Below are 57,671 nucleotides of genomic sequence, written 5' to 3' on the forward strand. Positions count from 1 at the left end.
TCCGAATCCTCGACACAGTAATATTGAAACCCTTTGATGAGTTCTTCTGGAATTTTCAGTGTTTTAGTATAGTATTTATCATTAAACATATATTCCAGCTTTTTTAAAAGCAGTTCTTTCTTTTCAATTTCAACATTCATTTTAAGGGTCTCTCTTTCGCCTGAAAGAAAACTGTATAGCCCTTGTATTCCTCCTGAATTGGAATACAGTCTTCTTTCCTGTGGTGTGAATTTAATCTGTCCGCGGGGTATTATTCCTAAATTTTCTGCAGTTATATTGGCATTTTTATTAACAATTACTTCATCCAGTTCAATACTGTTGAAAGTCATATATACTTCCATAATGCCTGAATTGAATTCATGTTTGTACACATATTTTTGCAAATATTTATAATCAATTCCCGAAAAATTCAGAATATCTCCCTGTTTGGCCTGAATAGAAAAACAGCCTTCTTTGTCGGTTACGGCCATCATTTTATTAGTGCAGTTAATCACGCTGATGCCTTCCAGCTTTACAGTATTGGAAAAAACCGTTCCCAATATGATTTTCTCGCCGTTTGTCTGCGCTGTCAGCAGCTGACATTGGCCTAAGAAAACAAATAATACAATTAAATTATTTTTCATATATAAAAAGTATGTTATCCTTTAATGTAAAGAATTTTGCTTATTTATTTTTTATCGATGTTTTGGTATTTCTTAAATTCTGATGCTAATCCAGTAATTAAAAACATGCTCATTGTTTTGTTCTTTTCATTTAGTGATTTTACAAAACCTAAATCTTCAATACAGTAATATTGGAATCCTTTAATGAATTCTTCGGGAATTTTTAAGGTTTCTATGTAGTATTTATCATCGAACAAGTTCTCCATCTTTACCATCAGAAATTCTTTTTTTTCAACTGAAAGTTCTTTTTTCAGCATTTTGGTCCTTCCGCTGATAGCATTCAAAATTGGGTCGACCGCAAGCGAACCGCCTAATAGACCTAATAAATGTATTGGCTTGAAATCGCCGGCTGTCTGCAGTCTTCTTTCTGCCGTGGTTAATTTTACTTGATCTTTTGGGATTATTCCTAAATTTTCGGCACTTATATTAGGGTGTTTGTTGATAACTACTTCGTCGAGTTCAATACTTTTTGGAGTTAAATCGGCTGTTATGCTTCCAATAGTAAATTCTTTTTTATTTATAATTTTTCTTAAAGGCTCGTAATTAACTGCCGTGAAACTCAAGATATCACCTTCTTTTGCCAGTATTGAATAGTGGCCGTATCCATCTGAAACCACCGTAATTCTAGTTGAAGAGTTTGTAATGTTCACGCCCTCCAACGGCAGAGCAGTATTAGTGGTAACCTGCCCGCTTATCCATTTGTCTGTACCTGTTTGGGCAATACCAGACTGTATGATAAAAAAAGAAATAAATAAAAGAGTAAAATTATTCTTCACGGGCAATCTGTTAGCTGATGTATTTAAAAAAAAACTTAATCCCAACTTCATCTGTAAAATGTAAAATTATCCCAAACCTGTCCAAATTAATTACTAATGCATTTGTAAAACTTTGTTAATTAAAATACTGTGCCAGTTTTTTGAAAAGTTTTCATTTTATACCTTTACGAAGAATATTTATACATGAAAAAAATGAAAAATTGCATTATTGCCAGTACTTCAACATTATATGATGGTGAATACTTAGATTATTTATTGCCCGAACTGCAATTGCATTTTAAAGATTGTAAAACGGTACTTTTTATACCATTTGCAAGGCCTGGAGGTATCACGCATGAGGAATACACCTCAAAGGCTTCTGCTGCTTTTGCTAAAATAAATATTGAATTAAAAGGTGTTCATACATTTGAAAACCAAAAGGAAGCTGTTCAAAATGCTGAGGGTTTTTTTACGGGTGGAGGGAATACTTTTCTGCTGGTTACCCAATTGTACAAAAATAATCTCATGGATGTGCTTGCAGAAACTGTTAAAAAAGGAGTGCCTTATTTGGGAACAAGTGCAGGAAGTAATATCTGCGGGTTAACGATGCAGACAACTAACGATATGCCAATTATTTACCCTCCTAGTTTTCAAACCTTAGGGTTGATTCCTTTTAATCTGAATCCTCATTATTTAGATCCGGATACTCAGTCAAAACACATGGGTGAAACAAGGGAAACGAGAATAAAAGAATTTCATGCCTTTAATTCATTGCCTGTATTGGGTCTCCGTGAAGGAAGCTGGCTAGACGTAAAAGGAGAAAAAATCACTTTGAAAGGGGATTTGCAAGCAAGACTTTTTAGACAAAATCAATTGCCTGAAGAAATAGAAAGCGGTAGTGATTTGAGTTTTTTAAATTAAAACCCAGTTCAAAAATAAACCATTAAGAAATTTAATAGCATTAAGAAAGTTTTAAAACTTACATTATTCTTAATTTCTTAATGGTTTGAAAAAAATTAGCAAAAAAAAACCTCAAATAAAATTTGAGGTTTTGGAGCGAAAGACGAGGCTCGAACTCGCGACAACCAGCTTGGAAGGCTGGAGCTCTACCAACTGAGCTACTTTCGCATTAATCATTAAATTTACCTTATAAATCAAGAAATTGATTCTAGAGCGAAAGACGAGGCTCGAACTCGCGACAACCAGCTTGGAAGGCTGGAGCTCTACCAACTGAGCTACTTTCGCAGTATTGCGGTGCAAAGATAAACAATAAAAACAGTTATTTGCAAGTTTTTTTCAAAAAATAAATCGTTATTTTTTAATATTGCATATAACCATTTTAGAACTAAAATGTTACATTTTTATTTTGTTTAATATTCATATAAAAGTTAAATCAATAGCAGCTTCATACAGCTGCTCTTTACAATAAGTTGTTTTCAAAAAAATTAAATCCGATCAAAAGCCGTAAATTTGTAAATGGATAATCTATCTGAAACAAATCAATTTGGGCAGCTTTCTAAAATTAATTTAACAGGAATTATGTGGGTATTTTTAAATAATAATAAGCATCTTTGCATCTGGGAATTATTTCCAACTGCATGAAACGGCAAGCATTATTTGTGTTAAAATATAAAAAATACAGGGAAATGAATAGATACTGCTTATTTGTTGTCTTACTAGCGCTTCTAAGCTGTAAAAAAGAATCTATACTTGATTTGGATACTTTTAAAATATCCAATTCTAATGATAAAGAAGGTGAAGTCATTGAAATTGACACGACATTAATCAGTGTATTTAGAAATAAATCTATTTCTGATTTTTATAGTTCGAGAGATAATCAGACGGTATGGCAGTCTGAAAAAAACAGAAAAATAATCATCGAAAGGATTAAAAACTGTGAATCTGAAGGATTGAACCCGTCAGATTATTCTATTTCCAAACTTTTGGAACTGGAGAAAAAATTCACAGAATTTGAGGAATCAGAACAAGTAAATTATGATTTACTGCTCACTTATAATTTTCAAAAATACCTTAATCATCTGCACAGCGGAAAACTTGATCCAAAAAAACTGTATACAAACTGGGATTTAAGTATTGAAAAATTAGATATCAAAACGGTTTTAAATGACGCTTTAGAAAAAGATTCTTTAGCGGGCGAAATTCAAAAATGCCAGCCAAAAGCATTGACTTACGGAAAACTAATAAAAGCATTATCTCTGATAAATGAATTTCCTGAAGACAAGACCGAGCCTGTTGTTACTTCCGATGAAAAAATAGAACCGAAAACGACCAATCCTGCTATTGTTGCTGTCAAGAAAAAACTTTTGTATTGGAAAGACTTAGAAAGTAATGACAGCATCACATCTTATTATGATTCTGAAACCGTTGAAGCGCTTAAAAAATTCCAAACCCGTCACGGTTTAATTTCTGATGGGGTTATCGGTAAAAGCACTGTAACTGCATTAAACTTTACCAAAGAAGATCGAAAACATCAGATTATAGCCAATCTGGAACGCTGGAGATGGTACAGTAAGCCATTTGCTCCAAATTATGTCCTGATTAATATACCAAACTACAGTTTGACGGTTGTCGAAAACCAGAATACGACGATGAGCAAACGTATTGTAGTGGGGAAAAGCAAGAGAAAGACGCCTGTATTAACTTCTGTATTGCAAACAGTTGTTTTTAATCCTACGTGGACTGTACCGCCAACGATCTTAAAAGAGGACTTGATTCCGGAACTGATTCAAAACAGAAATGCTTTAAAAAACAAAGGAATTGGGATTTATGATTCAAAAAATAATGAAATTGATCCTGTAAAATGGGATTCCAGCAGACCAAGAGGATATCGTTATGTGCAAAAACCGGGTTATTATAATGCGCTGGGTGTTGTCAAAATTAATTTTCCAAATAGATACAGTGTTTATCTTCACGACACAAACCACCGCAATTTGTTTGACCGCAATGACCGCTCTTTAAGCTCAGGATGTGTCCGTATTGAAAAACCTTTAGAATTTGCCCAGCTTTTACTGGATAATCCAAAAAAATATTCTGCAGAAAAAATAGATTCTATCGTTGCCACAAAAGAAACGCTTTTTCTGGGTATAAAAAAACGTTATGCAATATACCAATGGTACTGGACAGCGTGGTGTGAAGACGGCAAATTGATTTTTAGAAATGATATTTATAATTTAGATGCCGGCCTATATGCTCAATTACGAAATTAAATTGTTTTCTTTTGATTTAATATTTGAAGGATGATAAATATACAGGCAGGACTGACCTTTAATCATCGTAATAATTTCTGAAACATATTCTACCGGAACGGCAGGACATCCTTGGCTTCTGCCTAATCGTTTGTGGTTTTTTATAAAAGATTCCGAAACATAATCAGCGCCATGAAGAACAACAGCTCTGTTGCGGGCGTTATCGTTTAATCCTTTATCCAGTCCGTCTAATTTTAGAGAAATACCGTGTTTTCCTTTGTATACTTCTCCTGTTACATAAAAACCTAAACTGCTCTTGAAAGATTCGGGAGTGTTTGAAAAAGTATTTGCAAATTCTTCTCCAGTATTTCTTCCGTGTGCTACCAATGTTTGAAGCAGAATCAGATTGCTTGATAAATCAATAACCCAAAGGCGTTTTAAATTGGATGATAAACTAAAATCAACAAGGGTTAATATGTTGCTTTTTACAATTCCTTTTTCCTGCAAAGTATAAAAACCCTTTAGGGCTTCACAAAAACATGTTTGGTTTGGTAATTCAAATTGATTTGACTGTAAAGCATTGTAAACGTCTTCAACTTTGGCGTCGATATTAGATTTCAAAACTGAAACTATTTTCTTTTTAGGAGTGCTTTTAGCTGTATTTGTTAAGCTGCCTGTGAATGCAAATAAAGCAAAAACAATAGCCAAAGCAAGAATTGACTTATAAACTGCTGTGTATCTATTCATTACAAAAATTTAGGGGTTCCAAAAGTACAAATAATAATTAGTTATCAAAATATAAAACGTATTTTGTCGATAAATTTTAACATTTCAACGATTTTTAAAATAAAAAGTTTTTAATTAAAATGAATTTTTATAACAAAAATCACTACTTTTGATATAAACCGCTGTTTTTTATGACTATACCTCGTAATTTTTTTGTGTTTTTAATAATTCTATGCAGTAGCAGTTTCTATTGTCAAAAGAAAATTATTCACACGAATTCTATTACATCGAGGATTTCAATTGATGGAAAACTAAATGAAGAGGCTTGGGAATCAGCTGATGCTGCATCTAATTTTGTTATGTATCAGCCTGATAACGGCAAGGCTATAAGTGAAAATAAGAAAACCGAGGTAAAAGTCATATATGATAACGATGCCATTTATATATCGGCAGTCATGAACGATCCCCAGCCAGACAAAATAAAAAAAGAAATTACTAATAGAGACAGTTTTGGGGTTAGTGATTATTTTTCGGTCTTCATCAATGGATTTAATGACGGGCAGCAGGATTTTAGATTTTATGTTACGGCTGCAGGAGTCCAATTAGACTGTATTGCAACAGAAGATTATAAAGATTTTTCATGGGATGCAATTTGGGACAGTAAAGCAGTAATCACTGATACGGGCTGGATTGTAGAAATGAAAATTCCGTATGCCGCAATCCGATTTACTAATTCAGCAAAACAGATTTGGGGCATCAACTTTCTTAGAAACATAGAACGAGATGTTCAGGTTTATTCATGGAATCTGATTGATGCCAAGATAGGAGCCGAACTCACACAAAATGGATTGCTGGAAGGTATCGAAAATGTTAAAACACCTGCCAGGTTATTCTTTATTCCGTATGCTTCTTTTTATAATCAAAAAGATGATAACCAGTCAGATAATACATTTAAAGGCGGGCTGGATATTAAATATGGAATCAATGATGCTTTTACGCTTGATGCTATTTTGGTTCCGGATTTTGGTCAGACCAAATTTGATAATGCAATTTTAAACCTAGAGCCATTTGAACAGAAACTGGATGAAAACAGGCCTTTTTTTACTGAAGGGACTGAATTGTTTTCTAAAGGGAATCTGTTTTATTCCAGAAGAATAGGAGGTTTTCCAAGTGCTGAACCTATTTTGAAAAAAAATGAAGAAATTACAGATTATCCAAGTACTGTAGATTTACTCAACGCTGTTAAAATATCCGGCCGTACCAAAAAAGGATTAGGAATTGGTTTTTTGAATGCTATTACAGAAAAGACATACGCCACAATAAGAGATACTATAACTTCAATTACAAGGAAAGAAACTATTGAGCCGCTTGCAAATTATAATATAATAGTACTGGATCAGCGCTTTAATCAAAATTCATCAGTGACCTTTATCAATACAAATACAATCCGTAACGGCGGTTTTAGAGATGCAAATGTTTTTGGACTTTTATTTGACCTGAACACAAAAAAAAACAGTTACAGTTTAAATGGTGATTTTAAATACAGCAGTATAAACGCATACGAAGATTATAATGGCTATAAAACAGCATTGAATTTTGAAAAAACAAGCGGGAAAATTCGTTATGGAATTTCAGGAAAATATATTTCCGAAAATTATGACATCAACGACCTAGGGTTGATTTATTATACTAATTATCAAGCAGCTTATGCTAATATAAGTTATCGGATTCTAAATCCGACTACCGTTTTTAATACATTTAAAATAACTCAAGAAGCTAATTTAGAGATTCAGAACACGACAGGAAAAATTCAGGATGATTATCTGAAAAACACTATCGGGGCTTCTTCCTTAAAAAATACTTATTATGAGTTTTCTATGCAGTATACACCACAGGAAACTTATGATTTTTATGAACCCCGCGTTTATGGGCGTTATGTGCGTGTTCCTAAAAGACTGTCGTCATATTTTGGTTTTGAATGGAATAAAAACCATGCATTTACAATTGATGCAACTGTTCCGTTTGTAAAATATGACGAAGAAAACAGGCAGACATATGGTGTTTATATCAATCCAAAATATCGGTTTAGTAATCAGTTTTCATTAGAATATGCTTTAGAATACACTAACAAAAAAAATGACAGAGGAAGGGTAGGATATGATAATAACGGTATCGTATTTGCAGAACGAAACAGAGAGATTCTTTCAAACATACTCACTGGCAAATTTGCTATGACTAACAGAATGGCATTAAATCTCGATGTCCGGTATTATTGGTCTTATGCCGATAATCATGAATTCTTTACTTTGCAGGATGACGGAAGCCTAACTCCAAATTCTAGCTACAATTTAAATAAAAACAGAAACTTCAATTCCTGGAATTTAGATCTTTCTTACTCTTGGTGGTTTGCGCCAGGCAGTCAGATGATTATACTTTACCGCAATTACGCTTTAGAAGAAACCGATCAGGTTGAAAAAAGCATCTCGAACAACTTTTCAAGTGTTTTTAATAGTAATGTGACGAATATCATCTCCATCAGTATGCGTTATTACATTGACTACAATGTTATAAAAAATAAATTTTAATCATTTTTTACCCAAAACTGCAGCATTGATTTAGTAAGCGTGAAATATTTCATCGATTATAACGAGGTCAAAAGTATATTGTAGAAACATAGCCAGCCTCGTCTTTTATAAGATAAAATTATCCTTAAAAATGCAGTTCAAACGCTTGCTTTTTTGAAGATTTTTTTTGCAGTTTTTTTAGAAAAAACAGCTTTTTGCAACACAATTTTAAGTATTTGTTGCACTTCACTTTTTTATGTATAATAGTGGTTTTGACTAACTTCTATTTTTTGCGAAAGGCTTATCTTTGCAAAAAATTTCATACCATGAACAAGAAAGTAATTTTAATGATTTTAGACGGTTGGGGAAAGTCTCCTGACCCGAAAGTTTCTGCAATTGATAATGCAAATGTTCCGTTTATAAATAGTCTTTATACAAAATATCCAAGTGCACAGCTTCGAACTGACGGATTGAATGTTGGTTTACCTGAAGGGCAGATGGGAAACAGTGAAGTAGGGCATATGAACCTTGGAGCTGGAAGAATTGTGTATCAGGATTTAGCCAAAATTAATCTGGCAGTTGCCAATAAAACTCTAGCTAAGGAACAAGTGTTAATTGATGCATTCACTTATGCAAAAGAAAACAATAAAAAAGTACACTTTTTAGGATTAGTTTCAGATGGAGGTGTTCACTCACATACTTCACACTTACGCGGATTAATTGACGCTTCTCAAGAATACGGATTGGACAATGTTTTCATTCATGCATTTACTGACGGACGTGATGTTGATCCAAAATCTGGAAAAGACTACATTCAGGATTTACAAAATTATATCAAAAATACTCCTGTAAAAATAGCTTCTGTTATTGGCCGTTATTATGCAATGGACCGTGATAAACGCTGGGAGCGTGTGAAACTTGCTTACGATTTAGTTGTAAACGGAACAGGAGCCAAAGCTTTAGATCCAGTTGCAGCTATTAACGCAAGTTACCAAGCAGATGTAACTGATGAATTTATTGCGCCTGTGGCAATTGTAGATAATAATAACAGTCCGATTGCAGCTATTGAAAAAGATGATGTTGTTATTTTCTTCAACTTCAGAACTGATAGAGGACGTGAATTGACTGAAGCGCTTTCGCAAAAAGATTTTCATGAGCAAAACATGCACAAACTGCAGCTGTACTATGTAACGCTTACTAATTATGATGAAACTTATGAAAATGTAAAAGTGGTTTATAATAAAGATAATATCACTGAAACATTGGGTGAAGTTTTGGAAAAAGCCAACAAAAAACAAATCCGTATTGCCGAAACAGAAAAATATCCTCACGTGACATTCTTTTTTTCCGGAGGTAGAGAAGTTCCGTTTGAAGGCGAAAGCAGAATTTTGAGAAACTCTCCAAAAGTTGCTACTTATGATTTACAGCCGGAAATGAGCGCTTATGAATTAAAAGATGCTTTGGTTCCTGAATTGAACAAAGGAGAGGTTGATTTTGTATGTTTAAACTTTGCCAATGGCGACATGGTAGGACATACAGGGATTATGAGTGCCGCTATCCAAGCTTGTGAAGCTGTTGATGCCTGTGTGAAAGAAGTTGTCGAAGCGGCTCTTGCCAATGATTATACAACGATCATAATTGCAGACCATGGAAACTGCGAAACGATGATTAATCCTGACGGTTCTCCAAATACGGCTCACACTACAAATCCAGTGCCGATTATTTTAGTAGATAAAGACATTAAAACTATCAATGATGGAGTTTTGGGTGATATTGCCCCAACTGTATTGGCTTTGATGGGTGTTGAACAGCCAGCAGCAATGACTCGTCATTCGTTACTTTAATCTATATTCGATTGTTATTTTTTGAAGCAGAAAAGAAGATTGATGTTTTCAGATGATATTCAAGTTAAAAGCTTTGTCTGAAGCTTTTGATAATACAAAAAAGGGTTCGGAATTTATTTTTCGCACCCTTTTTTAAATTAAATATTCAGTTATTAAAGCACCCTGCTTACTGTCAGTCCATCACGGATGGGCAATAAGACAGTTTCTACTCTTGGGTCGTTTTTAAGTAATTGATTGTATTCAGTTAGTATTTTGGTACTGATGTCATTTGGATGTATTGGTTCCAAAACTTTACCGCTCCATAAAACATTGTCCGATAAAATAACACCTCCTTTGTTCATTTTTGGCAAAATCATTTCAAAATAATTGAGGTAATTTTCTTTGTCGGCATCGATAAATACCAGATCAAATTTTATTTCCAGTGTAGGTATAATATTAATGGCTTCGCCAAGATGCTGTGTAATTTGTTTTCCCCAAGGTGATTTGTCAAAATGCTTTCGCTGAAAATCGACTAATTCTTCCTTGATATCAATTGTATGTAATTGACCGTTTTGCTGCATGCCTTCGCACAGACATAATGCGGAATACCCTGTGTAAGTTCCAATTTCAAGAATATTCACAGGCCGGATTAATTTTGCCAGCATACTCAAAACCCTGCCTTGAAAATGACCGCTAAGCATTCGTGGCAATAATATTTTTTGATAAGTTTCTTTGTTTAAAGCAGCTAATAAAGCAGGCTCTTTTTCTGAATGCTGTTCAATGTAATCTTCTAAATCTTGGGAAATGAAATGCATTTTACACGTTATTAAAATTCGCTGCAAAGGTATTCATTTAAGATTTATAAAAGAGGAGGAGCATTTGATTTTGATGAAGAATTGGAATTAGAAACTTAAATGCAATATCTGAGAAAATTTATATAGATGCTATAAATAAAAAAAACAATTGGACTGATGCCTTTAGGATTCTTAGCTGTTTAATCAAAAGAATTTATAATTTATATAAAACAAAATGAATTACAAATTCATTTTTTACTTTTATAATACCGCCCATTTTTGTCGGCGGTTCTAGCTGTAAATCTGTGAATTTTACAGCTACTGTTCCCTCAAGAGATTCTTTAGTATTTGTTAAGCTGAGGTTTTGATACGAAAGTGTTTTATCCGTAATGCGAAAATTCATGCTGCATTTATAATTGCCTCCGGATGGTTTTATATTACTAATGGTAACAGTGCTTTTTGGAAATTTAGTTACTTTGATTGTGGTCTTAAGATCTTTATTCATGATTCTGTTACCGCAGTCAAAATTATCCGTGGAGATTTCAGACCTCAAACTGTTTTTTGTAGCTGAATTTAAAAAAATAGTATCTCTGAAAGGATGCGGACAGCTGCATTGGTATTTACCTACCGTTGAGTTTCCTAGAATTTCTATTTTTATCTGGTCAATTATTATGACATTTGGGTCTGCATTAAATAAAGAAATAGGCTTAGCACCCCCTAATAAAAGGAAGATTGCTAAACCCATAATTGTTATTATTGTTTTTTTTATCATATTAAAAAGTGATAGCCGCTTCGAACATAACTCCGTTGAAATTACCGCCGTATAAGTCATTTATACTGCCGCCGCTGTATTGGGAGAAGTCAGAATAGTTTTGATTTGTGTAGGCTAATTTAGCAATAATATCTTTAGTCATAAACGATCCTAAACTGGGTTCGAATGGCTCTTCGCCTAAATTAATAGAATTCAAAAAGAGAGATCTATTAATCAATTCGTAGATTTCGTAATTATAACAAAAAAATCCCAATAAAAACCATTGTTTTTAGGGATTTGAAAAGGGGTAAATGAAAGGGTGAATTATATTATGATTTGTAAAGACTGAAGTGAATTACAAAATCATCTTTTACTTTTATGATACCGCCCATTTTTGTTGGCGGTTCCAGAGCAATGTCTGAAAATTTTACTGCTATATTTCCTTCAAGAGATTCTTTGTTGTTTTTTAGAATCATGTTTTGATAAGAAAGAGTTTTGTCTGTTATGCGAAAATTCAAGCTGCATTTATAATTGGTGCCAAATGTTTTTATGTTGGTAATGGTAACAGTGCTTTTGGGATATTTGACTGCTTTTACTGTGGTCTTTACGTCTTTGTTCATAATTCTGTTACCGCATTCAAAGTCATTCATTGAAATTTCGGATTTCAGACTGTTTTTTGTGTTTGAGTTCAAATAAATGGTATCTCTGTACGAAAGCGAATTGGAGCAGTTGTATTGGCCAATTGTTGAATTTCCTGATATTTCTATTTCTAATCTGTCAATGATAATAATATTGGAATCAATTATTGAAGAAATGGGTTTAGCACTTCCTAATGAAATAAGAAGAACTAAACCCATAGCTATAATTGATATTCTGTTCATGTTTTAGAAAGAAATTGCTGCTTCAAATACCAGACCGCTGAATTTACCTCCATAAAAATTATTAACATTTCCAGTAGGTACATTTCCAATAAATTGTGTGTAATCTCTATAGTTTTGATTAACATAATCTAATTTTGCTACAATGTTTTTTGTCATGAACCAGCCAATGCTTGATTCAATTTTGTCTACAGTAACTTTTTTTGCATCAGCATTAGACAATTTTCCAGACACAGTATTGTATTTTCCAGCGATATAGAATTGTTCTGTTTTCCCAAATCTGTAGATAAGCTCTCCAGCATATTGGTTAGCAGTACGTTTTGTATCATCACCTGCTTTATCACCTCCTGAAGCTAATTCTATAGTTCCAAAGAATTCAAGACCCTGATATTTTACAAATGGGTTAATCATGTATGAAGTAGCCCAGTTTTTGAAGTTAGGGTTGAAAGTTGCCTCTGGTGTAGAAGTTGAATTATAACTAGTAGGAACAGCAATTGGATTAGCAACAGTATTAGGATTATTAGAATTGGTATAGGCATTATTGTTTAATACTCCCCAAAAACCAAATCCAGATCTAGAAGATGAGTATAAATTTGAGTTACCCAAGTTTGAATTATGGTATAAAGAACCTGTAAGTCTCACTCTCAAATCTTTGTTTAATTTTTTGTCATAACCAAATTTTGCCAAGATTGTTGGGCTTACTGCTGTATTTGCATCTGGAGTTGCTGGAGAAAGAGCAGGATACATTACTTCTTGCGTACCTTGATTTAAATTTCCATTTGTAGCACCCAGCATGCTTACGAATCCGTTTCGGTTGTAATATACTTCAATACCCATCTCTGTAGTAAAAGGATTCATAATGTTATTTCCAACAAATGCATTTCTGAGTGTACTACCGTTGTCAGAACTTCTAAAGTGTGCATCACCAAAGTTATTCTCCATTTGTCCGATTTTAATTGTTGCATATTGCATTACATCAGCCAAGAAGTCTTTTTTGATGAAGTCCAGCTTGTCAATTTGTAAATAACCGCCTCTTGCATAAGTATCATTGTGGTGTCTTGAAGCTAAATAAATATCTAGATTTACTCTTACACCATCATATAATTGAGCGGCAATTGTCATATCAGCAGCGGGAAGAACAAAGTTGTTTTCAGTATTCATTAATCGGTAACCAATAATTTTTGCAGGGGCAGCAAAGGTTTCAGGCTGGTCATTGAAGGAATTTATTGCTTGGAAATCCATATTGAATGCACCTCCTAAATCGACACTTAGCCCTTTGAATTCTGCATCATTTTTTTGTACATCAAAAACGTTGATTCCATCTTTGCTTCTTGAAATTTGGTTTTGCATGTTTCCAAATGAAACTTGAGCGTTTGCAGCAGCCATAGTTAGTAGACCTGCTGCTAAGAGATAAATTTTTCTCATGATTATGGTATTTAATTAAAATTTAAGTTGAATTTTATTGTTAAGTCTTCTCCTGTTTTTATTGCTCCAAACATGGCAGTTGGAGATTTCATGCCAAATTCGGTAAATGTTATTTTGTTAGATCCCTGGATGCTTACAACACCATTTGTAACTGTTGTTTTTACTTGTGTTTTTAGTACTTTGCTTACTCCGGCAATAGTGTAGGTTCCAGTAAGGTTCCAAGTGGTTTCATTTATTTTTTCAGCAGACTTTAAAACATATTTGATGTTTTTGAATTTGTCTGTTTTTAAAGTTTCGTAAGCTACTTTGTCCATACTTTTTTTCTCGCTTTTTACAGTTTCAGCAGGAAGTGTTATATCGATGCTGTTAATGTCTGTTAATTTAGAATCGGTTACCGTAAGATTCGCTGTTCCTGTTCTTGAAGCTGATTTCATTTCCCAATCATGAAGTGTTGATGTTCCAAGTACTGAAAAGTTTGTTTTTACGTCCAAAGTGTAGCTTTTTTGAGCATTTGCTGATAAGACTATTGCAAAAAATGCTGTTGTTGCAATAATCGTTTTAAGTGTTAATTTCATGGTCTTCTTTTTAAAATAATTGTAATAAAATTTCTGCTAATAAAAGAGATTCGTATTATAATCTCTTTTTGTCCTTTGTTGGTACAAATGTATAATGGAAACGAAAGTAGTAATATGACAAAAATCATGTTAATCAAACTATAAAAATTGTATTTTTCTTAACGAAAAGGGCGAAGGATTAATTATATCGTTTTCTTTAGTTTTTTTGTTTTTTTAATTTTATACTTTAATTGTCTAATGTGTTGTATATGTGGGAGTTTAAGGTATTTAAGTATTTTTAAAATAAAAGACAACTTTCTCTTTTATATGGTTTTATGTTTTTTTAAAAATATTAAAAAAATTTTTGTTTTTATTTAAAAATGTATTTCATTTCTGTCAAATATTTCTAAGTCAAAAAGCAATTGTGTTTTTTTAACATTTTTAATGAATAGAGTTGTTTTTTTGAGGAATTCATGAAAAAGATTAATCTGCTTGTACATACGGAAGAAATGTTTCAAATGAGCAGTATTTAAAATTTTGTTATCAAAACTGCAGTTCCACAAATTGTCATTAAATTTGCACCATGCAAATTGAGAAAAAAGACATACGGGCACTATCCAAAGATCAGCTGAGAGATTTTTTTACATCCAATGGAGACAAAGCATTCCGAGGCAATCAGGTATATGAATGGCTGTGGAGCAAAGGCGCGCATAGTTTTGAGGACATGAGCAATGTCTCCAAGCAGACACGTTCTATGCTGGAGAATAACTTTGTAATTAATCATATCAAAGTTGATACAATGCAGCGCAGCGAAGATGGTACTGTTAAAAATGCTGTTCGCCTCCATGATGGATTGGTTGTGGAAAGTGTATTGATTCCCACCCAAACCAGAACAACGGCTTGTGTTTCGAGTCAGGTGGGATGCAGTCTGGACTGTAATTTTTGTGCTACTGCAAGATTAAAACGCATGCGTAATTTAGAACCGGCTGAAATTTATGACCAGATTATTGCGATAGATAAAGAAAGCAGACTGTATTATAATCATCCGTTGTCCAATATTGTTTTTATGGGTATGGGCGAACCGCTTATGAACTATAATAATGTTTTGAAGGCGATTGAAATGATTACTTCGCCAGAAGGATTAGGAATGTCGCCAAAGAGGATTATGGTATCCACATCTGGTATTCCTAAAATGATAAAAAAAATGGCAGATGATGAAGTGAAATTCAAACTGGCCGTTTCTCTTCATTCAGCCATTGATAGTATCCGATCCAGAATAATGCCTTTCAGCCAAAATTTTCCTTTAGCAGATCTGCGTGAAGCATTAGAATATTGGTACCGAAAAACAAAAAGCAAAATATCATATGAATATGTTGTCTGGAAGGGAATCAATGATGATAAAGCTTCAATTGATGCCTTGGTAAAGTTCTGCAAATATGTTCCCTGCAAAGTAAATCTGATTGAATACAATCCAATTGATGATGGGGAATTTCAGCAGGCTTCCGAAGAAACGATAAATGCTTATATAAAAGCGCTGGAATTTATTGGGGTAGTTGTAAAAGTAAGAAGGAGCAGAGGTAAAGATATTGATGCGGCCTGCGGACAATTAGCTAATAAAGAAGCTTAGAAAATACAATAAGGAAACATTAAAAAAAGGATTGAAAAGAATATAAGACTCTTTTTGGTCCTTTTTGGTTTTAATTTTTTTTAATGTTTTTATTTTAAAATAGTATATTTGGAATCTAAATGAATATTACCACACAAATAAAACAGCCTATAGTTAACGAAATGGAACTTTTTGAGAAAAAGTTCTACGAATCGATGACCTCCAAAGTGGCACTTTTAAATCGTATTACTTATTATATTGTCAATAGAAAAGGAAAACAAATGAGACCTATGTTTGTTTTCTTGATGGCAAAAATGGTTTCAAAAGGAACTGTAAACGAGAGAACTTACAGAGGAGCCTGTGTGATAGAGCTGATTCATACCGCAACATTAGTTCATGATGATGTGGTCGATGACAGTAACCGCCGCAGAGGTTTTTTCTCCATTAATGCACTTTGGAAAAATAAAATTGCTGTATTGGTTGGTGATTATCTGCTGTCCAAAGGGTTGTTGCTTTCGATAGATTATGGCGATTTCGATTTGTTGAAAATTATTTCGGTAGCTGTTCGGGAAATGAGTGAAGGCGAGCTGCTTCAGATTGAAAAAGCCCGAAGACTTGATATTACCGAAGATGTTTATTACGAAATAATCCGAAAAAAGACAGCAACTCTTATTGCTGCCTGCTGTGCTCTTGGCGCCCGTTCTGTTGTAGAAGATGAAGTTCAGGTGGAGAATATGAGGAAATTTGGCGAGCTTATTGGAATGGCATTTCAGATAAAAGACGACTTATTCGATTATTCAGAAGAAGCTATTGGGAAACCAACAGGGATAGATATCAAAGAACAGAAAATGACTTTACCTCTTATTCATGTTCTTAATAACTGTACTCCAAAAGAAAAGAGCTGGCTCATCAACTCTATAAAAAACCATAATAAGAATAAAAAAAGAGTCAAGGAAGTGATTGCTTTTGTAAAAGACAATCATGGTTTGGCTTATGCCGAAAACAAAATGGTTCAATTTCAGCAGGAAGCACTACAACTGCTGAACGATTACCCCGAATCCGACTATAAAGCGGCGCTTATTCTAATGGTTAACTACGTTATCGAAAGAAAGAAATAGTTTTCAATATCAATCTCAGTTTCAAAAATCAATGGCAATTTCAAAAGTGATTGCTGTTGAGTTTTGATATTGATATTGCCATTGATTTTTAAAATTACATTTTTTTTTTAAAACCCATGCAACCATTTTTTGCAGATTCTCGTCTATACTTATAGAAACACTTTTTTAAACGATTTTGAAAGTAATTAATTTACATCAGGAAGAAAACAAAGCAATTGCATTGGCTGTCAAAAATGACCGGCAGGCACAGCAATGGATCTATTCTAAGTATTCGCCAAAGATGTTAAGTGTCTGCCGGCAGTATATAAAAGACCTGCACTCAGCCGAAGATGTAATGATTACCGCTTTCATGAAAGTATTTGTCAGCTTAGAAAAATTTGAACATAAAGGAAGTTTCGAAGGCTGGATTAGAAGGACAATGATTAATGAGTGTATTTCATTTATTAGGGTTCAAAAAAAAGTAAGTTTTGTTGAAGATGAAATTTTTTCTGAAGAAAGTTTTAATAATATAGAAAGTTATTTTTCTATAGAAGATATTCAGAGTTTAATAGACAGTTTGCCCGATGGTTATAAAATGGTTTTCAATTTATATGTTATTGAGGGGTATAAGCATCAGGAAATTGCAGCTTTGTTAGGGATAAATGAAGGGACGTCAAAGTCACAGTTATCACATGCGAGAAAGGTGCTGCAGGAACAGATTAATAAGTTAAAAAATTATTGTTATGGAACCGAATAAAATTGAAAAGCAATTCAAGGAGCAATTAAATTCTCGGGAAATAAAACCTTCAGAAATGGCTTGGGACAAATTAGAAGCAATGCTTGATGCTGCAGATGAGAAACCAAAACGCAATTTTAGATGGCTTTATGCAGCTGCAGGCATTTTAGGGTTTTTATTGGTTAGTACAATTTATTTTAATCGTTTTGAAAGTATAAAAACAAATAAGGATTTGCCAATTGTCCTTGAACAAAAAACAGATGTAAATCATTTAGAGGGACAGAAAATAATCAGCAAAAGCGTTTTGCATGAGCAAATTCAAAAAAGAACACCAAAGAGACAAACAGTTGTGGTTTCTAATAATGCTCCTAAAAAACAGCTAATTCAATTTGAAAATAAAGAAGAATTTCCAGTTATCAATAATTTAAAAGAAGATAGTGCTATAGTTAATTCTTCTGAAGACAAGAATTACCAGCCGACTGCCAAAAATAAATACATTTCAGCTGAAAAATTATTAGCAGAAGTCAGCAATACTAAATTTGAAGCAAAAGTTACTAACGAAACTATTGAAACCAGAAAAGCTATTTCTGTAAATCCAAATGATCTATTGCTGAATGCTGAAACTGAATTAAATCAATCTTATAGAGAATCAGCTTTGGACAGATTTAATAAAAAATTAAATGCAGTAAAAACTGTTTTAGTTAATAGGAATTACGAAAAATAAATAAAAATCATCAATCATCAATCAAAAAACGAAAATCATGCAGAAAATTATGTTGTTTACAATAGTATTGATAGTTGCTACGGCAGCTAAATTAAGTGCTCAGGACAAAGGCAGTTATAAACATGTTTTGGACTGGGCTTATTGGCAGCCTGAGTCACCAAAATATGAGATGAATCTTGAAAAAAGCCCTGAGTCCAGTGATCAAAATATTTTTACAATTAAATCAGTTCAAAGCAAAGTTAATGGTTTTGGGACTCTTGGAAAATACACCAAAACTGATTTATATGCAGGAAAAACGGTAAAAATGTCTGGTTATGTAAAAAGTGATGATGTAAAATCCTGGGCTGGACTTTGGATGCGGGTTGATTATTATAGTGCTCGTGTACTTGCTTTCGATAACATGGAAAAAAGACCTATAAAAGGATCAACAGATTGGAAGAAGTATGAAATTGTTTTATTTGTACCAAAGGAAGCAACATCAATTTCTTATGGTGTTTTATTAGATGGAACTGGTCAGATTTGGTTTAAAGATGTAACTCTTGAAGTGGTCGATGATACTGTTCCAGAAACAGGTTCGAATAAAGGAAGATTACACAAAACAATTTCATTTGAAACAAGAGCAAAAGCAATTGGAGATCAAATTAAAAAAATATCAGATTATGAAAAAAATGCTTTAAAAACAGAAATTGATTCGATAGATAATGAAGTTGCAAAGGGAATGATTTCTAAAGAAAAAGGGGAAAATCTTAAATTGAAAAAAGCTGAAATTCACGCTGGTAATATCGAAAAGAGTGTTTCTGTCGAAGAAAAAAAATTAAACCAATTAGTCCAGGATAAAGTTGATGGAAAAGTTGAAACAGAAAAGATCAACAAAAGTGAAGGTGCAAGGTTTACAATTGGTGATTATAACGATTGTACTGATGAGGATAAAACAATAGTTAATCTTACATCTATGAAAGTATATCATGGACAAAAGGATGTAGAAAATAGGCAGTCCAAAAGAACTACGACTCAATTTGTTTTTGCTTTTGGAGCAAATAATTTAGTAACCGATAAACAGGTTGCCAACTCCGATTTTAAATATTTCAAATCGCATTTTTATGAATGGGGGATAACAGGTAATACCAGAATTTTGAAAGAAGATAATCTCTTGCATTTTAAATACGGAATGTCACTGATGTATAACAATCTTCGAGCAACAGATGATCGTTATTTTGAAAAAAATGGTGCGCAGACTAATTTAGTAGCAAGTACGGTACATTTAGAAGAATCAAGATTTAGAAATGTCTATGTAATGGTGCCTTTACATTTAGAATTTGATTTCACTAAAAAAGAAGTTCGCGATGATGCCAGTTATTTTAGAACTCATAAAAGTGCGAGAATTGGTATAGGTGGTTATGCCGGATTTAGAGTGAAATCCAAACAGATTCTTTATTTTGATGATGCTGTCGGGAATGATGTAGAGCAAAAAACAAAAGGCAATTTTAATGTAAACGATTTCAATTATGGTTTGAGTACCTATGTAGGATATAAATCAACTAGTGTCTATCTAAAATACGATTTACAGCCTTTATTTGAAAACAACACTGTTGATCAAAATAATATTTCACTAGGACTTCGTTTCGATTTTAATTAAATTATATTAGTTAGTTTTTTTAAGAGCCTGTTTAAATTTTATTTTTGAGATTTATTATTAGAGGATTTTTGAGTGAAACAAGGCAAATTTTTATAAAATAGCAGAGCTATTGTATGAAAATTTAACGAAGTTGTAACCAAAAATCATCATAAGAGAGCCAATAAATAAAGCTTAAACAGGCTCTAAGAACCCTTTCAGAGTTTCAAACTTTGAAGGGGTTACTATTTTAAAAAACTTAGTAACTTAGCGACTTAGAAACTTAGCAACCTGAGAATAAATTGATATCACAAGCAACTATAGATACTGTTTTTGAAACCGCTCGGGTAGAGGAGGTTATCGGCGATTTTGTACAGTTAAAAAGAGCAGGAAGTAATTTTAAAGGACTCAGCCCGTTTTCGGATGAGCGTTCCCCATCGTTTATGGTGTCGCCGGCCAAAGGAATCTGGAAGGATTTTAGTTCTGGAAAAGGAGGGAATTCTGTTGCTTTCCTGATGGAACATTCGCATTTTACTTATCCGGAAGCCATTCGTTATTTGGCAAAAAAATACAATATCGAGATTGAGGAAACAGAACAGACTGAAGCAGAAAAAGCAAATACAGATGTTCGTGAAAGTATGTATCTCGTTTCTGAATTTGCAAAAGATTATTTTCATAATACACTGCTGCATTCCGAAGAAGGAAAGGCAATTGGTCTTTCGTATTTTAAAGAAAGAGGTTTTACAGCCGAAACTATAAAGAAATTTGCACTTGGATATTCTCCCGAAACTTGGGATGCATTTACTAAAGAAGCATTAGGAAAAGGATATAAATTAGAGTTTTTAGAAAGTACGGGATTAACTATTGCCCGTGAAGATCGCCCTTTTGACCGTTTCAAGAGCAGAGTGATGTTTCCTATCCAAAGTATGTCGGGAAGAGTACTTGGTTTTGGCGGCCGAATCTTGACGAATGATAAAAAAGCTGCCAAATATTTAAACTCGCCTGAGAGCGAGATTTACCATAAAAGTAAAGTGCTTTATGGTATTTATCAAGCAAAACAAGCAATTGCTAAGCTGAATAATTGTTTTTTGGTCGAAGGTTATACAGATGTTATTCAATTCAATCAAGCGGGTATCGAAAATGTTGTGGCTTCGTCGGGAACTGCACTTACGCCAGATCAAATACGGTTAGTTAACAGGCTGACAAGAAACATTACCGTTCTGTTTGACGGTGATGCTGCTGGACTTCGTGCTTCTATCCGAGGAATCGATTTGATTCTTGAAGAGGGAATGAATGTAAAAGTCTGTACTTTTCCAGACGGAGACGATCCTGATAGTTTTGCTAAAAAAACGCCCCATGATGATTTGGTTGCTTACTTAGATGCTAATGCAAAGGATTTTATCCAGTTCAAGGCTTCGATTTTAATGGATGAAGCTAAGAATGATCCCGTTAAGAAAGCTGACCTGATTCGGGATATGGTGACGAGTATTTCAAAGATTCCGGATAGAATTCAGCGTGAAATTTACATTCAGGAATGTTCCAGAATAATGGATATTTCGGAACAGGTTCTGACAAGCACTTTGGCGCAGCTTGTGCAGAAAGATGTTGCCGAAGTTGGGAAAAAAGTAAAGCAGGAACAAAAAGCTTTTGAGGTTGTAAAAAATGAAAATCCTGTCCAGACTGCCAAAGTGGATGTGCTCTATCGTCTGGAGCGCAAAATAATTGAGATTCTTTTATTGTATGGGAATAAAACAGAAGAATTTGAAGATGTCTTTTTAAGAACAAATGAATCCGGTGAAATTGAAACTGTAACCGAGATGAAAGAATATAAGGTCTATCAAAGGATTTATCTGAGTCTGCAGGAAGATGAGGTGGAACTTGCCAATCCTTTATTCCGTGATATTTTTAATGATTTAATTCAATATTTTCTGCAGAATGAAAATCTGGAATTTGAAAAATATCTGATGCAGTTAAATTCTGATTTTGCTCAGGAAGTGACTGATATTTTAATGGAAGATGAAAGACTCGTGCTGCATAACTGGGTAGGACAGAATATTATTCCAAAAACTAAAAACGAAACCATTGGACAGTATGTGTCGGAAACTATTCTGACGATGCGCTGGTATCTGGTAGATAAAATTATAGATGAATTAAAAAACTCTGTATCAAATGAACCAGGTTCAGATAATACAGAGTCAATGTCAATGGCGATGGATTACTACAAGCTAATTAATTCGTTTTCAAAAAAATTAGGAAGAGTAATGTCGCGCTACAGTTAAACGATTTCTAAAGTTTTAGCTTTGTTTACTAAATCTACTAGATTTGTAACGTTTAATTTAGTCAGCAATCGTAGTTTGTAAGTACTGATTGTTTTTTCGTTAAGCGATAAGATTTCAGCGATTTCATGGTTTTTCTTTCCATCGCTCAAATAACGCAGTACTTCAACTTCACGATTGGAAAGTTTTCTGTACAAACGTTCGCTTTTGCTTTGTTTTGCAATTAAAGCAATGTTTTTCATGACTGCTTCATTCATGATGATTTTACCTTGGTTCACTTTGATGATCGACTGACCCAAAGTTTCCAGTTTTTCGGTTTTGTGGACAAATCCAGAAACCCCTGCTTTAATAGCATTTGGAGCGTAAATCTGTTCCGAAAGACCGCTGTAAAAAATAATTTTTGTTTTTGGAAAATTTTTCAAAACCGATTTGATTTCGAAAATACTTGAAAGGCCTTCAAGTTCCAGGTCCAACACTAGGACATCAATTTCTTTGCTAAGAAGGATGTCTTTTACCATAGCGAAATTTCCAACGTTTGCAACGATTGAAATTTCAGAATGGTCTTTGAAGTACGATTTTATTCCAAAATGTACTACAGGATAGTTATCTGCTAAACAAACTTTAATCATGGTATTTAGTTTTAGGATTGTTTTTGAAGATATAAAATTAAAAAAATATTTTACATAAGTCTAATTTTTCGGACAAATTATTTTTTTTTTAACAATTTATTATACAAACAGGTATTGGATTCATTTTATGCTGGTTATTTTTGTTAAGTTTTTTATAAATTTCGTAAACTGTTTTCTGACGTTCAGTGAAAGTTTCAGGGTCAGTTTCTGAATCATTTGCGTCCATTGCCCATTCCAATTCATCGTAACTTGCGCCCAATTGATCTTCATCTGTTCGGTCGTCGCCAAATAATCCGTCTGTAGGAGAAGCAGATAATATTGAGTCCGGAATTTTTAAATAAGCACCTAATTGATATACTTCGGATTTTACTAAATCGGCTATCGGACTCAAATCAACTCCGCCGTCCCCGTATTTAGTGTAAAAGCCCACGCCAAAATCTTCTACTTTGTTTCCTGTTCCAGCTACCAGTAATCCATGGATACCGGCAAAATAGTACAAAGTGGTCATGCGTAAACGGGCACGTGTATTAGCAAGAGATAAATTTACAACAGCTTCATTACTAACAGTTGGAACCTCTTTTTTGAATGTTTCAAAAACTGAAGTTAAATCTGCAGCAGCGCTGGTCACATTTGGGAATCTGTTTTTTAATTGTGAAATATGTTCTCTGGCTCTTGAAACATGGCTTGGTGCCTGATGGATTGGCATTTCAACGCATAATACTTTCAGTCCGGTCTGAGCGCAGAGTGTTGAGGTTACAGCTGAATCTACACCACCGGAAATTCCTATAACAAATCCATTAACTTTTGAATTTTCAGCATAGCTTTTTAGCCATTCGACAATATGTGTATTTACTTTTTCGATCTGAAGGGTTCTTTTTTTAGTCATAATAGTTTAAGTTTTAAAAAGGAGGAATGTATATTTGCAAAAAAAAAAGCGTTACCATCTTTTTTTGGACTTCCTTATGGTAACAAATTTAATAAAATAATAGAATTGAATAGAGGATGTTTGGTTTAGGTTGAAAAACCTCATGAAGATTTGTGAATTATTCTCTAAATACATCAGAAAACTGATAAATAAATAAAATAAGTATGAAATTATTTCTCTTAACGATAGTCTGCAGCCTGCTTTTGTTATCTTGTGATCAAAAAAGCAAAATTGAAAAGGCCATCGAAGAAACACCTGTTGAAACTATTAAGGTTGAGCGTTTTGATAAAGAGTTTTTTGAAACCTCTCCAAAAGATTTGCCTAAATTAAAAAAGAAATATCCTTATTTTTTTTCGCCTCAGATTAATGATACTGTCTGGACCAATAAAATGACTGCTCCAATCTGGAAAGAAGTATATGCTGAAGTTGAAAAAAAATATCCAGCGTCTGAAGGGATTCAAAGCAGTATTGAAGCTTTGGTACAGCATATGAAATATTATTTTCCAAAGACTAAAACGCCAAAAGTAATTACTTTAATTTCGGATATGGATTATAATAATAAAGCCATTTATGCCGATTCATTAATCATAATTTCATTGGAACTATATTTAGGAAAAGAGCATAAATTCTACACTTTTCCAAAATATCTAAAGCAAAATTTTGAAGAAAGACAAATGATGCCGGACGTAGTGACTAGTTTTTCGCTTAGGAAAATAGTTCCTCCGACAGAGAAAAATCTGTTAGCACAGATGATTTATTTTGGTAAGGAACTTTATCTGAAGGATATTCTGCTTCCGGAATATACAGATGCTGAAAAAATGGGATACACTCCAGAGCAGCTTGTCTGGTGCCAGGAAAATGAAAATTATATCTGGCGCTATTTTATTGAGAGGGAAATGCTTTACAGCGGTGACCAAAAGCTGATATCACGTTTTATTGACCCATCTCCATTTTCAAAATTTTATTTAGAAATTGATAATGATTCTCCCGGAAGAGTTGGTGCCTGGATAGGCTGGCAGATAGTTCGCTCGTATATGGAGAATAATAATGTTTCGGCAGACCAGTTGTTAAAAGCCAGTGCCAAAGAAATTTTTGAACAATCAAAATACAAACCCAAGAAATAATGTCAGATAAAAATACCTCAGAAATTAAATTTTTAGTCGAATTAGACGAAAACCGTGTTCCGGAAAAACTTTTTTGGACAGCAGAAGACGGCGGAGTAAATCTCTCAGAATCGAAAGCCATTATGCTGAATGTTTGGGACAGCAAAGCCAAAGAAAGCATGCGTATCGATTTGTGGACAAAAGACATGCCTGTTGATGAAATGAAAATTTTCTTTCACCAGACACTGATGTCTATGGCTGAAACTTTCAGAAGAGCCACAAATGATGAAAAGATGTCGGATACAATGCTTGACTTTTGTGATTATTTTGCAGAGAAATTAGAGTTGAAGCAATAGTTTTTAAAATAAACAAAAAATCCCAAAGCAATGTAGTAATTGTTTTGGGATTTTTTGTTTATTTAGTATCGATTCATTAGAATACAATTTACTAAAATTAAAAATGGAAAAAATCTCAAAAATCATATTAATAAACTTTCTATTTCTGTTCTCATTAAGTTGTGCATCTCAAAACAGTAATTATTTAACTTATAATGAATATGTAGGGATAAAAATAAATGGAATATCGCTTTTGGATATTTATAATACCAGAGGTAATAAAAAAGCTGTGAATGCACTTTTTAATAGAAATTTTAATTATGAATCGCTAACATTACCTGATTTATATAAAAATTTTAAGGATAAAGGTTTGTATATTCAATTTCTTAAAAGCAGCATAGAATGTGATTATGAATTAGATAATTTAATGATTTTATCTTCAAATGAAACTGTGGAAATAAAAGGCCATAAATTCAAATTAGGGGATTCAGTAATTAAATTGCAAAAATATTTTTTTAAAAATTCTAAGTCAGGAGATTTTATTTTTGAAATTAATCCTAGTAATAATATTTTCTTCAGTACTATGGAAAATTTTTTTCTAATAGTAATTGAGAATAATGTTATAACAAAGATTCAATACTTTATTAACACATAAATAACATGATGTGTAAGGTGTATTATTTTTAAATGAGCAAATAAATGACGGAAAAATGTCGGATACAATGCTGGTTTTTGTGATTATTTTGCGGAGAAATTAGAGTTGAAGCAATAGTTTTTTGTAGCACAAAAAATATCCCAAAACAGAAAAAAAATCAGTTTTGGGATATTTTGTATTTAAAAAGGAAGATTTAAAACCCTGAATTATTCTTAAAAACTTCTTGGTTAACTTCGTCTATGTAATTTAGAAGTTCTTCTTTTCCGGTTGCTTCTGTTGATGAAGTTACGAAATAGGGTGGCATTTCTGCCCAGTTGTTAGCAAACATCTGTTTTTTGTAGGCGGCAACATGAGAGTCAATTTTGGTTTTGCTGATTTTGTCGGCTTTGGTAAAAATAATGCAGAACGGAATTTCGCTTTCACCCATGTACGACATGAATTCAATATCTATTTTTTGTGCTTCGTGACGAATATCAATTAACACAAAAGCGCAGACTAATTGTTGTCTTGTCTCAAAATAATCGGTAATGAACTCCTGAAAAATTGATTTGGTTTTCTTGGAAACTTTGGCATAGCCGTAACCTGGTAAATCAACTAGAAACCAGCTGCTGTTAATCAAAAAATGATTGATAAGCTGTGTCTTGCCTGGTTTCCCTGAAGTTTTGGCCAAATTTTTGTTATTGGTCAGCATGTTGATCAATGAGGATTTTCCAACATTGGAACGGCCAATAAAAGCATATTCAGGTAAAAAATCCTTAGGACATTTACTTGCATCTGAGTTGCTTATTATGAATTCGGCAGTATTGATTTTCATTTTCGGAATATAAAATTCTGTTAGTGTTCGGCTAAATGGGTATGTGTAAGCCAATCTTCAAGATGTGCATTGAATTCCTCTGGCTGTTCCATCATGGCTGCGTGTCCGCATTTGTCAATCCAGTACAATGTTGAATTTGGTAATAATTTATGGAATTCTTCGGCTACATCTGGCGGTGTCACTTGGTCATTTTCCCCCCATATAATACAGGTCTGCACATGCATTTTGGGTAAATCTTTAGCCATATTATGACGGATGGCACTTTTGGCAATAGTCAGGGTCTTAATCAGTTTTATACGGTCATTTACCGTAGCATATACTTCATCGATAAGTTCTGGAGTAGCTATTTTTGGATCATAAAATACATCTTCGGCTTTTTTCTTAATGTATTCATAATCACCTCTTTTTGGATAACTGTCACCCATTGCGCTTTCGTAAAGCCCTGAACTTCCTGTGATTACAAGTCCGGATACTTTTTCAGGAAACATTTTGGTATGGTATAAAGCAATATGCCCTCCAAGTGAATTTCCTAAAAGAATTACTCTGTCTAATTTTTTGTATGTAATAAAGTTTTTTACATAGACAGCAAAACTTTTTACGTTTGTTTTTAATATGTTCTGAGTGTATATAGGTAAATCGGGAATGATAATTCTGTATCCTTTGTTAGAAAAATAATTTGCAACAGCATCAAAATTACTAAGTCCTCCCATTAAACCATGTAAGATGACAATTGGAATTCCTTCGCCCGCTTCGTAATATCCGTATTTGCCTTCTTTTTTGTAATATTTTTCCATGTTTTAAAATAACAATTTCAATTTTTCACAAATATAGGGTTTAAAAAATTAAAAAGAATTTTGGAAGCTATTTTTTAACCTTTTATTCTTAGATGAGTAAGGGATGTCTTTTGAGTGTCTTTTTCTTGCTTTTTTAACGGATATGAAATGTTTTTTTTAAGCTTTTAAGAATATGCTTCTCTAATCAAAAATAAGAGATTTTTAATAATTAATAGGCTTTCTTACAAATTATAGTTAAATCAGCTAATGTTCTGATTGTCTATAAACTAAGTGTTTCTGGTCGAAAGTGGTTAAACTTATTAACAAAGTGGTATAATGTGGTAAATTGTGGTAAAATTTTATATATTTTTGCTTAATACAAATCAATACAATTCACTTGGACACAATTATAGGGACATATGAGTGTAAAGTTGATGCTAAAGGACGGGCTTTATTACCTGCTCCCCTAAAAAAGCAATTGGCTTCCTCGCTTCAAAACGGTTTTGTTTTGAAGCGTTCCGTTTTTCAGCCCTGTCTGGAATTGTATCCTATGGAAGAGTGGGATTTGATGATGAAAAAAATCAACAAACTTAATCGTTTTGTAAAAAAGAACAATGACTTTATACGCCGTTTTACAGCAGGAGTGAAGGTGGTGGAAATTGATGCGCTTGGCAGATTATTGGTTCCTAAAGACTTAGTGACTTTTGCCAGCATTGATAAAGATGTAGTTTTTTCTTCTGCAGTTAATATTGTGGAGATTTGGGATAAAGATTTGTATGAAAAATCAATCGATGGAGCAGATGTTGATTTTGCTGATTTGGCCGAAGAAGTAATGGGTAATTTAAATGACGATGACAATGGAATATCATAATCCAGTATTGCTTCATCCTACAGTGGATGGTTTGGGTATAAAACCTGACGGGATTTATGTAGATGTGACTTTTGGCGGCGGCGGTCATTCAAAAGAGATATTAAGAAGGCTGGGGCCTGATGGAAAATTGTTTGCTTTTGATCAGGATGAGGATGCTTTGGCAAATGCTTTGCCTGACGAAAGATTTACATTGATAAATGAGAATTTCAGATTTATAAAAAGGTTTTTGCGTTTTCATGGCGTGAAAGAAGTAGATGGAATTTTGGGAGATTTAGGCGTTTCTTCTCATCAGTTTGATGTGGCCGAAAGAGGTTTTTCGACCCGCTTTGATGCTGGACTGGATATGAGAATGAGTCAAAAGAATGACTTGAATGCGTATCGGGTGGTCAATGAATATGATGATGCCAATTTGCGAAGAGTATTCTTGGATTATGGTGAGTTGAAGAACGCACCAGCTTTGGCAAGAACAATTGTAGAGGCTAGAGAGCACCGTCCGATCAAAACAACTGAAGAATTGAAAGAGGTTTTGGCGAAATATCTGCCTGAAAGACTTAGAAATAAAATTTTGGCACAAATCTATCAGGCAATCCGGATTGAAGTAAATCAGGAAATGGATGTCTTGAAAGAATTTTTAGAACAGTCTCTAGAGATTTTGAAACCGGGAGGAAGATTAAGCGTGATTTCCTATCATTCATTAGAAGATAGATTAGTAAAAAGATTCATAAAAAATGGAATGTTCGAAGGAGAACCTGAACGTGATTTTTATGGTAATTTTTCTGTTCCATTTAATACGATAGGAAAATTGATAGTTCCAGATAACGAAGAAATAAAATTGAATAATAGAGCACGAAGCGCAAAACTGAGAATTGCAGAGAAAAAAGGGTGAGAAAGTTTAATTGTTTAAAATGATTTAAAAAGTTTAAAGAGGATGTGAATTCTAGAGTTTGTAACTCATAATTCATAACTCATAATTCATAATTTACTAATGAAGGGTGGAATTTATAACATATTAAAAGCACAATATCTAATTGATGATAACGCTGTCAAAAACTGGCGTTTTATTGTATTTGTGATTTTACTTGCTATAATAATGATTGCAAATACACAGCGTTATGAGCAAAAAGTGTTCAAGATTGTTGAATTGACAAATAGAGTGAAAGAACTGCGCTCTGAATTTGTAGACAGACGTTCGGAGCTGATGAAGCTTAAAATGGAATCTACGGTTTCGGCTAAAATGGAAGAAAGACAAATTTTTCCATCAACCGTTCCTCCTGTAAAAATTGAAGTTAAAGAACCTGAAGAGAAAAATTTCTTAGAGAAGTTATGGCAGTAGAAGATAAATATATATCCTATAGAACCTATCTGGTTGCCTTTTTCATCTTTTTGATGGCAATGGCTATTGCTGTTAAGCTGACTAATATTCAATGGGTGGATGGCGATCATTACAGGGAGCTGGCTAAAGAAAGAACAGTGAAGAATTTTGTTATTCCTGCCAATAAAGGAAATATCTATTCTGCAGATGGAAGTCTTTTGGCTACTTCAATTCCGAGTTATACAATTCGTTTTGATGCAGTTGCACCAAAAACAGAAGCTTTTGAAAAAAATGTAAAATTGCTTTCGGATTCATTGGGAATGATGCTAAGAAAATCAAGCAGTACAATCCAAAATGAATTAAGGAAAGCCCGAGTTCATAAAAATAGATATTATTTGGTAGCCAAAGGGTTGAGTTTTACTCAATATATGAAGATAAAAGGATTTCCTCTTTTTAATTTGGGAGCTTATAAGGGAGGTGTCATAATTGAACAAAAAACAGTTCGCGAACATCCAATTGGACAAATAGCAGAACGTACCATTGGGTATGAAAGAAAATTAACTGGCTATTCAGATGGTAAAGGCATAGAGTGGGCTTATCGTGAATTCCTTAACGGTAAGGACGGCAAAATATTAAAACAGAAAATTGCAAAAGGGCAATGGAAACCAATTCGAGATGTAAATGAAGTAGAACCTCAGGACGGTTACGATGTTATCTCGACTATAGATGTTTACATTCAGGATATAGCGCATCATGCATTATTGAAACAACTGGAAGAATATGAAGCAGATCACGGCTGTGTTGTAGTTATGGAAACTAAAACGGGTCAGGTAAAAGCGATTTCAAATTTGGGTAGAGCAAATGACGGGACTTATTATGAGACAACAAATTATGCTTATGCGGAGTCTCATGAACCTGGTTCTACTTTTAAGTTGGTTGATTTAATTGCAATATTAGAAGACAAAGTAGCAGATACCAGTACTGTTTATGATAGTCATCGAGGTATAATTATCTATTCTGGCCGCAAAGTGAGAGATTCTCATGAAGGAGGCTATGGTAAAGTATCATTGGCCAGAGGTTTTGAGCTTTCTTCAAATACAGTTATGGTTCAGGCAGTATATAATAATTATAAAAACAACCCGACAAGATTTGTGAATCACGTTAATTCATTTGGGCTGAATAAAAAATTAGGATTAGCTTTTAGAGGTGAAGGAGTTCCTTTTATACCGCAGCCAGGCGATAAAAACTGGTCTAATATTTCGCTTCCGTGGATGGCATTTGGATATGGCGTTTCGGTTACGCCATTGCAGACATTGACATTTTATAATGCGGTTGCAAATAATGGCGTGATGGTAAAACCAATGCTGGTAACAGAGATAAAAGCATGGGACAAAACCATAAAAAAATACAATACTGAAGTAATGAATCCGAAGATCTGTTCTGATGAAACATTAAAAAAAGTTCAGGCTGTTCTTGAAAATGTGGTAAAAAAAGGTACTGGATCTAAATTATATTCTAAGGATTTTTCGATGGCTGGTAAAACAGGTACAGCACAAATGAATTATGCTCAAAATGGAGGATTAGATAAGCATTATGCTTCGTCATTTGTGGGTTATTTTCCAGCGGATAATCCTAAATATTCTTGTATTGTAGTGGTTCATAAGCCTAATACATCAAACAATAATTATTATGGTGCCGATGTTGCCGGGCCTGTATTTAAAAGGATAGCTCAAAAAATATTTACTGATACGCCTTCAACGAATGTTATTAAAAAATTGGATCGTCCAAATCCTATACAGGAAAGCAGTTACAATGCTTACTATACAAAGGTGCAAAAAAAGCATAATGTAATTCCAAATGTAAAAGGGATGTCAGGTATGGATGCAGTTGCTTTATTGGAGAATTTAGGGTTAAAGGTAAAGGCTATTGGAGTTGGAAAAGTTAAAAAACAATCGCTCCAGGCTGGTCAGAATATTGTAAAAAATTCATCAATTCTATTGGAATTATCATGAGCATATTAAAAGACATATTATATAAAGTGGCGATAGAATCTGTAACGGGTTCTACAGAAATTGCTATTAATCAGCTGCATTTCGATTCAAGAAAAATTGAGGCAGATGATGTTTTTGTGGCGATTCGAGGTACTATTTCTGACGGGCATGATTTTATTGAAAAAGCAATCGGTCTAGGCGCGGTGGCAATTATCTGCGATACGCTTCCAGAAAATCTGATAAATGGAATAACCTATGTCTGCGTAAAAGATACGAATACAGCCTTGGCTTTTATGGCGGCTAATTTTTATGGTGACCCTTCGCAAAAGCTGCAGCTAATTGGTATTACAGGGACAAATGGTAAAACTACTATTGCTTCACTGCTGTATCAATTATTTAAAAAAGCAGGCTTTAAGGTAGGATTACTGTCTACAGTAAAGATTTTGGTTGATGAAACAGAGCACAAAGCCACGCATACAACGCCAGATTCTATTACGATCAATTATTTTCTTAATGAGATGATTGAGGCTGGTGTTGAGTATTGTTTTATGGAAGTAAGTTCGCATGGAATTCATCAAAAACGTACTGAAGGATTGCATTTTAGAGGAGGGATATTTACAAATCTGTCCCATGATCATCTGGATTATCATCCAACGTTTGCCGAATATAGAGATGTAAAGAAATCTTTTTTTGATCATTTGCCTAGTTCTGCTTTTGCATTGACTAATAGTGATGACAAAAATGGTCCGGTAATGCTTCAAAACACTACTGCCCGAAAATTAACATACGCTTTAAAAACATATGCTGATTACAAAGCACAAATTCTGGAGAATCAATTGTCTGGTCTGCTTTTGAAAATAAACGGCAACGAAGTCTGGGTAAAACTGATTGGAAATTTTAATGCATATAATCTTTTGGCAATTTACGGAACTGCTGTCGAGCTGGGCTTGGACAGTTTTGAAGTGCTTCGATTGATGTCAGAATTGGAAAGCGTTTCAGGAAGATTTCAATATATAGTTTCTAATGCAAATATTACGGCTATTGTCGATTATGCACACACGCCGGATGCTCTCGAAAATGTTTTAAATACCATTAATGAGGTACGTACTAAAAACGAGCAATTAATAACTGTTGTGGGCTGCGGAGGGAATAGGGATACTGCAAAACGTCCGGTTATGGCCAATATTGCAACGGAATTGAGTGATAAAGTAATCTTGACTTCAGATAATCCAAGAAATGAAGAACCGGAAACAATTATCCATGAAATGGAAAAAGGGATCCAGGCTCAAAATTTCAAGAAAGTGCTGTCAATTACAGATAGACTGCAAGCTATCAAAACGGCTTGTCAATTAGCACAGCCAAACGATATTATATTGATTGCTGGTAAAGGGCACGAAACTTATCAGGAGATCAAAGGGGTACGTCATGATTTTGATGACATGAAAAATGTAAAAGAAATTTTAAATCAACTATTAAAATAAAAACAATATGCTATACTATTTATTTCAATATTTAGACAAAGTAATGGATGTTCCTGGAGCAGGGGTTTTTCAATACATCACTTTTAGATCTTCTTTAGCTTTATTGTTATCATTGTTGTTGTCTACTATTTATGGGAAGCGAATAATTAGTTTTTTAAGCAGACAGCAGGTTGGTGAAACAGTACGTGAACTTGGATTGGCAGGTCAAAATGAAAAAGCGGGTACGCCTACCATGGGAGGTATCATTATCATTTTTGCAACTCTTGTTCCTGTTATGCTTTTTGCAAAACTGCATAATATCTATATTGTTTTATTAATAGTTACCACCTTGTGGATGGGAGTTATTGGTTTTATTGATGATTATATTAAAATATTCAAGAAAGATAAACAAGGTCTTAAAGGTATTTTTAAAGTCTTTGGTCAGGTAGGTTTAGGAATAATTGTTGGTTCTGTGCTTTATTTTAGCCCAGCAGTTACTGTCAGAACCGATACAGGAAAAAGTGATGTTTTTAAAGCAATTACAACCGAAAATGTAATTAAGCAGGCTCCTGTTGAAGAGAAATCTACAGCTACAACTATCCCTTTCTTCAAAAATAACGAGTTTGATTATGCCGAGGTATTAGCTTGGACAGGCGAGGGCTACGAAAAATGGGCTTGGTTAATCTTTATACCAGTAGTGGTTTTTATTATTACTGCAGTTTCAAATGGAGCTAATTTAACAGACGGTATCGATGGTTTGGCAGCGGGAACTTCTGCAGTGTCCGTTTTTGCTCTTATGATTTTTACGTTTGTTTCGGGAAATATTATTTTTTCTAATTATCTGAATATAATGTATATACCAAACTCTGGAGAGATGACGGTATTTATAGCTTCCTTCCTTGGAGCATTAATTGGTTTTCTTTGGTACAATTCCTATCCGGCTTCGGTTTTCATGGGGGATACGGGAAGTCTAACCATTGGAGGTATTATTGCGGTACTGGCAATTGCTGTCCGCAAGGAAATGCTTATTCCTTTATTCTGCGGAATCTTTTTGGTCGAAAATTTTTCGGTTGTGCTGCAGGTGAGCTATTTCAAATACACCAAAAAACGTTTTGGCGAAGGACGCAGAATCTTTTTGATGGCACCTCTTCATCATCACTATCAAAAGAAAGGTTATCATGAAAGTAAGATAGTCACACGGTTTTGGGTAGTTGCAATTATGCTGGCCATTCTGTCTATTGTCACACTGAAACTGAGATAATATATGAGGCTGGTAATATTAGGAGGAGGAGAAAGCGGTGTAGGTACTGCTATCCTTGGTAAGAAACAGGGTTATGATGTTTTTGTTTCTGATTTTGGAAAAATAAAAGACAGTTATAAAGAAGTACTGGTTATTAATGAAATAGCCTGGGAAGAAGAAAAGCATACTGAGGAATTGATTCTGAATGCTGATGTTGTGATGAAGAGTCCGGGTATTCCAGATAAATCACCCATTGTAAAGCAATTAAAGAGTAAAGGTGTTTCTATAATTTCTGAGATTGAATTTGCGGCCGCTTTTACAAACGCAGTAACTATTGGAATTACTGGAAGCAACGGTAAAACTACAACTACAATGTTAACACATCATGTGTTAAAATCAGCAGGGCTGAATGTAGGATTAGCCGGAAATGTTGGTAAAAGTTTTGCCTGGCAGGTGGCAGATAATAATTATGATTACTATGTTATTGAGTTAAGCAGTTTTCAGCTGGACGGCATTGTGAATTTTAAACCGCATGTTGCAGTAATAACAAATATAAGTCCGGATCATTTGGATCGCTACGATTACAAATATCAAAATTATATTGATTCAAAGTTCAGAATTACAATGAATCAGACCGAGGAAGATTTCCTTATTTATGATGCAAATGATGAGGCCATTTTAGAATGGTTAAAGAATAATACAGTAAGAGCTAAATTAATTCCTTTTTCGTTAACCGATGAATATAGCGAAGGAGCGTTTATAAAAAATAACACAATGGAAGTTAAAATCAATACAGAAGAGTTTACAATGGATACAGAACATATTTCATTAGAAGGAAAACATAATTTGAAAAATGCCATGGCAGCAAGTTCAGTTGCCAATATTTTGAAAATTAGAAAAAGTACTATTCGTGAAAGCATGTCCGATTTCCAAGGTGTTGAGCATCGTTTAGAGAAAGTACTCAAAATTCAGAATGTTCAGTATATAAATGATTCTAAAGCTACCAATGTGAACTCTGTATTTTTTGCTTTGGAAAGCATGAATTCGCCGACTGTCTGGATTGTTGGGGGTGTTGATAAAGGGAATGACTATCATGAATTAATGTCACTTGTACGTGAGAAAGTAAAAGCTATTATTTGTTTAGGAATCGATAATAAAAAAATTATTGATGCGTTCGGCAGTGTGGTCGATATTATGGTAGAAGTAGACAATATGAACGAAGCTGTAAAAATGGCACAGCGTTTATCCGAAAAAGGCGATACTGTTTTATTGTCACCGGCATGCGCAAGTTTTGATTTGTTTGAAAGCTATGAAGATAGAGGGAAACAATTTAAGCAAGCGGTTAAAAATTTATAAAATAGTTTAAGGTTTAAAGTTTAATGTCGCAAAATTTTAAACTTTAAACAATGAAAACATTAAACAAAAAAAATGAAAGAGCTAATTAGCAAGTTAAAAGGAGATAAAGGGATTTGGTCATTTGTGGCCTTATTAGCCCTGTTTTCTTTTATGCCTGTTTTTAGCGCCAGTAGTAATTTGGCTTATTTAGGTCATGGTACTGGAAATACTTTGGGTTATCTGGTAAAACATTTTTTGCATATCTGCTTTGGTTTTGCAATCATTTTTTGGGTACACAATGTACCATATCATTATTTTAGAGGAATTTCGAAAGTAGGATTGCCTATAGTTTGGGTTTTATTAGCTTATACTTTAATTAAAGGAACAGTAATTGCTGGTGCAAATGCCAGTAGGTGGATTCAGATTCCGTTCGTGGGACTTTCTTTTCAGACATCTACTTTGGCTGCTATTATTTTGTTTGTTTTCGTAGCTCGTTATTTGTCTAAAAGCAGAGAAGAACCAATTACATTCAAAACTTCATTTATTGAGCTTTGGATCCCTGTTTTTATAACATTAATGTTTATTCTTCCAGGTAATTTTTCTACTACGGCTCTGATTTTTTCTATGGTTGTTATGCTTGTATTTATTGGAAAATACCCAATAAAATATATATCTTATATCATAGGTTTAGGAGTAGTGTTTTTGACACTCTTTATTATAATCGGTAAAAATTTTCCTGAGGCCAAATTTTTTAATAGAGTCAGCACTTGGGAAAGCAGATATGAAGATTTTACCACCAATAAGCCAGATGAGGACGATTATCAAATAGAAAAGGCCAAAATTGCTATAGCTTCCGGTCAGATATATGGTTTAGGGCCTGGTAAAAGTGTTCAGAAAAACTTCCTGCCTCAATCTTCTTCCGATTTTATTTATGCCATTATCGTTGAAGAATACGGATTAGTAGGTGGTTTAGGGGTTTTGGTTTTGTACCTGCTTTTGCTATTTAGATTTGTCGTTGCTTCTCATAAAGCGAACACTCTTTTTGGGAAATTAGTGGTAATTGGATTAGGTTTTCCAATGATTTTTCAGGCCATGATTAATATGGCAGTTGCCGTTGAATTATTGCCGGTTACGGGGCAGACCCTGCCTCTGATAAGCAGCGGAGGAAGTTCTATCTGGATGACTTGTTTTGGGCTTGGAATTATTTTAAGTGTGACCAAAAAAGAAGAAGAAATTGCTCAGGAAAAATTAGATAAAGAAAAAAGAGAAGAGATTCTTCAAAAGCTTATAGACCGAGAAATGGAAGCAGATCTCGCGGAAGCAGATTTAAAAAATGGTAATGATAATTTTGATACAGGTAATTATTCGATTACGGATAATTCAAATAATCCAATGAATGCAGTGCTGAAATAATTGGTTTTATTAGTGTGTAATGTAATAATGCAGTCCGTTACAATTTAGTATTAAAAGACGCAACTTAGAAATTTTCAAAATGACAAAGCATAAATTTATCTTAAGCGGAGGCGGTACCGGAGGTCATATTTATCCAGCCATTGCAATCGCAAATGAATTGAAATCCCGTTTTCCGGATGCTGAGATTTTGTTTGTTGGTGCCAAAGACAAAATGGAGATGCAGAAAGTACCTCAGGCGGGTTATGAAATTAAAGGGCTTTGGATAGCTGGTTTACAGAGGAAAATAACCTTTCAGAATGCAATGCTGCCATTGAAGTTTATTGACAGTTTATGGAAATCGAGAAAAATCATCAAGCAGTTCAAACCTGATGTGGTTATTGGAACAGGAGGTTTTGCCAGTGGGCCATTATTGAAAATGGCTAACAGTATGAATATTCCAACAGTTATTCAGGAACAAAATTCCTATCCTGGAATCACTAATAAGCTGCTGAGTAAAAAGGCAAACAGTATTTGTGTTGCATACGAGCATTTGGAAAGATTTTTCCCTCAGGATAAAATAACGTTAACAGGGAATCCCGTTCGTCAGGATTTATTGGATATAGAGTCTAAAAGAGAGGAAGCTATTGCGCATTTTAAATTAGACAGAAATAAAAAAACATTATTGATCCTGGGCGGAAGTCTTGGAGCCAGAAGAATCAACCAGTTAATCGAAAAGCAGCTGGATAAATTACTTTCGTTAAATGTTCAGGTTATCTGGCAGTGCGGGAAATTTTATTTGGAAGATTATAAAAAATACAATCAGTACAATGTTCAGGTAATGGCTTTTATTGAGAGAATGGATTTGGTTTATGCGGCTTCAGATGTTGTGATTTCCAGAGCTGGCGCGTCTTCGGTTTCGGAGCTGTGCATAGTGGGAAAACCAGTAATTTTTATTCCGTCTCCTAATGTAGCCGAAGATCATCAGACTAAAAATGCTCAGGCAATTGTAGATAAAAAAGGAGCAATTTTACTCAAAGAATCGCAACTGGATGACGACTTCAGTCTGGTTTTTGAATCTTTGATTAAAGATCCAGGAAAGCAAGAGCAGTTAAGCCAGAATATTAAGCTGCTGGCCAGACCAAATGCAACAGTGCAAATCGTGGATGAGATAGTGAAATTGATAAAATAAAAAATGGATTTTGATTATTTTATTCGAGGAATAATATTTGTTCTATTAGGTGTTTTATTTGTTTGTTATGTTTTTTACAAAAGAAAAAAAGAAAAAAGTTATAAAGCTTGTTTAATAAGTGGATTTGGATTAGTTATTTTTGGATTGTATCTGATTTTGGAATCATTTATAGATCAATTTTAGATAAAGTATAATTTTTAAAACATAGATAAATATAAAGTTAAAGATTTTAAAAAGTTTTAGTTAAAGACTTTAGAAACTTTTGACTTTAAGACATTAAGACTTAAAATATGAATTTAAATCAAATACATAACGTCTATTTCATAGGAATCGGAGGCATTGGAATGAGTGCTTTAGCCCGTTATTTTAAAGCTATTGGGAAGCATGTTTCAGGCTATGATAAAACACCTTCAATCCTTACCAGTGAATTGATTGAAAGTGGTATTGATATTCATTTTGAAGATGATATCAGTTTGATTCCAAGTAATTATTACGTTGAAAATACATTGGTGATAATTACGCCGGCGGTACCATTTACACATTCTGAGTGGAATTTTTTCATGGAGCGAGGGTATGAATTGAAAAAAAGAGCCGAAGTTTTAGGAATTATTACCAAAGATACTTTTTGCTTTGCGGTAGCGGGAACACACGGCAAAACAACTACCTCAAGTATTTTGGGGCATATTTTATATGAAAGCGGTGCAGATGTTACAGCTTTTATAGGCGGAATAGTTGAGAATTATGATTCTAATTTAATTGGAAACGGTAAAACAGTCACGGTAGTCGAAGCTGATGAATTTGACCGTTCCTTCCTGCATCTGCATCCGAATATTGCATGTGTGACTTCAATGGATGCAGATCATTTAGATATTTATGGAACAAGTGATGCAATCGAAGCTTCGTTTGTGGAATTTGCTGATAAAATTAAAGACAAGAAGAATCTTTTTATAACTAATGAACTGCCAATTGACGGTATCGTCTGCGCAGTTAATCAAGAAGCAGTTTTTCAGGCTCTGAATGTGAGAATAGAAAACAGCAGTTATGTTTTTGATGTGAAAACGCCAAACGGTTTGATTAAAGATCTGCGTTTCGGACTGCCGGGTAAACACAATTTAATGAATGCTTTAATGGCATTGGCCATGGCAGTAACCTACGGCACCCCGACCGACGCTGTTGCTAGGGCTTTGGATTCATTTAAAGGAATAAGAAGACGTTTTTCATACCAGATTAAAAGCGATAATTTAGTTTATATTGATGATTATGCACATCATCCTACCGAAATAAATGCTGTTCATCAGGCTGTTAGGGAATTGTATCCGGGTAAAAAAGTACTGGCAGTTTTTCAGCCGCATTTATTTAGCAGAACAAGGGATTTTGCAGATAATTTTGCTAAAAGTCTGTCTGCTTTTGACGAAGTATTTCTGATGGAGATTTATCCTGCACGTGAACTGCCGATGGAAGGAATAACTTCACAATGGCTTATGGATAAAATGACAAATGAGCATAAGAAAATAGTGAGTAAAGAAGATCTCATTTCTGAAATTTTAGCTAATGATGCCGCTGTAATTGTAACAATCGGAGCGGGTGATTTAGGTGAGATGGTTCCGTCAATTAAAAAAGCATTATATGAAAGTTTTTAATTGGAATAATATAAGATTATTACTAATGTTTTCGTTGGTCATTTTTCTTTTTTCATTTACGTCAAAAAGAAATTCCAAAAGAAAATTGATTAAAACCGAAGTTATTTTTGTAGGCGATAACTCTCTTTTTTTAAAAAGCGAAACGGTTAATAAATTGTTGATAGAAAATAATCCGGATGCTAAAACTATAAGAAAAGATAGGCTAGATTTGAATAAATTGGAGCAGGTATTAAATGCTCAGAAAATGATCGAGAAAGCAGATGTTTATGTAAGTATCGATGGTGTTCTAAAAGCAGTTGTAAAACAAAAGACCCCTATTGCCAGGGTCTTTAATGATGAGGGTTCCTTTTATATTGACAGTGAGGGAAATACCATGCCATTGTCGGCAAATTTTACAGCTCGGGTTCCACTTGTTTCTGGGGAGATAAACAAGAAAAATAACAAAGATTTATTTAAATTATTTAAGATAATTTATGATGATGCGTTTTTGAGAAAAAACATCATTGGGATACAAATTATGCCTAATGGTAGCTTATTAATGCTCAATAGAAATTATAATTATCAAATTGATTTTGGCGGTTTGATAAATGTAGAACGAAAATTTCAAAATTACAAAGCTTTTTTTCAAAAAGTAAGTTTGGACAGTTCTTTGTATAAATATAAAAAAATAGATCTCCGGTTTACGGAACAGGTAGTTTGCACAAAATAATAGAAAATGGAAAAAGAGAATATTGCAGTAGGTCTAGACATTGGGACAACAAAAATAGTTGCCATGATAGGCAAAAAGAACGAGTATGGAAAACTTGAAATTTTAGGTGTTGGTAAATCTAAAAGTTTAGGTGTTGCAAGAGGTGTTGTAAATAACATCACTCAGACAATCCAGTCGATTCAGCAAGCGATTCTTGAGGCTGAAAATAATTCAGGCTATAAAATAAAAGATGTTGTAGTAGGTATTGCGGGACAGCATATAAGAAGTATTCAGCATAGTGATTACATCAGCAGAAGTAATCCTGAAGAAGTAATAGGAGGAAATGATATTGATTTATTGATCAATCAGGTGCATAAACTCGCTATGCTGCCAGGAGAAGAAATTATTCATGTATTGCCGCAGGAATTTAAAATTGACGGGCAGTCAGATATTAAAGAACCGATTGGAATGTATGGAGGAAGACTGGAAAGCAGTTTTCATGTTGTAGTAGGGCAGGCATCTTCTATTAGAAATGTCGGCAGATGTATTCAGAGTTCAGGTATTGAATTGTCGGGGCTGACATTAGAGCCGTTAGCATCTTCGGATGCTGTTTTGAGTCAGGAAGAAAAAGAGGCTGGAGTTGCTCTTATTGACATTGGAGGTGGAACGACTGATCTGGCAATTTTCAAGGACGGAATTATTCGTCATACAGCAGTTATCCCTTTCGGAGGAAATGTGATTACAGATGATATCAAAGAAGGCTGTTCGATTATAGAAAAGCAAGCCGAGTTGTTGAAAGTGAAATTTGGTTCGGCCTGGCCGGGAGAAAATAAAGACAATGAAATTGTTTCTATTCCAGGATTAAGAGGAAGAGAGCCTAAAGAGATTTCGTTAAAGAATCTTTCGAAAATAATAAATGCAAGAGTTGTTGAGATAATTGAGCAGGTTTTTACCGAAGTAAGAGCTTATGGACATGAAGATCCGCGTAAAAAATTAATTGCCGGAATTGTCCTTACAGGAGGAGGAGCACAATTAAAACATATCAAGCAGTTGGTTGAGTACATTACCGGAATGGATACAAGAATTGGATATCCAAATGAGCATTTAGCTGGTAATTCAGATGAGGAAATTTCAAGTCCGTTATATGCAACTGCTGTTGGACTGGTAATGAATAGTATTGATAATAAAACACAGAGCGCAGTTAAAATGCAGGTAGCTGCAGCTCCTGAAAAAATAACCTATTATAGAGAGCCTATTGTTGAAGAAAAACCAGAAATAAAAGAAGAGGTGTATGTACAGCCTGAAAAAGTACTTCAAACAGAACCTGTAAGAGAGGAATCAACAGAAAATAAAATTAGAAGATCGTTTTTTGATAAATATGTGGATAAGATTAAAGAGTTTTTAGATAACGCAGAGTAAGTAAATTAAAGAATAAAAAGAATAGAATAAATAAAATTATCAGAATTCCTTTTTGCCCCAAGCCTAGAGTAGTTAGTGATAAAGTTAATAAAAAATTAAAACCTCATATGATCCCAAGCAATACAGAATTTGGAAGTATTTCATTTGATTTACCAAAAAATCAGTCAAATGTAATCAAAGTAATTGGAGTAGGTGGAGGCGGCAGTAATGCCATTAACCATATGTTTAGACAAGGTATTAAAGGCGTTGATTTTATCGTCTGCAATACAGATTCACAGGCACTAGAGAATAGCGGTGTGCCAAATAAAATTCAGTTAGGAGCAAATTTAACAGAAGGTTTAGGAGCTGGTGCAAATCCAGATATAGGACATCAGTCGGCCATAGAAAGTATTTCTGATATTGAAAAAGTATTGGATGTAAATACTAAGATGGTGTTTATAACAGCTGGTATGGGCGGCGGAACAGGAACAGGTGCTGCTCCGGTTATTGCTCAGCTGGCCAAAGAAAGAGATATATTAACAGTAGGAATCGTGACACTGCCTTTCTTGTTTGAAGGGAAAGTACGTCAGGAGCAGGCGCTTATCGGTATCGAAAAATTGCGCAAGCAGGTTGATTCATTAATTGTTATCAATAATAATAAATTAAGAGAAGTATACGGGAATCTTGGTTTCAAAGCCGGGTTTTCAAAAGCTGATGAAGTTTTGGCGACAGCCTCAAGAGGTATTGCAGAAGTAATTACACATCACTATACACAAAATATCGATTTACGTGATGCAAAAACCGTACTGTATAACAGCGGAACTGCCATCATGGGATCTTCTGTTTCATCTGGTGAAAACAGAGCTAAAGAAGGTATTATCGCTGCTTTAGATTCACCGCTTTTAAATGATAATAAAATTACCGGTGCCAAAAATGTATTGTTGCTTATCGTTTCTGGAACCAATGAAATTACTATCGATGAAATCGCTGAAATCAATGAGCATATTCAGTATGAAGCAGGTTCAAATGCTAATATCATCATGGGTGTTGGTGAGGACGAATCGCTTGGGGATGCAATTGCGGTAACTATTATAGCTACAGGTTTTAATGTTGAACAGCAAAACGATATTGTTAATGTTGAGCCTAAAAAAATAATTCATACGCTTGGAGAAGAACAAAGAGGTGTTTTTGATTTATCAGCTAAGACCGTAGCAGGATTTAGTTTAAATAATCAGACGATGGTTCCTCCAGTTGAAGAGAGAGTCGTTTTTGATTTGGAAGAAGAAGATGAAATTGCTGTTCCAGCACCTGTAATAGCTTCTGTCAATGAAGATGAATTAATTGGCATGACCGAATTTATTAGAAATCTGGATGTAACATTCGAGATAGTTTCTCCTATAAAAGAAATTGATTTTATTGTTACAAACCCAGTAATTGAATCTGTTAGAGAAGTGAAATCTGCTCCGGTTTATTTTGAGGAAAAACAGGATCAGGCTGCATTCACATTTGATCTGCCGCTTAGCAAACCGCAGCCGGTTCAGGAAGATTCTAATACTTTCTTATTTGAACTCACAAATGAAACACGCAATATTAAAGTTGTAGATCCGGTTCAGTTTGTCCCTGTAACAGAATTATCAGATAACGGTGTTATTAAATACTCGCTGGAAGAATTCATGGAAGCAGAGAATGATTTAATGGAATCAAAACCTGCTGCTAAAATTGTAGAGGAAACAATTCCTGCGGAAATGAATATTACAATTAAGAAAGTTGCAGAACCTATTGCTGAGACAGTGCCTGTTTTAGAAAAAAATTCTCCGGTTGATATGACAATCGAAGAAACGCTAAGGTTCAGAGCTGAAGAGAGAAGAAGAAAATTAAAAGATTTTAATTATAAATTTCATGATAATGTTTCAAGAGTTGATGAATTAGAAAGAGAGCCTGCTTATAAAAGATTTGGCATTGATCTTAATAGTTCACAGATAAATAATTCAACTTCAAGAATATCAGTAGGAACAGACAGTAATAATGATTTACAGCTGCGTTCCAATAACTCATATCTGCATGACAATGTAGATTAAAAATGCCATTTTTTCTGAAACAGCCCGAAAATTCATTTTCAATTTTCGGGCTGTTTTTTTTGATTGTAATCCATCAAACTAGTTGTTGTTATTGCCAGTAAAATTTTCTAAATTTGTCGGGCCTTATCCAGCTGTATAAGGTGATTTGAGATTGCAGATTTTGAGATTGCAGATTTTGTGATTGAAAATCCTTTTTCATTTCAAAAAAATAAATGATTTTTGATTTATAAAATCAAGAATCTAAAATTAAGAATCTAAAATTAAGAATCTAAAATTTAAAAACTATATGAGTTTATCAGTTCAAATCATGGACGAAATTAAAACCGCCATGAGAGCCAAAGATACTGTTGCATTAGAAGCATTAAGAGCTATAAAATCTGAACTTTTATTAGCGCAGACTGCTTCAGGGTCAAAAGAAGAAATCTCGGCAGATGATGAGATTAAATTACTTCAAAGATTAGTTAAAACACGCAAAGAAAGCGCTAGAATATTTACTGAGCAAAACCGTCCTGATTTAGCTGAGCCCGAATTAGCTCAAGTTGCTGTAATCGAAAAATTTCTTCCTGCTCAATTAAGCGAAGCTGAAGTTGAAGTGGTAATTGCAAAAATCATTGCTGAAACAGGAGCTTCTGGAATAGCTTCAATGGGAAAAGTAATGGGACTGGCTGCTGCTCAATTAGGCGGAACCGCTGAGGGAAAAATTATTTCTTCAATCGTAAAGAAATTATTGACTTAATAAAATGATTTCAGATTTTATAATTTAGAAACTGAAATATATATTGATCGCGTAGTTCAACTGGATAGAATATCAGATTTCGGCTCTGAGGGTTGGGGGTTCGAACCCCTCCGCGATCACTGGGAATACAAAAAGCCTGAGAATGTAAATTCTCAGGCTTTTTGTTTGGTTTTGAATTCGGTTAAATATTTTCGTTTTCAAATAAAATTATAAATTTAAACAGGCTCTTAGCGAAATTGTCATGCAGCAGTTTTGCTGTTTATCTTTTCATCCGCTAACATTAGTCTTAAGAAATTGTGCTGTAGATTCTGCTGTAAAACTGCTAGTAGCAATACCGATTATAGTTTTTAAGCAGTTGTGCATTTGGTGCAGTTATTAGATTAATTCCCGGAATTAAGAAAGGTGTTTAGGATTTAAAAAGCTCAATTACACTTGACTTTTGTATCGAAGTCGGTATTCCCGTGGTGATATTTCCATTACCAGCCTGAACGATTTTGAAAAGTGAAATGGGTCGTAATAGCCCAATTGATAGGCTATTTCTTTTATTTTCAAATTGCTGAACTGCAATAGCGAACAGGATTTCTGAACTTTTAACTGATTGTAATAGTCCATAGGGGTAAATGATGTTTTTTCTAAAAACAAGGCCCCAAAATAGGAACTCGAATAACCAACATATTGAGCGATATCATGAAGCGTTATTTTGTTGGTCAGGTTATTTTTCATGTAAATAATACTCATTTGTATTACATCTAAAACTTCTGTGTCGGCAGTTTTAATTTTTAAAAACTGATCCGTATATTTTATGCTGGCAAGAAAATGCTGAAGGCAGATGCTGGAATATTCGAGATTGTCAGGACTGAAACCCATTTCCAGATTCTGGTAAATTTCTTCGAATAAGTGTAATCTGTCTGCTGAACGGCTGTCGTTTAAGTTGAGGATTTTTCCAGAAACAGCAGCGTGTAATGAGTTTGAAGTTCCTTTAAAATGAAGCCAGTAAATGCTCCAGGGCTTAGATATTTCAGCTTCATAACTGTGAGCTTTATGTGCCGGAATAATAAAAGCCTGTTCTTTTGTAAGCGAATATTTTTCGTTTTCAAAAGTTATAAACCCTTTTCCGCTTTCACAATAAATAAGAATATTTTCAAGCGCTCCTTTTGACCGTTTTCTAAAATGATATTTGGCATTGGGATAATAGCCAATGTGGGTAATAAAAGCTCTTTTTGTCAGTTCGTTTTCAGATTGAAAATGCCGTACGCTGTACGGGACAACGATTGCTCTTTCACCTTTAAATCCATCTGCTATCTGATCCATGATGCGGTTATTATTAATTTTAAAAAGAAAAATTTAAGAGCCTGTTTAAATTTTATTTTTGAGATTTATTATTAGATGATTTTTGAGTGAAACTAGGCAAATTTTTATAAAATAGCAGAGCTATTGTATAAAAATTTAACGAAGTTGTAGCCAAAAATCGTCATAAGAGAGCCAATAAATAAAACTTAAACAGGCTCTAAGGGTTATTAAAAACCAAATTTATGAAATAATACCATTTGATATAAAACCATGGTAATATACATATTCTATTGTAAAGTTACTTGAAAATGACTAATTCGGTATTGCTGATTTTTTTTAGTCAGATATTTTATCTGTTGTTAACTGCGAATTCATTAAATTTTAACTCGAATAAATACAGCAGCAATAAAAAAAACGTTTTTTTGTTTTTAGAATAATAAATTTGATCTGAAAATCTATGTTTTATACATGTTTTACATAAATATTACATTTTTGAACTTGAGGCATGTAACGATATTTGCAATGTTAAATTATTTAAAAAATTAAAATATATGAGAAAGTATAATTCTTCCTATCTGCTTTTCATCGCTTTGGTTTCGGCTATGGGCGGACTGCTGTTTGGGTATGATTGGGTGGTGATTGGGGGCGCAAAGCCTTTTTATGAAGTCTTTTTTAATATTGCCAATTCACCTTCGATGCAAGGCTTGGTTATGGGAAGTGCCATTTTAGGCTGTCTGCTAGGTGTAATGATTTCGGGGAGTTTGTCTGATAAATACGGAAGAAAACCATTGATGATAGTCGCTTCAATATTCTTTACGCTCGCAGCTGCTGGCACCGGAATGATCGATACGATTGAATGGTTTATTATCTGGAGAGTTGTTGGCGGTATCGGTATCGGAATTGCTTCGAATCTTTCGCCCATGTATATCGCCGAAATTGCTCCGAGTGAATCCAGAGGGAAATTTGTTTCAATAAACCAATTGACTGTTGTGATAGGAATATTGGCAGCGCAGATTGTAAACTGGTTAATCGCTGATCCAATTGTAGAAGGTCAGGATATTTTGAATTCCTGGAACGGTCAGTGGGGCTGGAGATACATGTTTTGGGCAGGAGCCATTCCATCAGTAGCCTTTTTTGCTTTGATATTAATCATACCCGAAAGTCCAAGATGGCTTGCGAGTCAGCGAAAATATGATAAAGCGGCATCTGTTTTTACCAAAATTGGCGGGCTTGCTTTTGCAAAAGAACAAATTGAAGAATTGAAATCAAGTGCCGGAGACGTTAAAGAAGAAGCTAATTATAAAATGCTTTTTGAAGGTAAAATGCCAAAGATTCTGTTATTAGGAATTGTGATTGCGGTTTTTCAGCAGTGGTGCGGTATCAACGTAATTTTTAATTATGCTCAGGAAATATTTTCAGCAGCCGGCTATGGCGTTTCGGATATCTTGTTCAATATCGTAATTACGGGTGTAACCAACGTAATTTTCACATTCGTTGGAATGTATTTTGTAGACAGATGGGGAAGAAGAACGCTGATGCTCATGGGTTCAATTGGATTGTTTTTCATCTACGCGGCACTAGGCGCCTGCTATTATTTTGAAATAACTGGGCTTGCAGTTTTAGGGCTTGTTATAGCTGCAATTTCCTGCTACGCAATGACATTGGCACCCATTACCTGGGTCGTTTTATCTGAAATATTCCCGACAAAAATCCGGGCAATGGCTATGGCGGTTTCGACTTTTGCTCTTTGGACAGCCTGTTTCGTACTTACTTATACTTTTCCGATACTAAACAGCAGTCTTGGATCTTACGGGACATTCTGGCTATACGGTGTAATCTGCCTGTTGGGATTTGTTTTCCTCCGCATTTCGCTGCCGGAAACCAAAGGAAAGTCTTTAGAGGAAATAGAAAATGAATTGACAAAATAATAGCATATAATAAAATGGAAAATACAATTGCAGACAATCTGCATGCAGAACAATCAATAAATGAAATGGTTCAGGACGAAAAAATAACAGCTTATCTGATTCAGTCTACTGTTAATGAAGATGGTGTGGTACGCGTTTGGGAAGAAAATATTCTACTCCCAACGTATCAGATTGGAGAAGAAGAAAAGAATCCTATTTTTCTTGAAAAACGTGTGTATCAGGGAAGTTCAGGAGCTGTTTATCCTTATACTGTGGTCGAAAAATTATCTGATGAAAAGGTTGATAAGTCGTATAATGCGGTATTTTTAGAAAATAAATACATCAAAATAATGATTCTGCCAGAGTTGGGCGGGCGCGTTCACATGGCGTATGACAAAGTAAAACAGCGTCATTTTGTATACTATAATCAGGTTATAAAGCCAGCTCTTGTTGGACTTACAGGGCCTTGGATTTCGGGTGGAATTGAGTTCAACTGGCCACAGCACCATCGTCCGAGCACTTTTTTGCCTACGGATTATAATATTGAGGAAAATGAAGATGGAAGTAAAACAATTTGGTGCAATGAAGTAGAGAGAATGTTCAGGACCAAAGGAATGCAGGGATTCACGCTGCATCCTGACAAAGCTTACATCGAAATTAAAGTAAAAATCTACAATCGTACTGCGTTTCCGCAGACATTCCTTTGGTGGGCGAATCCTGCTGTAGTTGTGAATGACGGTTATAAATCGGTTTTTCCACCTGATGTGAATGCAGTATTTGACCACGGAAAAAGAGACGTTTCTAAATTCCCGATTGCAACTGGAGAATATTACAAGCAGGATTATTCGGCGGGAGTAGATATTTCGAAATATAAAAACATTCCGGTTCCAACCTCGTATATGGCAGTGCGGTCCAAATATAATTTTGTGGGCGGTTATGAAGATGATGTACAGGCTGGATTACTGCATGTGGCTAATCATCATGTGTCTCCGGGAAAAAAACAATGGACATGGGGGAACGGAGATTTTGGTTTGGCTTGGGACAGAAATTTAACTGATAAAGACGGTCCGTATATCGAATTAATGACAGGAGTTTTCACAGATAATCAGCCTGATTTTTCTTGGCTTCAGGCGTACGAAGAAAAGTCGTGGGTGCAGTATTTCATGCCGTATGCCGAAGTGGGTTATGTAAAAAATGCAACTAAAGATGCAATCATAAACATCGAAGTTGAAGGAAACGAAGCGGATCTGATTTTGTACACAACTGGTCTTTATGAAAACTTAAAAATTGAATTAAAAGACAAGAAAAACACGGTATTGTTTGAGGATGAAATTACGATTTCGCCTGTAAATCCGTATAAAAAACGAGTTTCGATTGGAGAAACAGCATCTGAGGATTTGATTTTTACGGTTTATACTTCGAATGGTAAAATTCTGGTTCAGTATCAGGAAGAAAAGGCTGAGATTAAACCAGTTCCTGACCCTGCAAAAGCGGCTTTAGATCCGAAAGATATTGCTTCAATGGAACAATTGTACCTGACAGGACTGCATTTGGAACAATACAGACACGCGACTTACAATCCGCTGGATTATTATTTTGAAGCTTTAAGCAGAGATTCAAGAGATGTGAGATGTAATAATGCTGTCGGCCTTTTGATGCTAAGGAGAGGTCAGTTTGAAAAAGCCGAAACGTATTTCAGAACCGCAGTTGACGTTTTAACAGAACGCAATCCAAATCCGATTGACGGTGAACCACTTTACAATTTGGGTTATTGTTTGAAATTACAAGGAAAATTCGATGAGGCTTATAATTCTCTTTTCAAATCGACCTGGAATGCAGCGTGGCAGGATGCCGGTTTTTATGCATTGGCACAAATTGACAGTATAAAAGGTGAATGGTCTGAAGCACTTGAAAGAGTGGAGTCGTCATTGATCCGCAACTGGCACAATCACAAAGCACGTCAATTGAAAACTTCTATTTTGAGAAAATTAAATAGAAATCAGGAAGCTTTGGCATGGATTGAAGAATCTATCAAAATCGACCGTTTCAATATGGGATGCCGTTTTGAGAAATATCTTCTGACAAAAGACCAATCGGTATTGGTCGAAATGAATATCATTATGCGTCAGTGGTCACACGGTTATATCGAATATGCATTGGATTTTGCCGGAGCAGGATTATATGACGAAGCTTCTAAATTATTGCAGGAATCGATTAATGATACCGAAGAAGTTTATCCAATCGTGTATTATGCTTTGGGTTATTTTGCTTCAATGGCTGGAGATAAAGACGAAGCTATAGAATGGTACAAAAAAGGAGCTTTACAGTCACCTGAAAAGTGTTTTCCTAACCGTATTGAAGAAGTAAATATGCTGCAGGACGCAATTCTGTTAAATCCTAAAGACACAAAAGCGCCTTATTATTTAGGGAATTTCTGGTATGCGTTCCGTCAATATGAGGATGCTGTAAAATGCTGGGAACTGTCATACAGTATAGACGAAAAATTCCCTACCTTGTTAAGAAACCTTGCATTGGCTTATTTCAACAAAACAAATGATAAAGTGAAGGCTCAGGAAATGCTGGAAAAAGCATTTGCATTGGATACAGCCGATTCAAGAATTTTTATGGAATTAGATCAGCTGTACAAGAAGATTGGGAAAACTCCTGAATTCCGTTTAGAAGTTTTAAACCAATATCCAAATTTGGTTGAAGAACGTGATGATTTGTGCATCGAACGCATTACACTTTACAATCAGACAGGGAAATATGCTGTTGCAAAAGTATTGATTTCACAGCGAAAATTCCACCCTTGGGAAGGCGGAGAAGGAAAAGTTACTGGACAATATACTTTATGCAGGGTAGAATTAGCTAAAATAGCAATTGCAGAAAACCGTTTTGCAGATGCCATACAATTGCTGAAAGAAACCGAAGTTTATCCGCATGATTTAGGCGAAGGAAAATTGAAAAATGCTGAAGAAAATGAGGTTTTTTATTATAAAGGATTAGCATACAAAGGACTTGGTGATTTAGAAAATGCAGCAGCAAATTTTGTTGAAGCAACTTTGGGATCATCAGAACCGGTTCAGGCCTTTTTCTATAACGATCAGCAGCCGGATAAGATTTTTTATCAAGGACTGGCTTGGCGCGAATTAGGTGATGAAGACAAAGCCAGAAGCCGTTTCAATAAACTGCTGGCACATGGCGAAAAATATCTGTTTGAAAAATCAAGAATCGATTATTTCGCAGTATCGCTTCCGGATCTTGCCATTTGGGATGATGATCTGAATGTTAGAAATCAGGTGCATTGCTATTATGTAATGGCTTTAGGTCACAGCGGATTAGGAAATGAAAAGGAATCTGAAAAATATTATCAGAAAGTGAAACAATTAGATATCAATAAACAGACTTTTCGTAAATAGAAAGGTTTTGTTTCCGATATCATAATTATAAAATTTAATAAAATGAAAATCAAACCTATCATAACAGCTCTTCTTTGTCTGCTGTTTCTCTCTTCATGGGATTCGAGAGAGAAAACAGTTATGGACATTTCCGGTGAATGGACAGTGCAGCTCGACAGTACAGACAGCGGACTGAAAAACGGCTGGCAGAACATGAGTTTTAAGCAATTGATGAAATTGCCGGGGACTACTGATGATGCGGGCCTTGGAGTTCCCAATAAACTAAAACCAAGTTTAGAGAAACTACAGATGAGTCATCTAACTCGAAAAAATAGTTATCTGGGAGCGGCCTGGTACACGCGCGAAATCTCGGTGCCAAATAATTGGAAAGGGAAAGAATTTATTCTAAAACTGGAACGCGTTATATGGAAAACCAATGTCTGGATTGACGGACAAGAAGTAGCAGGAGAGCAAAACAGCTTGATTGCCCCTCATTATTTTGACCTCACAAAATATCTTACTGCCGGAAAAACGCATCGTATAACGATTCGTGTGGACAACCGAAAACAGTTTGATATCAGTGTTGATAATATGGCGCATTCTTATACCAATGAAACGCAGATTATCTGGAACGGAATCATTGGCAGAATGGAAATCGAAGCTTTTGATGCGGTCCGAATTGCAAATCTTCAGGTAAAACCGGAAATCAGTACAGGAATTGCTAAGGTGAAAGTGGTTCTTAACAACAACGCAAAAAATACAAAAGGAATTCTGAGTATTACAGTTGTAAATAAAAAGACTACCATTTCAGCGGAAACACTTCAAAGAGAAATCCAGATAAAAACTGGAGAATCAGCTGTGGAGGCCGATTATAATATGGGTAAAGACATAAAGCTCTGGAGTGAATTTTCACCTGAGTTATATGAATTAAAAGCCGAATTGAAAGCAGGAAAAAATCAATCGAATTTTTCTGTTGATTTTGGAATGCGAAGTTTTTCGAGAAAAGGTTCAGTACTGTCGATTAATGAACAGCCGGTATTTTTGAGAGGAACATTAGAATGTGATATTTTTCCGCTTACAGGGCATCCGCCAATGGATAAAGAAGGCTGGAGAAAAGTTTTTGGCACTGCGAGAAACTGGGGATTGAATCACCTGCGTTTTCACTCTTGGTGTCCGCCGCAGGCAGCATTTGAGGTTGCTGACGAAATGGGTTTTTACCTTCAGGTAGAATTGCCGGTCTGGAGTCTTAAAATCGGTCAGGATCAAAAAACAACAGACTTTCTATACGCCGAAGCACAGCGTATGATTGATGAATATGGAAATCATCCGTCATTCTGTATGTGGTCGATGGGTAATGAACTGCAGGGCGACATGACTGTTTTGACCAAATTGATGAACAGTTTAAAAGCCAAAGATGACAGACATCTTTATACCACAACTTCATTTACTTTCGAAAAAGGGCATGGCGACTGGCCGGAACTCGAAGATGATTTTTTTATTACACAATGGACAAAGAAAGGATGGGTTCGCGGGCAAGGTGTTTTTAACAGTGAATCCCCAACGTTCAACAAAGATTATGCTGCTTCTGTTGAAGGAATGACAGTTCCTTTGGTGACGCATGAAATCGGTCAGTATGCGGTTTATCCTAAAATTGATGAAATTTCTAAATACACAGGAGTTTTGGAACCCATCAATTTTAAATCGGTTAAAGAAGATTTAGAACGTAAAGGTTTAATAAACAAAGCTGCTGATTATACAAAAGCGTCGGGAAAATTGGCAGTGATTCTGTACAAAGAAGAAATCGAAAGAGCCTTAAAAACAGCGGGAATCAGCGGTTTTCAATTATTGGATCTGCATGATTTTCCAGGACAGGGAACAGCATTGGTTGGACTTTTGGATGCTTTTTGGGACAGTAAGGGATTAATTTCACCAGAGGAGTTCAGGCAGTTCTCGGCTCCGGTAGTACCATTGCTGCGTTTTGCTAAAGCAACGTATACAAACGATGAATCTTTTACTGCTTCTTTGGATATCAGTAATTATTCGGATGCAGTTTTGAAAGATCAGGAAGTAGAATGGAGCATTAACGACGGCAATACTGTAGTCGCTTCCGGCAGCACAAAATATGCAGTTTCTATTGGTTACAATCATAAAATATTAGATATAAATGAGAGCCTTCAGAAAATAACGAAAGCGGCAAAATTAACAGTTACTGTAAATCTGAAAGGGACAAATTATAAAAACCAATGGAATATCTGGGTGTATCCGCAGCAACAGGCTGTAGATTACGGAAAAGTAGCTTACACCAGAAATCTTGATGAAGCCTACAAACTTCTGAAGGCGGGTAAAAAAGTACTGCTAAATCCTGATTGGAAAAAAATTAAGGGAATAGAAGGGAAATTTGTTCCTGTATTTTGGAGTCCGGTACATTTTCCTAAACAGGCAGGAACTATGGGCGTGCTTTGCGATCCTTCGCACAAAGCTTTGGCTAATTTCCCGACCGATATGAATACCGACTGGCAATGGTGGGATTTGAATGTAAATTCGACAACGCTTATTATGGACACTGTTGTTGGAGGAAATCCTATTGTAGAAATGGTAGACAATTTTGCTAATAACCGTAAGTTGGCATCACTTTTTGAAGGAAGTATAGGATCTGGAAAATTAGTAATTGCCTCTTTTGATCTGGCAGCCGATTTAGAGAAACGCCCGGCTGCAAAACAGCTGCTGATTTCAATCTTAAAATACATGAACAGCGAATCCTTTAATCCGGAAGTAATAAAGAATCCTGAAATCTTAAAATCAGTTTTAACAGAGCAGAAGGAGAAAGGCAAGGAAGACGCGAAGAGTATTTATTAAAAACAATTGGTACTAAACTAAATTTAAATATAGATTGTGTTTAGTACCAATTATGATGTTGTGATCTTTTGAAATTATTTTAATATGAGGTAGGTGATACATAGTTTTTGGGGAGTTAATTTGTTAGTATTAAAAATAAAATTTTTAAAATGAAAAAGACATTTGGTTTAATTCTGTTGTTAATTTGTACGATGTTTTTGACTTCTTTTTACAAAGGAGAGAAACAAGCAGTCCGAAAAACAATCTCATTAAATGGTAGTTGGAACTTTTCCGTTGATTCTTTGTCAATAGGAAAATCAAATCATTGGGAGACAAATGGATTGCCTAAAAATACATCCAGAATAGTTAGTGTGCCTCATGTGTGGAATGTTGAAAAAGGATTGGAAAAATATACAGGAAATTGTTGGTATGAACGTGATTTTGAAGTTTCTGAAAGCGATTTACAAAAAACGGTTCGTATTCAGTTTGATGCCGTTTACCATGATGCTGTCATATATATTAATGGTAAAAAAGCAGGTGAACATATAGGCTCTGGTTATAATCGCTTTTTTATAGATATTTCGTCTTTTATTAAAAAAGGGAATAACACACTTATTGTTATTGTAAATAATGATTTTTCACGTAATACTATTCCTTTTCTAAAAAGTTACGATTGGGCTAATGATGGAGGAATTTATAGAAGTGTATCTTTGGTCATTACCGAACCTCAAGCTGTAAAAAATATAAAAATTGTTGGAACACCTAATGGGAGCAAAGGTGTTGCGGACATTGATGTTAGTTTTATTGAAAATAGTAAAATAGATTTTTCGAAGCTGAAATTAATGGTTAAAATAACCGAAGAAAATCAAGCTACAAATAAAATTATTTTCAATTCTGAGCTAAAAGGTAAATTGGAAAATGATGATTTTAAGACGGTATTAAATTTTGATAAAATAAATTCTTGGCATTTTGATGCCCCAAATTTGTACAAACTAACTTTACAGTTATTTATAGATGGAAATTTAAAAGATGAATACACAACGGTATTTGGTTTCAGAAGTATTAAAATTGAAAAAAATCGATATGTTTTAAATGGAGAACCTATTCGTTTGATGGGAGTAGAATGGATGCCGGGTTCTAATATGGAGCGCGGCATGGCTGAAACGACTGCTGATTTTGAAAAAAATCTCAAATTGATGAAGAATGCCAACTGTATTTTTACCCGTTTTCATTGGCAGCAGGATGAAGCTGTTTTTGATTGGTGTGACAGAAATGGAATTTTGGTTCAGGAAGAAATTCCTTATTGGGGCGGCGCTACAATGCTTAATGATACACTGCTTGCATTAGGAAGAAAACATTTAATTGAAATGACTGAGAATCATTATAACCATCCTTCTATAATAAGTTGGGGAATAGGTAATGAATTAGAAAGTCATAATCCAGAGAATGTAAATAGATTAAGAACACTCTATAACGAAGCTAAAAAAATAGATGCTTCAAGGCTGGTTAATTTTGTTTCTAATAAATTACACAAGGGAAAACCTATCCAAAAAGACTATGTTCCTGATGCTTCAGGAGAGTTTGATATGCTAATGTTTAACGAATATTACAGTACATGGTTTGGTCAAAGTATTGATGTTATTGGAGGTGAATTAGATCGTATTTCAGGAGAGTATAATAACAAACCGATAACTATTTCAGAGTGGGGATTATGTGAGCCTGCTCACAAAGGAGGTGACCCGAGACGGATAAAAGAAATGGCCGAACAATTAGAAATTTACGGTTCAAAAGATTATGTTGCCGGTGCCATTTATTTTTGTCTCAATGATTACCGCACCCACATGGGAGAAGATTTTACATATGCTTATCCTTTAAGAGTACATGGTGTTTGTGATATTTTTGGAAATCCAAAACCTTCATATTACGCATTGAAAAAGGAAAGTTCTCCTGTTATTATTAAATCAGTTGAGATAAAAAACGGCACTGCAAATATTACTCTTTTAGGAAAAAATACAATCCCAAGTTATACTTTAAGGAATTATGTAATTGTTTGTGGGAACGAAAAAGTTGTTATTGACAAATTGGAACCAGGTCAAGAAAGAACTTTTAAAATAAAAATAAGAGCGAATGAGTTTTCAATCATTAGACCAACAGGATTTGAAGTGGTTAATCATAAGCTTTAAGAAAAGACGAAGCGTTAACAAGTATTTACCAGGATAAAAATGGTTTAATTTTTTAAAAACAGAACCAGCAAAAATAGTTTTGCTGGTTCTGTTTTTTTATATTGTAATTGATTTTTATTTAATAGCATCGTTTACAGGCTGACTGTCCACAAACTGCTCAAAACTAATAATTTTGCTTTCTTTTAATTTCCAAACGTGAGCTACTCTGGCCGTGAATGATTTACCTGTGATTTTATAAGTTCCGGTGTAAGTTCCGTAAGCGACAACTTTATCATTGCTGGTAACATAATCTTCAGGGGTAAATTTGTAATCAATCCATTCGCTGCCTAACCGGCTGAAAACATTTTTGGTTATTTCTTCTAGTCCAATATAAGTTCCTCCATATGGAAAACCTTTGGCTTCTGTCCAAGAGATATTTTCAGCAGCATATTGAGCTAGATTTTTACCGTTTTCTTCTGAAGTTTTTCCTTCATAAGTGCTTTTTATGATTTCAAGATTTGTCATTGCTTTTTTATTTAAAGAACAGCCTGATAATACAAAAAGCAGCATCAGGCTGTAAATGATTAGTTTTACCATTTCATTTCTCCTGTGTTTACTTTTGCGCCAATCTGTAGGGCAGTTTCAAAAGTAAGAGCTGGATATTTTGCTTTCAAAGCTGTAATTAAAGCTTCTGATGTTTTATTGGTTTTCAAAGCTTCTTCATAGAATTGGATATAACTTTTGGTATGATTTACAGCAGTTATATCAAATGGAGAACTTGAATTGGCGTGAGCAGGAATTACAATTTCAGGATTCAAAGCTGTGATTTTGTCTAAAACAGAAATCCAGTTTTTACGCGCTTCTGGAGTTTGTGCATCGGCCATCCAAAGATGAAAAGTTGTTCCAAAAACATTAATTCCGCCAACAGCTGCTTTGATTGAAGGAATCCATATAAACGTTTTGTTCGGGAATTCTTCCAAACCAATTAGTTCTAATTTTTGACCTTCTAACTCAATAGTATTTCCTTTTAAAACTTGTGGTAAAACAACGTTTGACGTAATGTTTTTACCTAATCTTTCGCCCCATACTTCTAGTTTTTTTTGAGCAGTCGCTTTTATATGTTCAATTGTTGCAGGAGATGCATAAGCGGTAACTTCAGGGAAATATTTTTTGAATACTTCCAGTCCGAAATAAAAATCAGGATCGCCGTGAGAAACAAAAATTGTGGTTAGTTTTTTGCCGCTTGCTTTAATTTTCTGTGCTATTTTTTCGGCATCCGCCAAAGTAAATTGTGCATCGATCAAAACCGCATCTGTTTTTCCGGAT

47 protein-coding genes and 3 tRNA genes (2 of these 50 cut by a window edge) are annotated in these 57,671 nt (G+C 34.5%); 32 read left to right on the top strand and 18 right to left on the bottom strand.

Going from position 1 to position 57,671, the window contains the following annotated elements:
* A protein-coding gene (locus tag IRZ80_RS11120; protein WP_194641637.1) for a hypothetical protein crosses the window boundary here: on the bottom strand, positions 1-623 show its 5' portion. 103 nt of this gene lie to the left of the window's left edge; the window shows 623 of its 726 coding nt (coding positions 1-623); its start codon is at positions 621-623; its stop codon lies off the left edge, out of view.
* A 44-nt stretch (positions 624-667) separates the two neighbouring features.
* Entirely contained in the window at positions 668-1,438 is a 771-nt protein-coding gene (locus IRZ80_RS11125) for a carboxypeptidase-like regulatory domain-containing protein (RefSeq protein ID WP_317174761.1), read from the bottom strand.
* A 192-nt stretch (positions 1,439-1,630) separates the two neighbouring features.
* Between IRZ80_RS11125 and pepE the strand changes: the two genes are divergently transcribed.
* The gene (gene pepE / locus IRZ80_RS11130) at positions 1,631-2,338 is read left to right on the top strand and encodes a dipeptidase PepE (RefSeq protein WP_194641638.1); all 708 of its coding nucleotides are present in this window, start codon (positions 1,631-1,633) and stop codon (positions 2,336-2,338) included.
* A gap of 131 nt (positions 2,339-2,469) precedes the next feature.
* Here the strand turns inward: pepE and IRZ80_RS11135 are convergent.
* Together IRZ80_RS11135 and IRZ80_RS11140 are read right to left on the bottom strand one after the other, a co-directional pair.
* Positions 2,470-2,545: transfer RNA gene (locus IRZ80_RS11135), tRNA-Gly, on the bottom strand.
* Positions 2,546-2,589: 44 nt separating this feature from the next.
* Positions 2,590-2,662, bottom strand: a tRNA-Gly gene (locus tag IRZ80_RS11140).
* A 401-nt stretch (positions 2,663-3,063) separates the two neighbouring features.
* On the opposite strand from IRZ80_RS11140, the gene IRZ80_RS11145 reads away from it, so the two are divergent.
* Positions 3,064-4,644: a murein L,D-transpeptidase gene (locus tag IRZ80_RS11145; RefSeq protein WP_194641639.1), complete on the top strand. Its 1,581-nt coding sequence runs from the start codon at positions 3,064-3,066 to the stop codon at positions 4,642-4,644.
* On the opposite strand, the gene IRZ80_RS11150 is transcribed toward IRZ80_RS11145, so the two are convergent.
* Positions 4,633-5,370 carry a murein L,D-transpeptidase catalytic domain family protein gene (locus tag IRZ80_RS11150; RefSeq protein ID WP_194641640.1) on the bottom strand — a complete coding sequence of 246 codons (738 nt, stop codon included), beginning with the start codon at positions 5,368-5,370 and terminating at the stop codon, positions 4,633-4,635. The two genes, IRZ80_RS11145 and IRZ80_RS11150, sit on opposite strands and share 12 nt — an antisense overlap.
* A gap of 170 nt (positions 5,371-5,540) precedes the next feature.
* Between IRZ80_RS11150 and IRZ80_RS11155 the strand changes: the two genes are divergently transcribed.
* Positions 5,541-7,934, top strand: a complete 2,394-nt coding sequence (locus IRZ80_RS11155) for a DUF5916 domain-containing protein (protein WP_194641641.1) — start codon at positions 5,541-5,543, stop codon at positions 7,932-7,934.
* A gap of 305 nt (positions 7,935-8,239) precedes the next feature.
* On the top strand, positions 8,240-9,757 hold the full coding sequence (gene gpmI, locus IRZ80_RS11160) for a 2,3-bisphosphoglycerate-independent phosphoglycerate mutase (protein WP_194641642.1): 1,518 nt from the start codon (positions 8,240-8,242) through the stop codon (positions 9,755-9,757).
* 152 nt (positions 9,758-9,909) lie between these two features.
* Here gpmI and IRZ80_RS11165 read toward each other — a convergent pair whose 3' ends face one another.
* The 6 genes from IRZ80_RS11165 to IRZ80_RS11190 form a co-directional block, all read right to left on the bottom strand.
* The gene (locus IRZ80_RS11165) at positions 9,910-10,551 is read right to left on the bottom strand and encodes an O-methyltransferase (protein ID WP_194641643.1); all 642 of its coding nucleotides are present in this window, start codon (positions 10,549-10,551) and stop codon (positions 9,910-9,912) included.
* Positions 10,552-10,744: 193 nt separating this feature from the next.
* Positions 10,745-11,275 (bottom strand): hypothetical protein, encoded by a 531-nt coding sequence (locus IRZ80_RS11170; protein WP_228520880.1) that lies wholly within the window; start codon positions 11,273-11,275, stop codon positions 10,745-10,747.
* A gap of 28 nt (positions 11,276-11,303) precedes the next feature.
* Complete coding sequence (locus IRZ80_RS11175) at positions 11,304-11,498, bottom strand: hypothetical protein (protein ID WP_194641645.1); 195 nt, start codon at positions 11,496-11,498, stop codon at positions 11,304-11,306.
* Positions 11,499-11,610: 112 nt separating this feature from the next.
* On the bottom strand, positions 11,611-12,162 hold the full coding sequence (locus tag IRZ80_RS11180; protein WP_194641646.1) for a hypothetical protein: 552 nt from the start codon (positions 12,160-12,162) through the stop codon (positions 11,611-11,613).
* 3 nt (positions 12,163-12,165) lie between these two features.
* A complete protein-coding gene (locus tag IRZ80_RS11185) occupies positions 12,166-13,584 on the bottom strand; it encodes a hypothetical protein (RefSeq protein WP_194641647.1) in 1,419 nt (472 codons plus the stop codon).
* Between the two features lie 11 nt (positions 13,585-13,595).
* Positions 13,596-14,159 (bottom strand): YceI family protein, encoded by a 564-nt coding sequence (locus IRZ80_RS11190; protein WP_194641648.1) that lies wholly within the window; start codon positions 14,157-14,159, stop codon positions 13,596-13,598.
* 562 nt (positions 14,160-14,721) lie between these two features.
* Here IRZ80_RS11190 and rlmN point away from each other — a divergent pair.
* From rlmN to dnaG, 6 genes are all read left to right on the top strand, one after another.
* Positions 14,722-15,765, top strand: coding sequence for a 23S rRNA (adenine(2503)-C(2))-methyltransferase RlmN (gene rlmN, locus IRZ80_RS11195; RefSeq protein ID WP_194641649.1), 1,044 nt, complete (start codon positions 14,722-14,724; stop codon positions 15,763-15,765).
* A gap of 119 nt (positions 15,766-15,884) precedes the next feature.
* Positions 15,885-16,862, top strand: a complete 978-nt coding sequence (locus IRZ80_RS11200) for a polyprenyl synthetase family protein (protein ID WP_194641650.1) — start codon at positions 15,885-15,887, stop codon at positions 16,860-16,862.
* A gap of 175 nt (positions 16,863-17,037) precedes the next feature.
* Positions 17,038-17,598, top strand: a complete 561-nt coding sequence (locus IRZ80_RS11205; RefSeq protein WP_194641651.1) for an RNA polymerase sigma factor — start codon at positions 17,038-17,040, stop codon at positions 17,596-17,598.
* The gene (locus IRZ80_RS11210) at positions 17,585-18,301 is read left to right on the top strand and encodes a hypothetical protein (RefSeq protein ID WP_194641652.1); all 717 of its coding nucleotides are present in this window, start codon (positions 17,585-17,587) and stop codon (positions 18,299-18,301) included. The genes IRZ80_RS11205 and IRZ80_RS11210 overlap by 14 nt, the downstream gene beginning before the upstream one ends.
* Before the next feature lie 37 nt (positions 18,302-18,338).
* Entirely contained in the window at positions 18,339-19,937 is a 1,599-nt protein-coding gene (locus tag IRZ80_RS11215; RefSeq protein WP_194641653.1) for a hypothetical protein, read from the top strand.
* Positions 19,938-20,215: 278 nt separating this feature from the next.
* Entirely contained in the window at positions 20,216-22,192 is a 1,977-nt protein-coding gene (dnaG, locus tag IRZ80_RS11220) for a DNA primase (protein ID WP_194641654.1), read from the top strand.
* Here the strand turns inward: dnaG and IRZ80_RS11225 are convergent.
* Both IRZ80_RS11225 and nadE read right to left on the bottom strand, forming a co-directional pair.
* Positions 22,189-22,818 (bottom strand): response regulator transcription factor, encoded by a 630-nt coding sequence (locus IRZ80_RS11225; RefSeq protein WP_194641655.1) that lies wholly within the window; start codon positions 22,816-22,818, stop codon positions 22,189-22,191. The two genes, dnaG and IRZ80_RS11225, sit on opposite strands and share 4 nt — an antisense overlap.
* Before the next feature lie 88 nt (positions 22,819-22,906).
* A complete protein-coding gene (gene nadE / locus IRZ80_RS11230; protein WP_194641656.1) occupies positions 22,907-23,704 on the bottom strand; it encodes an NAD(+) synthase in 798 nt (265 codons plus the stop codon).
* 203 nt (positions 23,705-23,907) lie between these two features.
* On the opposite strand from nadE, the gene gldB reads away from it, so the two are divergent.
* The 3 genes from gldB to IRZ80_RS11245 all read left to right on the top strand — a co-directional run bounded on the left by gldB (position 23,908) and on the right by IRZ80_RS11245 (position 25,836).
* The gene (gldB, locus tag IRZ80_RS11235) at positions 23,908-24,867 is read left to right on the top strand and encodes a gliding motility lipoprotein GldB (protein ID WP_194641657.1); all 960 of its coding nucleotides are present in this window, start codon (positions 23,908-23,910) and stop codon (positions 24,865-24,867) included.
* Complete coding sequence (gldC, locus tag IRZ80_RS11240; protein ID WP_194641658.1) at positions 24,867-25,202, top strand: gliding motility protein GldC; 336 nt, start codon at positions 24,867-24,869, stop codon at positions 25,200-25,202. Before gldB ends, gldC begins: the two co-directional genes overlap by 1 nt.
* 103 nt (positions 25,203-25,305) lie before the next feature.
* Positions 25,306-25,836, top strand: coding sequence for a hypothetical protein (locus IRZ80_RS11245; RefSeq protein WP_194641659.1), 531 nt, complete (start codon positions 25,306-25,308; stop codon positions 25,834-25,836).
* A 193-nt stretch (positions 25,837-26,029) separates the two neighbouring features.
* Here the strand turns inward: IRZ80_RS11245 and yihA are convergent, their stop codons facing one another.
* Both yihA and IRZ80_RS11255 read right to left on the bottom strand, forming a co-directional pair.
* Positions 26,030-26,650 carry a ribosome biogenesis GTP-binding protein YihA/YsxC gene (gene yihA, locus IRZ80_RS11250; RefSeq protein ID WP_194641660.1) on the bottom strand — a complete coding sequence of 207 codons (621 nt, stop codon included), beginning with the start codon at positions 26,648-26,650 and terminating at the stop codon, positions 26,030-26,032.
* Between the two features lie 20 nt (positions 26,651-26,670).
* Positions 26,671-27,444, bottom strand: a complete 774-nt coding sequence (locus IRZ80_RS11255) for an alpha/beta fold hydrolase (RefSeq protein WP_194641661.1) — start codon at positions 27,442-27,444, stop codon at positions 26,671-26,673.
* A gap of 376 nt (positions 27,445-27,820) precedes the next feature.
* Between IRZ80_RS11255 and IRZ80_RS11260 the strand changes: the two genes are divergently transcribed.
* From IRZ80_RS11260 to IRZ80_RS11330, 15 genes are all read left to right on the top strand, one after another.
* Entirely contained in the window at positions 27,821-28,294 is a 474-nt protein-coding gene (locus IRZ80_RS11260) for a division/cell wall cluster transcriptional repressor MraZ (RefSeq protein WP_194641662.1), read from the top strand.
* A complete protein-coding gene (rsmH, locus tag IRZ80_RS11265; RefSeq protein ID WP_194641663.1) occupies positions 28,269-29,180 on the top strand; it encodes a 16S rRNA (cytosine(1402)-N(4))-methyltransferase RsmH in 912 nt (303 codons plus the stop codon). Before IRZ80_RS11260 ends, rsmH begins: the two co-directional genes overlap by 26 nt.
* Before the next feature lie 99 nt (positions 29,181-29,279).
* Positions 29,280-29,627 carry an FtsL-like putative cell division protein gene (locus IRZ80_RS11270; RefSeq protein ID WP_194641664.1) on the top strand — a complete coding sequence of 116 codons (348 nt, stop codon included), beginning with the start codon at positions 29,280-29,282 and terminating at the stop codon, positions 29,625-29,627.
* Positions 29,618-31,618 (top strand): penicillin-binding protein, encoded by a 2,001-nt coding sequence (locus IRZ80_RS11275; protein ID WP_194641665.1) that lies wholly within the window; start codon positions 29,618-29,620, stop codon positions 31,616-31,618. Before IRZ80_RS11270 ends, IRZ80_RS11275 begins: the two co-directional genes overlap by 10 nt.
* A complete protein-coding gene (locus tag IRZ80_RS11280) occupies positions 31,615-33,078 on the top strand; it encodes a UDP-N-acetylmuramoyl-L-alanyl-D-glutamate--2,6-diaminopimelate ligase (RefSeq protein WP_194641666.1) in 1,464 nt (487 codons plus the stop codon). Before IRZ80_RS11275 ends, IRZ80_RS11280 begins: the two co-directional genes overlap by 4 nt.
* A gap of 7 nt (positions 33,079-33,085) precedes the next feature.
* Positions 33,086-34,318 carry a phospho-N-acetylmuramoyl-pentapeptide-transferase gene (mraY, locus tag IRZ80_RS11285; RefSeq protein ID WP_194641667.1) on the top strand — a complete coding sequence of 411 codons (1,233 nt, stop codon included), beginning with the start codon at positions 33,086-33,088 and terminating at the stop codon, positions 34,316-34,318.
* A 3-nt stretch (positions 34,319-34,321) separates the two neighbouring features.
* Positions 34,322-35,653, top strand: coding sequence for a UDP-N-acetylmuramoyl-L-alanine--D-glutamate ligase (gene murD / locus IRZ80_RS11290; RefSeq protein WP_194641668.1), 1,332 nt, complete (start codon positions 34,322-34,324; stop codon positions 35,651-35,653).
* A 72-nt stretch (positions 35,654-35,725) separates the two neighbouring features.
* Positions 35,726-37,045 carry an FtsW/RodA/SpoVE family cell cycle protein gene (locus IRZ80_RS11295; protein ID WP_194641669.1) on the top strand — a complete coding sequence of 440 codons (1,320 nt, stop codon included), beginning with the start codon at positions 35,726-35,728 and terminating at the stop codon, positions 37,043-37,045.
* 79 nt (positions 37,046-37,124) lie between these two features.
* The gene (gene murG / locus IRZ80_RS11300) at positions 37,125-38,213 is read left to right on the top strand and encodes an undecaprenyldiphospho-muramoylpentapeptide beta-N-acetylglucosaminyltransferase (protein WP_194641670.1); all 1,089 of its coding nucleotides are present in this window, start codon (positions 37,125-37,127) and stop codon (positions 38,211-38,213) included.
* 290 nt (positions 38,214-38,503) lie between these two features.
* A complete protein-coding gene (murC, locus tag IRZ80_RS11305; RefSeq protein ID WP_194641671.1) occupies positions 38,504-39,853 on the top strand; it encodes a UDP-N-acetylmuramate--L-alanine ligase in 1,350 nt (449 codons plus the stop codon).
* The gene (locus IRZ80_RS11310) at positions 39,840-40,562 is read left to right on the top strand and encodes a cell division protein FtsQ/DivIB (protein ID WP_194641672.1); all 723 of its coding nucleotides are present in this window, start codon (positions 39,840-39,842) and stop codon (positions 40,560-40,562) included. The genes murC and IRZ80_RS11310 overlap by 14 nt, the downstream gene beginning before the upstream one ends.
* A gap of 6 nt (positions 40,563-40,568) precedes the next feature.
* Complete coding sequence (gene ftsA / locus IRZ80_RS11315; protein ID WP_194641673.1) at positions 40,569-41,960, top strand: cell division protein FtsA; 1,392 nt, start codon at positions 40,569-40,571, stop codon at positions 41,958-41,960.
* Between the two features lie 107 nt (positions 41,961-42,067).
* Positions 42,068-44,017, top strand: a complete 1,950-nt coding sequence (gene ftsZ / locus IRZ80_RS11320; protein ID WP_228520881.1) for a cell division protein FtsZ — start codon at positions 42,068-42,070, stop codon at positions 44,015-44,017.
* Positions 44,018-44,303: 286 nt separating this feature from the next.
* The gene (locus tag IRZ80_RS11325) at positions 44,304-44,753 is read left to right on the top strand and encodes a GatB/YqeY domain-containing protein (protein ID WP_194641674.1); all 450 of its coding nucleotides are present in this window, start codon (positions 44,304-44,306) and stop codon (positions 44,751-44,753) included.
* A gap of 45 nt (positions 44,754-44,798) precedes the next feature.
* Positions 44,799-44,872 (top strand) — tRNA-Arg (locus IRZ80_RS11330).
* A gap of 307 nt (positions 44,873-45,179) precedes the next feature.
* Here the strand turns inward: IRZ80_RS11330 and IRZ80_RS11335 are convergent.
* Positions 45,180-46,064 (bottom strand): AraC family transcriptional regulator, encoded by an 885-nt coding sequence (locus IRZ80_RS11335; protein WP_194641675.1) that lies wholly within the window; start codon positions 46,062-46,064, stop codon positions 45,180-45,182.
* 530 nt (positions 46,065-46,594) lie between these two features.
* Here IRZ80_RS11335 and IRZ80_RS11340 point away from each other — a divergent pair.
* The 4 genes from IRZ80_RS11340 (at position 46,595) to IRZ80_RS11355 (ending at position 56,366) form a co-directional block, all read left to right on the top strand.
* Positions 46,595-47,971, top strand: coding sequence for a sugar porter family MFS transporter (locus IRZ80_RS11340; RefSeq protein ID WP_194641676.1), 1,377 nt, complete (start codon positions 46,595-46,597; stop codon positions 47,969-47,971).
* A 14-nt stretch (positions 47,972-47,985) separates the two neighbouring features.
* A complete protein-coding gene (locus IRZ80_RS11345) occupies positions 47,986-51,369 on the top strand; it encodes a DUF5107 domain-containing protein (RefSeq protein ID WP_228520882.1) in 3,384 nt (1,127 codons plus the stop codon).
* 42 nt (positions 51,370-51,411) lie between these two features.
* A complete protein-coding gene (locus IRZ80_RS11350) occupies positions 51,412-54,204 on the top strand; it encodes a sugar-binding domain-containing protein (RefSeq protein WP_194641677.1) in 2,793 nt (930 codons plus the stop codon).
* Between the two features lie 149 nt (positions 54,205-54,353).
* The gene (locus tag IRZ80_RS11355) at positions 54,354-56,366 is read left to right on the top strand and encodes a glycoside hydrolase family 2 protein (RefSeq protein ID WP_194641678.1); all 2,013 of its coding nucleotides are present in this window, start codon (positions 54,354-54,356) and stop codon (positions 56,364-56,366) included.
* Between the two features lie 114 nt (positions 56,367-56,480).
* Here the strand turns inward: IRZ80_RS11355 and IRZ80_RS11360 are convergent, their stop codons facing one another.
* Positions 56,481-56,942: a nuclear transport factor 2 family protein gene (locus IRZ80_RS11360; RefSeq protein WP_228520883.1), complete on the bottom strand. Its 462-nt coding sequence runs from the start codon at positions 56,940-56,942 to the stop codon at positions 56,481-56,483.
* A protein-coding gene (locus IRZ80_RS11365) for an MBL fold metallo-hydrolase (RefSeq protein WP_228520884.1) crosses the window boundary here: on the bottom strand, positions 56,936-57,671 show its 3' portion. It continues 155 nt past the right edge of the window; only the last 736 of its 891 coding nucleotides appear in the window; its start codon lies beyond the right edge, outside the window; the stop codon is at positions 56,936-56,938. The genes IRZ80_RS11360 and IRZ80_RS11365 overlap by 7 nt, the downstream gene beginning before the upstream one ends.

Source organism: Flavobacterium sp. HJJ, assembly GCF_015351475.1.
GTDB classification, from domain to species: domain Bacteria; phylum Bacteroidota; class Bacteroidia; order Flavobacteriales; family Flavobacteriaceae; genus Flavobacterium; species Flavobacterium marginilacus.

Bases quoted from the DNA above. Each gene is read 5' to 3' on its own strand.
- pepE (WP_194641638.1), top strand. From the start codon at position 1,631: ATGAAAAATTGCATTATTGCCAGTACTTCAACATTATATGATGGTGAA.
- IRZ80_RS11145 (WP_194641639.1), top strand. From the start codon at position 3,064: ATGAATAGATACTGCTTATTTGTTGTCTTACTAGCGCTTCTAAGCTGT.
- IRZ80_RS11150 (WP_194641640.1), bottom strand. From the start codon at position 5,370: ATGAATAGATACACAGCAGTTTATAAGTCAATTCTTGCTTTGGCTATT.
- IRZ80_RS11155 (WP_194641641.1), top strand. From the start codon at position 5,541: ATGACTATACCTCGTAATTTTTTTGTGTTTTTAATAATTCTATGCAGT.
- gpmI (WP_194641642.1), top strand. From the start codon at position 8,240: ATGAACAAGAAAGTAATTTTAATGATTTTAGACGGTTGGGGAAAGTCT.
- IRZ80_RS11165 (WP_194641643.1), bottom strand. From the start codon at position 10,551: ATGCATTTCATTTCCCAAGATTTAGAAGATTACATTGAACAGCATTCA.
- IRZ80_RS11170 (WP_228520880.1), bottom strand. From the start codon at position 11,275: ATGGGTTTAGCAATCTTCCTTTTATTAGGGGGTGCTAAGCCTATTTCT.
- IRZ80_RS11180 (WP_194641646.1), bottom strand. From the start codon at position 12,162: ATGAACAGAATATCAATTATAGCTATGGGTTTAGTTCTTCTTATTTCA.
- IRZ80_RS11185 (WP_194641647.1), bottom strand. From the start codon at position 13,584: ATGAGAAAAATTTATCTCTTAGCAGCAGGTCTACTAACTATGGCTGCT.
- IRZ80_RS11190 (WP_194641648.1), bottom strand. From the start codon at position 14,159: ATGAAATTAACACTTAAAACGATTATTGCAACAACAGCATTTTTTGCA.
- rlmN (WP_194641649.1), top strand. From the start codon at position 14,722: ATGCAAATTGAGAAAAAAGACATACGGGCACTATCCAAAGATCAGCTG.
- IRZ80_RS11200 (WP_194641650.1), top strand. From the start codon at position 15,885: ATGAATATTACCACACAAATAAAACAGCCTATAGTTAACGAAATGGAA.
- IRZ80_RS11210 (WP_194641652.1), top strand. From the start codon at position 17,585: ATGGAACCGAATAAAATTGAAAAGCAATTCAAGGAGCAATTAAATTCT.
- IRZ80_RS11215 (WP_194641653.1), top strand. From the start codon at position 18,339: ATGCAGAAAATTATGTTGTTTACAATAGTATTGATAGTTGCTACGGCA.
- IRZ80_RS11225 (WP_194641655.1), bottom strand. From the start codon at position 22,818: ATGATTAAAGTTTGTTTAGCAGATAACTATCCTGTAGTACATTTTGGA.
- nadE (WP_194641656.1), bottom strand. From the start codon at position 23,704: ATGACTAAAAAAAGAACCCTTCAGATCGAAAAAGTAAATACACATATT.
- gldB (WP_194641657.1), top strand. From the start codon at position 23,908: ATGAAATTATTTCTCTTAACGATAGTCTGCAGCCTGCTTTTGTTATCT.
- gldC (WP_194641658.1), top strand. From the start codon at position 24,867: ATGTCAGATAAAAATACCTCAGAAATTAAATTTTTAGTCGAATTAGAC.
- IRZ80_RS11245 (WP_194641659.1), top strand. From the start codon at position 25,306: ATGGAAAAAATCTCAAAAATCATATTAATAAACTTTCTATTTCTGTTC.
- yihA (WP_194641660.1), bottom strand. From the start codon at position 26,650: ATGAAAATCAATACTGCCGAATTCATAATAAGCAACTCAGATGCAAGT.
- IRZ80_RS11255 (WP_194641661.1), bottom strand. From the start codon at position 27,444: ATGGAAAAATATTACAAAAAAGAAGGCAAATACGGATATTACGAAGCG.
- rsmH (WP_194641663.1), top strand. From the start codon at position 28,269: ATGACGATGACAATGGAATATCATAATCCAGTATTGCTTCATCCTACA.
- IRZ80_RS11270 (WP_194641664.1), top strand. From the start codon at position 29,280: ATGAAGGGTGGAATTTATAACATATTAAAAGCACAATATCTAATTGAT.
- IRZ80_RS11275 (WP_194641665.1), top strand. From the start codon at position 29,618: ATGGCAGTAGAAGATAAATATATATCCTATAGAACCTATCTGGTTGCC.
- IRZ80_RS11280 (WP_194641666.1), top strand. From the start codon at position 31,615: ATGAGCATATTAAAAGACATATTATATAAAGTGGCGATAGAATCTGTA.
- mraY (WP_194641667.1), top strand. From the start codon at position 33,086: ATGCTATACTATTTATTTCAATATTTAGACAAAGTAATGGATGTTCCT.
- murD (WP_194641668.1), top strand. From the start codon at position 34,322: ATGAGGCTGGTAATATTAGGAGGAGGAGAAAGCGGTGTAGGTACTGCT.
- IRZ80_RS11295 (WP_194641669.1), top strand. From the start codon at position 35,726: ATGAAAGAGCTAATTAGCAAGTTAAAAGGAGATAAAGGGATTTGGTCA.
- murG (WP_194641670.1), top strand. From the start codon at position 37,125: ATGACAAAGCATAAATTTATCTTAAGCGGAGGCGGTACCGGAGGTCAT.
- murC (WP_194641671.1), top strand. From the start codon at position 38,504: ATGAATTTAAATCAAATACATAACGTCTATTTCATAGGAATCGGAGGC.
- IRZ80_RS11310 (WP_194641672.1), top strand. From the start codon at position 39,840: ATGAAAGTTTTTAATTGGAATAATATAAGATTATTACTAATGTTTTCG.
- ftsA (WP_194641673.1), top strand. From the start codon at position 40,569: ATGGAAAAAGAGAATATTGCAGTAGGTCTAGACATTGGGACAACAAAA.
- ftsZ (WP_228520881.1), top strand. From the start codon at position 42,068: ATGATCCCAAGCAATACAGAATTTGGAAGTATTTCATTTGATTTACCA.
- IRZ80_RS11325 (WP_194641674.1), top strand. From the start codon at position 44,304: ATGAGTTTATCAGTTCAAATCATGGACGAAATTAAAACCGCCATGAGA.
- IRZ80_RS11335 (WP_194641675.1), bottom strand. From the start codon at position 46,064: ATGGATCAGATAGCAGATGGATTTAAAGGTGAAAGAGCAATCGTTGTC.
- IRZ80_RS11340 (WP_194641676.1), top strand. From the start codon at position 46,595: ATGAGAAAGTATAATTCTTCCTATCTGCTTTTCATCGCTTTGGTTTCG.
- IRZ80_RS11345 (WP_228520882.1), top strand. From the start codon at position 47,986: ATGGAAAATACAATTGCAGACAATCTGCATGCAGAACAATCAATAAAT.
- IRZ80_RS11350 (WP_194641677.1), top strand. From the start codon at position 51,412: ATGAAAATCAAACCTATCATAACAGCTCTTCTTTGTCTGCTGTTTCTC.
- IRZ80_RS11355 (WP_194641678.1), top strand. From the start codon at position 54,354: ATGAAAAAGACATTTGGTTTAATTCTGTTGTTAATTTGTACGATGTTT.
- IRZ80_RS11360 (WP_228520883.1), bottom strand. From the start codon at position 56,942: ATGGTAAAACTAATCATTTACAGCCTGATGCTGCTTTTTGTATTATCA.